The organism is Komagataeibacter nataicola (genome assembly GCF_003207795.1).
GTDB lineage: Bacteria > Pseudomonadota > Alphaproteobacteria > Acetobacterales > Acetobacteraceae > Komagataeibacter > Komagataeibacter nataicola.
The window spans coordinates 1-57671 of the sequence record NZ_NIRT01000009.1 but is presented as its reverse complement, the minus strand read 5'-3'; the positions used below and the strand labels follow the sequence as shown (position 1 = coordinate 57671).

At 59.0% G+C, this 57671-nt stretch carries 39 protein-coding genes, 8 pseudogenes and 1 other annotated feature; of the genes and pseudogenes, 19 read left to right on the top strand and 28 right to left on the bottom strand.

Annotated elements, in window-relative coordinates; all coding sequences use genetic code 11:
* Positions 1-11 precede the first annotated feature (11 nt).
* From CDI09_RS07030 to CDI09_RS07015, 4 genes are all read left to right on the top strand, one after another.
* Positions 12-1661 carry a TolC family protein gene (locus tag CDI09_RS07030; protein ID WP_078528200.1) on the top strand — a complete coding sequence of 550 codons (1650 nt, stop codon included), beginning with the start codon at positions 12-14 and terminating at the stop codon, positions 1659-1661.
* Between the two features lie 97 nt (positions 1662-1758).
* On the top strand, positions 1759-2586 hold the full coding sequence (locus CDI09_RS07025) for an efflux RND transporter periplasmic adaptor subunit (RefSeq protein WP_078528197.1): 828 nt from the start codon (positions 1759-1761) through the stop codon (positions 2584-2586).
* A gap of 20 nt (positions 2587-2606) precedes the next feature.
* Positions 2607-3944: an efflux RND transporter periplasmic adaptor subunit gene (locus tag CDI09_RS07020; RefSeq protein ID WP_078527307.1), complete on the top strand. Its 1338-nt coding sequence runs from the start codon at positions 2607-2609 to the stop codon at positions 3942-3944.
* A gap of 19 nt (positions 3945-3963) precedes the next feature.
* A complete protein-coding gene (locus CDI09_RS07015) occupies positions 3964-6063 on the top strand; it encodes an HlyD family efflux transporter periplasmic adaptor subunit (RefSeq protein ID WP_078527305.1) in 2100 nt (699 codons plus the stop codon).
* Between the two features lie 31 nt (positions 6064-6094).
* On the opposite strand, the pseudogene CDI09_RS18540 reads toward CDI09_RS07015, so the two are convergent.
* Together CDI09_RS18540 and CDI09_RS07000 are read right to left on the bottom strand one after the other, a co-directional pair.
* Positions 6095-6670 (bottom strand): annotated as a pseudogene (locus CDI09_RS18540) (IS5 family transposase); the annotation flags it as partial.
* A gap of 6 nt (positions 6671-6676) precedes the next feature.
* Complete coding sequence (locus tag CDI09_RS07000; RefSeq protein ID WP_078527299.1) at positions 6677-7744, bottom strand: NAD(P)H-dependent flavin oxidoreductase; 1068 nt, start codon at positions 7742-7744, stop codon at positions 6677-6679.
* A gap of 715 nt (positions 7745-8459) precedes the next feature.
* Here CDI09_RS07000 and CDI09_RS06990 point away from each other — a divergent pair.
* Genes CDI09_RS06990 through CDI09_RS06980 form a run of 3 tightly spaced genes read left to right on the top strand, consistent with a single transcriptional unit; the run spans position 8460 to position 14421 of the window.
* Positions 8460-11651, top strand: a complete 3192-nt coding sequence (locus tag CDI09_RS06990) for an efflux RND transporter permease subunit (RefSeq protein ID WP_078527297.1) — start codon at positions 8460-8462, stop codon at positions 11649-11651.
* Positions 11651-12838 (top strand): efflux RND transporter periplasmic adaptor subunit, encoded by a 1188-nt coding sequence (locus CDI09_RS06985; protein ID WP_078527295.1) that lies wholly within the window; start codon positions 11651-11653, stop codon positions 12836-12838. Before CDI09_RS06990 ends, CDI09_RS06985 begins: the two co-directional genes overlap by 1 nt.
* Entirely contained in the window at positions 12835-14421 is a 1587-nt protein-coding gene (locus CDI09_RS06980) for an efflux transporter outer membrane subunit (protein ID WP_078527293.1), read from the top strand. Before CDI09_RS06985 ends, CDI09_RS06980 begins: the two co-directional genes overlap by 4 nt.
* 180 nt (positions 14422-14601) lie before the next feature.
* Here CDI09_RS06980 and CDI09_RS06975 read toward each other — a convergent pair whose 3' ends face one another.
* Together CDI09_RS06975 and CDI09_RS06970 are read right to left on the bottom strand one after the other, a co-directional pair.
* A complete protein-coding gene (locus tag CDI09_RS06975) occupies positions 14602-15279 on the bottom strand; it encodes a hypothetical protein (protein ID WP_167370264.1) in 678 nt (225 codons plus the stop codon).
* 228 nt (positions 15280-15507) lie between these two features.
* Positions 15508-15900: pseudogene (locus CDI09_RS06970) on the bottom strand (helix-turn-helix domain-containing protein); the annotation flags it as partial.
* 241 nt (positions 15901-16141) lie between these two features.
* Here CDI09_RS06970 and CDI09_RS06965 point away from each other — a divergent pair.
* Complete coding sequence (locus CDI09_RS06965; protein ID WP_078527289.1) at positions 16142-18409, top strand: TonB-dependent receptor; 2268 nt, start codon at positions 16142-16144, stop codon at positions 18407-18409.
* A 99-nt stretch (positions 18410-18508) separates the two neighbouring features.
* Here the strand turns inward: CDI09_RS06965 and CDI09_RS06960 are convergent.
* The 12 genes and pseudogenes from CDI09_RS06960 to CDI09_RS06905 all read right to left on the bottom strand — a co-directional run.
* Positions 18509-18849: pseudogene (locus CDI09_RS06960) on the bottom strand (transposase); the annotation flags it as partial.
* A 270-nt stretch (positions 18850-19119) separates the two neighbouring features.
* A pseudogene (locus CDI09_RS06955) lies at positions 19120-19871 on the bottom strand (IS5 family transposase).
* Positions 19872-19947: 76 nt separating this feature from the next.
* The gene (locus tag CDI09_RS06950) at positions 19948-21201 is read right to left on the bottom strand and encodes a M20 family metallo-hydrolase (protein ID WP_110571223.1); all 1254 of its coding nucleotides are present in this window, start codon (positions 21199-21201) and stop codon (positions 19948-19950) included.
* 81 nt (positions 21202-21282) lie between these two features.
* Positions 21283-22353 carry a phosphotransferase gene (locus CDI09_RS06945; protein ID WP_078527285.1) on the bottom strand — a complete coding sequence of 357 codons (1071 nt, stop codon included), beginning with the start codon at positions 22351-22353 and terminating at the stop codon, positions 21283-21285.
* 14 nt (positions 22354-22367) lie between these two features.
* Positions 22368-23810, bottom strand: coding sequence for an NAD-dependent succinate-semialdehyde dehydrogenase (locus CDI09_RS06940; RefSeq protein ID WP_167370263.1), 1443 nt, complete (start codon positions 23808-23810; stop codon positions 22368-22370).
* Between the two features lie 99 nt (positions 23811-23909).
* Positions 23910-25331 (bottom strand): amidase family protein, encoded by a 1422-nt coding sequence (locus tag CDI09_RS06935; RefSeq protein WP_078528193.1) that lies wholly within the window; start codon positions 25329-25331, stop codon positions 23910-23912.
* A 251-nt stretch (positions 25332-25582) separates the two neighbouring features.
* Entirely contained in the window at positions 25583-26995 is a 1413-nt protein-coding gene (locus tag CDI09_RS06930) for an amidase family protein (RefSeq protein WP_078527283.1), read from the bottom strand.
* Positions 26996-27058: 63 nt separating this feature from the next.
* Complete coding sequence (locus CDI09_RS06925; protein WP_078527281.1) at positions 27059-27262, bottom strand: DUF3311 domain-containing protein; 204 nt, start codon at positions 27260-27262, stop codon at positions 27059-27061.
* 107 nt (positions 27263-27369) lie between these two features.
* Positions 27370-29838 carry a TonB-dependent receptor gene (locus CDI09_RS06920; RefSeq protein WP_078527280.1) on the bottom strand — a complete coding sequence of 823 codons (2469 nt, stop codon included), beginning with the start codon at positions 29836-29838 and terminating at the stop codon, positions 27370-27372.
* 291 nt (positions 29839-30129) lie between these two features.
* Positions 30130-31077, bottom strand: coding sequence for a 2-hydroxyacid dehydrogenase (locus CDI09_RS06915; RefSeq protein ID WP_078527279.1), 948 nt, complete (start codon positions 31075-31077; stop codon positions 30130-30132).
* 87 nt (positions 31078-31164) lie between these two features.
* Positions 31165-32550, bottom strand: coding sequence for an aspartate aminotransferase family protein (locus CDI09_RS06910; RefSeq protein WP_078528190.1), 1386 nt, complete (start codon positions 32548-32550; stop codon positions 31165-31167).
* Positions 32551-32589: 39 nt separating this feature from the next.
* Positions 32590-33348: a class II aldolase/adducin family protein gene (locus tag CDI09_RS06905; protein WP_249034002.1), complete on the bottom strand. Its 759-nt coding sequence runs from the start codon at positions 33346-33348 to the stop codon at positions 32590-32592.
* 499 nt (positions 33349-33847) lie between these two features.
* Between CDI09_RS06905 and CDI09_RS06895 the strand changes: the two genes are divergently transcribed.
* The 6 genes and pseudogenes from CDI09_RS06895 to CDI09_RS06875 all read left to right on the top strand — a co-directional run.
* On the top strand, positions 33848-34894 hold the full coding sequence (locus CDI09_RS06895; RefSeq protein ID WP_236944521.1) for a LysR family transcriptional regulator: 1047 nt from the start codon (positions 33848-33850) through the stop codon (positions 34892-34894).
* A 70-nt stretch (positions 34895-34964) separates the two neighbouring features.
* Positions 34965-36419: a sodium:solute symporter family protein gene (locus tag CDI09_RS06890; RefSeq protein WP_078527275.1), complete on the top strand. Its 1455-nt coding sequence runs from the start codon at positions 34965-34967 to the stop codon at positions 36417-36419.
* 129 nt (positions 36420-36548) lie between these two features.
* Positions 36549-37763: an aspartate aminotransferase family protein gene (locus CDI09_RS06885; protein ID WP_078527274.1), complete on the top strand. Its 1215-nt coding sequence runs from the start codon at positions 36549-36551 to the stop codon at positions 37761-37763.
* A 92-nt stretch (positions 37764-37855) separates the two neighbouring features.
* Complete coding sequence (locus CDI09_RS18800; protein WP_257788369.1) at positions 37856-37987, top strand: hypothetical protein; 132 nt, start codon at positions 37856-37858, stop codon at positions 37985-37987.
* Positions 37988-38062: 75 nt separating this feature from the next.
* Positions 38063-39243, top strand: a protein-coding gene (locus CDI09_RS06880) for an IS3 family transposase (protein ID WP_205836622.1) whose coding sequence is annotated in 2 segments (ribosomal slippage) — positions 38063-38303 and positions 38303-39243 — 1182 coding nt in all. Because the reading frame shifts where the segments join, the coding sequence is not laid out codon by codon here.
* Positions 38296-38412 (top strand) — a sequence feature (AL1L pseudoknot). Its footprint overlaps the gene before it by 117 nt.
* A 38-nt stretch (positions 39244-39281) precedes the next feature.
* A pseudogene (locus CDI09_RS06875) lies at positions 39282-39610 on the top strand (ATP-binding protein); the annotation flags it as partial.
* 418 nt (positions 39611-40028) lie between these two features.
* Here the strand turns inward: CDI09_RS06875 and CDI09_RS06865 are convergent.
* Genes CDI09_RS06865 through CDI09_RS06855 form a run of 3 tightly spaced genes read right to left on the bottom strand, consistent with a single transcriptional unit; the run spans position 40029 to position 43964 of the window.
* Positions 40029-41480 (bottom strand): PepSY-associated TM helix domain-containing protein, encoded by a 1452-nt coding sequence (locus tag CDI09_RS06865; protein ID WP_078527271.1) that lies wholly within the window; start codon positions 41478-41480, stop codon positions 40029-40031.
* Complete coding sequence (locus tag CDI09_RS06860; RefSeq protein ID WP_146220813.1) at positions 41477-41779, bottom strand: hypothetical protein; 303 nt, start codon at positions 41777-41779, stop codon at positions 41477-41479. Before CDI09_RS06860 ends, CDI09_RS06865 begins: the two co-directional genes overlap by 4 nt.
* Positions 41763-43964 carry a TonB-dependent siderophore receptor gene (locus CDI09_RS06855; protein WP_078527267.1) on the bottom strand — a complete coding sequence of 734 codons (2202 nt, stop codon included), beginning with the start codon at positions 43962-43964 and terminating at the stop codon, positions 41763-41765. The genes CDI09_RS06860 and CDI09_RS06855 overlap by 17 nt, the downstream gene beginning before the upstream one ends.
* Positions 43965-44088: 124 nt before the next feature.
* Between CDI09_RS06855 and CDI09_RS18535 the strand changes: the two are divergent.
* Positions 44089-44511 (top strand): annotated as a pseudogene (locus CDI09_RS18535) (hypothetical protein); the annotation flags it as partial.
* Between the two features lie 281 nt (positions 44512-44792).
* On the top strand, positions 44793-46163 hold the full coding sequence (locus CDI09_RS06845; protein ID WP_078528187.1) for an NAD-dependent succinate-semialdehyde dehydrogenase: 1371 nt from the start codon (positions 44793-44795) through the stop codon (positions 46161-46163).
* A gap of 351 nt (positions 46164-46514) precedes the next feature.
* On the opposite strand, the gene CDI09_RS17555 is transcribed toward CDI09_RS06845, so the two are convergent.
* From CDI09_RS17555 to betC, 3 genes are read right to left on the bottom strand one after another with little or no spacing between them, the layout of a single operon-like run.
* Positions 46515-47732, bottom strand: coding sequence for an MFS transporter (locus tag CDI09_RS17555; RefSeq protein WP_146220812.1), 1218 nt, complete (start codon positions 47730-47732; stop codon positions 46515-46517).
* Positions 47729-50137 (bottom strand): TonB-dependent receptor, encoded by a 2409-nt coding sequence (locus tag CDI09_RS06830; protein ID WP_078528184.1) that lies wholly within the window; start codon positions 50135-50137, stop codon positions 47729-47731. Before CDI09_RS06830 ends, CDI09_RS17555 begins: the two co-directional genes overlap by 4 nt.
* A gap of 10 nt (positions 50138-50147) precedes the next feature.
* The gene (betC, locus tag CDI09_RS06825; RefSeq protein ID WP_249034001.1) at positions 50148-51674 is read right to left on the bottom strand and encodes a choline-sulfatase; all 1527 of its coding nucleotides are present in this window, start codon (positions 51672-51674) and stop codon (positions 50148-50150) included.
* Between the two features lie 127 nt (positions 51675-51801).
* Between betC and CDI09_RS06820 the strand changes: the two genes are divergently transcribed.
* Positions 51802-52761, top strand: coding sequence for a LysR substrate-binding domain-containing protein (locus CDI09_RS06820; RefSeq protein ID WP_078527263.1), 960 nt, complete (start codon positions 51802-51804; stop codon positions 52759-52761).
* A 48-nt stretch (positions 52762-52809) separates the two neighbouring features.
* On the opposite strand, the gene CDI09_RS06815 is transcribed toward CDI09_RS06820, so the two are convergent.
* The 3 genes and pseudogenes from CDI09_RS06815 to CDI09_RS06805 form a co-directional block, all read right to left on the bottom strand.
* Positions 52810-53859 (bottom strand): PAS domain-containing protein, encoded by a 1050-nt coding sequence (locus CDI09_RS06815; protein WP_078527261.1) that lies wholly within the window; start codon positions 53857-53859, stop codon positions 52810-52812.
* Between the two features lie 226 nt (positions 53860-54085).
* Positions 54086-54412: pseudogene (locus tag CDI09_RS06810) on the bottom strand (transposase); the annotation flags it as partial.
* Between the two features lie 133 nt (positions 54413-54545).
* Positions 54546-55655 carry a type II toxin-antitoxin system HipA family toxin gene (locus tag CDI09_RS06805; protein ID WP_167370237.1) on the bottom strand — a complete coding sequence of 370 codons (1110 nt, stop codon included), beginning with the start codon at positions 55653-55655 and terminating at the stop codon, positions 54546-54548.
* On the opposite strand from CDI09_RS06805, the gene CDI09_RS06800 reads away from it, so the two are divergent.
* A complete protein-coding gene (locus CDI09_RS06800; protein WP_110571227.1) occupies positions 55654-55857 on the top strand; it encodes a transposase in 204 nt (67 codons plus the stop codon). The genes CDI09_RS06805 and CDI09_RS06800 overlap by 2 nt on opposite strands.
* A 111-nt stretch (positions 55858-55968) precedes the next feature.
* Positions 55969-56154 (top strand): annotated as a pseudogene (locus tag CDI09_RS06795) (IS256 family transposase); the annotation flags it as partial.
* Between the two features lie 314 nt (positions 56155-56468).
* On the opposite strand, the gene CDI09_RS18075 reads toward CDI09_RS06795, so the two are convergent.
* From CDI09_RS18075 to CDI09_RS06785, 3 genes are all read right to left on the bottom strand, one after another.
* Positions 56469-56636 (bottom strand): hypothetical protein, encoded by a 168-nt coding sequence (locus CDI09_RS18075; protein ID WP_167370236.1) that lies wholly within the window; start codon positions 56634-56636, stop codon positions 56469-56471.
* 34 nt (positions 56637-56670) lie between these two features.
* Entirely contained in the window at positions 56671-57375 is a 705-nt protein-coding gene (rpiA, locus tag CDI09_RS06790) for a ribose-5-phosphate isomerase RpiA (protein ID WP_078528183.1), read from the bottom strand.
* A 77-nt stretch (positions 57376-57452) separates the two neighbouring features.
* On the bottom strand, positions 57453-57671 hold a 219-nt coding region (locus tag CDI09_RS06785), incomplete at its 5' end, for a 6-phosphogluconolactonase (protein WP_211308934.1).

The window sequence follows — 57671 nt, the reverse complement described above, 5'->3', positions numbered from 1 at the left end:
TGGTAAATCCTGTGACGCATCAGCTTACCTGTGCCAGATCACGTCTGGCCTCCTTTGCTGCGCTTTCTACAATCGTGCTTCTGGCGGGCTGTGGCATGCGGCCCAAGCCCATGCCACTGGCCGACCATATCAAACGCGCCGATGCGGATCACGCCACGATCGTGGCCCGTTACCTGCCACTCGACGGTGACCTGACGCTGGGCACCGCCATTGCGCGTGCGCTCAAGTTCAACTATGATTCACAGGTCGCCAAGCTTGAGATCAACCAGCAGGAAAAGCAGCTTGATCTGGCGCTGATGCAGATGCTGCCGCACCTTGCGGCCGATGCGGGCTATACGGACAGAAGCAACAACAATGCTGCTGAAAGTATTGATGAATTCACCAATCAGCGCTCGCTGGATTATTCTTATTCCGAAATGCCAAGTCATGGCAGCGGCGACATCAGCTTTTCATGGAACGCGATGGATGCGGGGATCAGCTATTTCTCCGCCCGCCAGCAGGCCTTCCGCGCGCTGATCGCCGTCGAGCGCCGCAGGCGCGCCATCAACGATCTGGTCAAGGCCGTTACCACCAATTACTGGGAAGCCGCGGCAGCCCAGGTCATGCTGCCACGCCTTGACCCCATCATCCATGATGCGGAAGTTATGCTGGCGGCCTCGCAGGATGCAGGTAACGCGCATCTCCAGTCCCCGCTTACACTGCTTGATTACCAGCAGAACATCATCCAGATCCTGGGTGAGATGCGGCGCATAAAAGATGAGCTGGTCGGCGCGCAGATCCAGCTCGCCTCCCTCATCAACGTGCCGCAGGATGAAAAGCTCAACCTAGCCACCCACCCGCAGGATGTGCAGCCGCTGGGCAATCTGGATATTCCCACGCTGGAGCGCATGGGGCTGGTCATGCGCCCCGAACTGCGCATGGAAGTGTACCAGCAGAAGGTTGACCGGCAGGATGTCTATAAGGAAATCCTGAAGATGATGCCCGGCATCGGCGCCATCGGGAACGGCAACTTTGATTCGAACGCCCTGCTCTATCACCACATCTGGGGTCAGATTGGGGTCAGGGCGACCGTCAACCTGATCAACATGATCCAGGGGCCGCGCGCCATCGCTGTGGCCAAGGGCAATGTCAAGCTCTCGGAAATGCGCCGCCTTGCGCTGAGTGTCGCCATTCTGGCCCAGATCAACCTGAGCGCGCAGAAATATGTCACGGCGGTGGACTTTCTCAAATCCTCGCGGCAGATCAATGATGTCAGCCTGCAGATGGAGCAGCTTGCCGTATCCGCCTCCGCTGCGGGTGCGCAGTCCGAGGCCAACCGCGTGCGCCACCAGATGGCGGCCCTGCTGGGCCAGCTTGAATACAGCCGCAGCCTTGCACATACCCATCAGGCACTGGCCAACCTGTATGCCTCCATCGGCGTGGATCTTGTGCCCGCCAATGCCGATATCCAGGACCTCAAGCACCTGACAGCACAGGTCGAACATTCCATTGCCCTGTGGGAAAACGGCCGCCTGCCCGACCTGACCCTGCCCGACAATGTAAAGAAACCGGATGCGGGCAGCAGCACCACACCCGTAGCCGTGCCGGTGCAGCAGGCTGCGCCGCCTTCCACCCCTGTTGCGCAGACGGGCACGGCACATCCGGGTCCCGGGCCGGGCTAAGCCGCCGCCCTTAACTCATTATTAATAAGTAATGTTATAAAGCTACATCGCCTCAGGCGGTGCTGGCACCTTTTATTGAGGAAAGCCGGTTGTGTATATGCGTACATATTCGTTTATCCCCGCGCTGATGCTTGCCCTGGTGCCCGGCACGGTTCTGGCCCAGGCCGCGCCACCGCCTGCACCCGCCGACAGCCCGGCCGCCGCCACGGCACCGCTGGCCGCACAGCCCGAAACACCGCCCGCGCCAGAGCCGGACAGCACGGCCACCCGGCATGCCCCCAGCGTGCAGGTAACCACGCCCATGAGTGCGCAGATCAGCGCCAGCATGTCGGGCCAGCTTGAAAAATTTCCTTTCCGTGATGGTGACCACTTTCACAAGGGTGACGTTCTGGCAGCCTTCCGCTGTGGCCAGCAGAAGGCGACCCTGGCCCATGCCCATGCCGAATACATCAAGCGCCGCGGCCTGCTGGATGTACAGAACAAGATGAAGGCGCTCGGGCAATGGAGTGTATCGGACCTGCGTTCGGCCGCAGCCGACGAACAGGCAGCCAGTGCCGACCTGGAAATGGCCAGCGCGGTTGTGGCCCAATGCGTGATCGAGGCGCCGTTTGACGGACGTGTCTCCAATACAATGGTGCATAATTACCAGTATCTTTCAGCCGGGACCCCCATGCTGGAAATTCTGGATGATATCTCGCTTGAACTCTCCATGATCGTCTCGTCCATGGAACTGCGCCACCTCCAGCCCGGCACGCCGTTCAGGGTGCACATACTCGAAACGGATGCCACTTACCCGGCAACTGTCAGCCGCGTTTCGGGCAAGGTGGACCCGGTCAGCAAGACCATCAAGGTTTATGGCAAACTGACCCAGGCCGCCCCGGACCTGCTGCCGGGCATGACGGGAGAAGCCCGGTTTGGCCAGTAAGGCCGGACGGGCGCCTGATCATGACCACGCCCCCGTCTGATCCCGCACGCATGCAGCAGGGGCGGCAGGCCGCGTTGCTGCGGCTGTCGGCCCTTGTGCATCTGTGCGAACGCCTGCGGACCTGTGCGCCCGATGAGCTGGATTTCGTGCTGGTCAACGAGAGCCATAACATCCTGCCCTACCAGCAGGCGGCCCTTTACCGCACGGATATGGCACGGATTGCGGCCATATCCGGCACGGCGGTGTTCGATCCCGCCGCTCCCTACATACGCTGGCTGGACCGGGTATTCGACAGCATCACGCACGAGCCGGGTCCGGTCATGCTTGATGTCGGGAGCCTGCCTGCGGCACTGCGCAATGAGTGGGCGCAATGGATGGCCCCGCACGCCGCGCTCATCCCGTTGGCCGGGCGGCATGGCCGCGCGGGTACGCTGCTTGTCGCACGCGCGGATGCGTGGACAAAGCCCGATATCCAGGCCCTGTGCATGATCGGGGGCGAATATGCGGAAAGCCGGCAGCTTATCGCCTCACAACCACCCCGACCACGCAATACACGGGTGCGCAGGCGGGTGGGCGCCATACTGGCAGCCGTTCTGCTGGTGGCGCTCTATCCGGTCCATTCTTGGGTTCTGGCCCCGGCCGAGGTCGTGCCGGTTGCCCCTACCTATGTGCGTGCGCCCTTTGCCGGTATCGTCCATCAGCTTGATGTCGCCCCTAATGCCGCCGTGCGGGCCGGCATGCCAGTGGTGGAACTGGAGCGCGCGCAGCTTGAAAGCCAGTACCAGGTCGCCCGCAAGGCGCTCGAAGTAGCCCGCACCCAGTATGATGAAGCCATTCAGGCAGGCATGCTCGATGCCAAGGCCCGCGCGCAGGCCGGTGAACTTAAGGGCCGTATTGACGAGGAAGCAGCCCAGATGCGCTACCAGAGCGACCTGCTGCGCCGCGCCACCCTGCCTGCCCCGATAGACGGGCTGGCGCTTTATAACGATCCCTCCGAATGGACAGGCCGCCCGGTGGAGGCAGGCGAGCGTATTCTCATGATCGCTCCTGCCCTGTCCCGCCGGATCGAGATCCGCCTGCCTGCAACCGAGGCCGCCCGGTTCGCCCCTGATGCGCGCGTGCGTTTTTTTGACAATGTCCATCCTGACCACCCGGCCGATGGGCATCTGGTCTTTACCTCCTACGCCAGTACGCCCATGCCCGCGGGCACGCTGGCCTATACCCTGCGTGCCGATCTGAACAGCGATATCCGCCTTGGCCTGCGCGGCACTGCACGCATCTATGGCCCACGGCACATGCTTGTGCTGTGGGCCCTGCGCAAACCGCTGGGCGTAGTACGGCAATGGCTTTCCTTCTAGCCAGGCCGGAGGGTGGAGCATGAACGCGCCCTGGCCCGCCCTGCGTGATGACCTGGAACTGCTGCGTGGCCCCGTTGTAACCGGAGCCCCGACATGGACCCTTTATGACCCCGCCCGCCATCGTTACGTGCGCCTTGGCGGCATGGAAATGGAAATCCTGCAACGCTGGGAGCTGGCTGATCCGGATATGATCGCCCGCGTTGTCAGTGACCAGACCACGTTTGATGTACAGGCAGCCGATGTCATGGCCCTTGCCGCCTTCGTGCGGCAGGCCGGGCTGACCACGGCCCAGACCAGTACTGACAGCGCATTGCTGGCGCGGCAGGCACGCAGGCCACCGTTGCTGTCATGGATCGTGCATCATTACCTGTTCCTGCGCGTGCGGCTGTGCAATCCCGATCTCATCCTCAAACGCTGCGTGCCGTTGACAGACTGGCTTTTTACCCGCCCGTTCTGTACCGGACTGGGGCTGGCGGTAGGGCTGGCGGTGTTTCTGGTCATACAGCAATGGAGCCTGTATGCGGCGGGGTTCTTGCATCTCATCACTCCCCAGGGCGCAATCGGGATTGCACTGGCGCTGACACTGAGCAAGATGGTGCATGAACTGGGCCACGGTATCGCGGCACGGCATTTTGGCTGCCGCGTACCCGCCATGGGTGTCGCCTTTCTGGTCCTGTGCCCCGTTTTATGGACCGATACAACCGATGCGTGGCGACTGGTCCGCGCGCGCGACCGGCTGGTCATTGACTGCGCAGGCATGGTGGCCGAAATCATGCTGGCTACACTGGCCACCATTATCTGGAGCATCGTGCCCGACGGGCCACTACGGGATGGCCTGTTCACGCTAAGCAGTTCCACATGGATACTGACCCTGTCGGTCAATCTCAGCCCACTCATGCGGTTTGACGGATATTATATCCTCTCCGACCTGATGGGTATTCCCAACCTGCAGGAACGCGCATTTGCATGGACACGCTGGCGCACCCGCAAGCTCCTGTTCGGCGAGAATACCCCGCCGCCCGAGGTCTTTCCCGCACGCCGGGAGCTTATGCTGGCAGGTTACAGTATTGCCACATGGCTTTATCGTTTTTTTCTGTTCACCGGTATTGCACTGGTTGTTTATCATGCGGTTTTTCCCGCGCTGGGCGTGGTCCTGATGGGAATTGAAATCTGGTTTTTTGTCGCCCGGCCCATCATGGGGGAACTGGCGCAATGGGCACGGCAGGCCCTGGATGCGCCTGGCAGCCGCCGCGTGCATGTTACGGGAGCGGCTTTTGCCATGCTTCTCGCATTCCTTATACTGCCATGGAGCCATTCCGTTCGTGCGCCTGCCGTATTGCGGGCACAGGGACAGAGCCTGCTTTATACATCGGATCCGGGCATGGTGGTGCGTCTGCTTCCTGCGGGCAGCGTGGTGCAGGCAGGCGAGAGCGTGGCCGAACTACGCTCATCCGGGCTTGATCATGACCGTGCGGTTTCAATCGCACGGCTGGCGACGCTGGAGGCCACACTGTCCGAGCGGATGTTTGGCACGGAAGATACTGCCTCGCTGGATGATACGCGCGACAGGATCGAACAGGAAACCGCCGAGCGCCTGCGTGCCGAGGCAGCGATAAGGCAGTTGACCATCCGCGCGCCCTTTGCCGGGATGCTGGTGGATGTTCCACCGGAAATCCATGCCGGTGATACCTTGAAACAGCATGACTATATCGGGTCGCTCATAACACCAGACCATGCAGCCATCGAGGCATACGTGCATGAAACGGATATCAGTTTCATACAGCCCGGCGCACAGGCCAGTTTCAGGGCCGACAGCCCTGATGCTACGCGGATAACGGGGCATGTGCAGTCGATCTCGGTTGCCTCGATCCCTGAAATCGATGCATTGGAACAGGCATCGCCCTACGGTGGTCACATCAAGGCGCATAGGGATGAGACGAGCCATGCGGTCGTACCTGAAGAAGCGGTCTATCGGGTGGTTATCGTGCCTGACGGGCCATTGCCACCGGTAGGGCAGCGCATGAGGGGAATGGCCAGCATCCACGCAACCGCGACCAGCTTCGTGCAGCGGACCTATCGTAAGGTGATATCGGTTTTCATGGGCGAGGCGGGTCTGTAACAAAAGTGGGCCTGTAATGGTCTTGTGCCGGTCAGGTTACGGCGTGTCGCCAGTTAAGCATGATAATCATTGATGCGAATTGGACGGCGGCGAGGAATGTGGATTTGAGCTTGTCGTAGCGAGTTGCGACAGCTCGAAACTGTTTAAGTTTGTTGAAGAAACGCTCGACAGGATTACGTTTCTGGCAGGGAGCGAAGTCCGTTTCCCGTTGTGTTGTCCTGTCGCTTTTTGGCGGGATGACCGGGGGGAATTCCACGCTGCATCAGCCGGTCAATCAGGCTGTCCGAGTCATAAGCCTTGTCGGCAAGGAAAGCATCCGGGCCGATCCTTTCCAGAAGTTGTTGTGCCAGAGTGATATCGGCATCCTGCCCCGGCGTGATATCGATTTCCACCGGGTTGCCCCGAGAATCGCAGATGGCGTGGATCTTTGTGGTCAGTCTGCCTCGTGAACGTCCGATAGCCTGATCCACACCCCCTTTTTCAGGGCGCCGGCGTTATGCTGATGCGCCCGGACGATCATGCTGTCGATCATCATGTATTCATTGTCATGATCCGCAGCAAGATAACGGAAAACCCTTTCGATTACGCCGCTTTCGCACCAGCGTCGTAGAGATTATGTCACAAAATTGCGTGCCGCCTGCAGTTCTTCCTTCAGTTTGCCTATGAGCTGACCTACCGGCATGGCCCGGGCCAGAGGAGCTCCCTGTCCGGCCCAATAAGCACCAAAGCCGCTTTCACCACAGTTTCTGGCAGCTTTGTTGAGTGCTTTTCCCGCATCATAGGCCGTGGGATAGTCAGGAGGCGGTGGCATGCCTGCACTGTCACTCAGGCCAGTAAACCGGTTTGAAAGACAGCGCGCAGGACGCCCTGAAACAAGATCGGTCATGCGCGTATGAAAGGCGGCGGCTCCCGCCAGAGCCTTTCGGTAAGCTTCATCCGCGCCTGTCTCGGGGCAGAGAATGAAGGCCGTGCCCATCTGTGCCGCGCCGGCACCCAGGGCAAGGGCGGCCGCAATCCCTGCTCCATCCATGATACCGCCAGCGGCAATTACCGGAATGCGGCATTTCCGTACAAGCAGGCGGGTCAGGGCAAATGTTCCCAGCGCATCATCATGACCCGCTGGATCAAAAATGCCCCGATGGCCTCCCGCCTCGACCCCCTGCGCAACAATCGCGTCCATCCCTGCGGCCTCGACAGCATGCGCTTCCTCCAGACTGGTTGCTGTTGCCATCAACATGATGCCCCTGGCCTTCAGGGCTGAAACAGCCTCACGTGCAGGAAGCCCGAAATGGAAACTGACAACCGGCGGCTTCGTATGCAGAAGCATGTCGAGCATTGCCGGATCATCATTAAAGCTGCGGTATATGGGATGCAGTCTGGCTGGCGGGAGCGCATGGAATTCGGTAAACAGCGGTTTCAGCCACGCCAGCCAGGCGCTGTCGCGGAGCGGATCAGCTTCCGGCGTCTTGTGCACGAACAGGTTGACGTTGAAGGGAGCCGCTGTCTGTTGTCGTATCTGGCAGATCATCTCATGCGCGACTATCGCCCCGGCGGCCCCTGCTCCGATTGAACCAAGCCCCCCGGCCTGAGATACAGCCGCAGCAAGGGCTGGCGTGGAGACGCCTGCCATCGGTGCCTGCACCAATGGAATCGTAAGGCCGAACTGCTCTGGCCAGTTCATCACCGCTCCCCATCGCGCAAACCGGTTTGCTTCTTGCTTTTATGGTAGTCCATATCGCTGGTTACGGCATTCAAAAACATATCATCGCGCCTTTGCCTTCACTCTGGCTTACAGGCATGAAAACTGGGGCAGGATGTGGCCCAGCAGGACTGGTTCTGGCGGGCTTCGAAAATACGGGAAGTCTACTCTCGGAGCAGATCGATCACAGTCTTTTCAACGTGATCCATGCTCTGACAGCAGTCGGGAAGTTGAGGCATGGATTTTCGTGGCCAGTCCGCCATGCGAGCGTCCGATGACCTGAAAACAGGTTTATGGCGAGAAATTTTCTTTCCCGCCCCGATAGTTCCCCACTGACGGGATTTTGTTCCTTGCAGGGAACCTATACTATAAATTATGCTTCATTAATTATTTTATATGATAATGTTATTATTCGTTTCCATGAACATTATTTTACATCTTATCTGTTCATACTTTGTAAAAAAACACTGTATCTGTCTTTGCAGGCCAGCACCGCATGCCCTGCGGCATGGCTCCTTAACGATCATGCCGGAGCATTCCTTCATGGCCCTTTCTTCAACCTGACCCGTAAGCCCCGCCCCCCCCTTCATGCCTGGGCTGGCAGGTGTCGATCCATGCAATAAAACCGCAGGCAAATACTGTAGCTTATGCCCGCAGTGCTGCGCGGTTATTCGTGATATAGGGAATTATCCATCCCATGAATGCCATCGTAGTCACTGCACTACGTCGGCCCTATACCTTTGTGGTGCTTTCGATCCTGATCGTGGTCTTTGGCATCATGTCGGTATGGCGTACGCCGACGGATGTGTTCCCCAATATCCGCATTCCGGTCGTGTCGGTCGTCTGGACCTATGGCGGCATGCTGCCTGAGGAATTCGCAGGCCGGATCATCTATAATTACGAACTGATGGTGACCTCGACTGTCGAGGGCATCGAACATATGGAAAGCAGTTCGTATTACGGGCGCGGCATCGTCAACATATACTTCCAGCCCGGCACCGATATTGGCAAGGCGGAGGCCGAGGTCACCGCCATTTCCCAGACGGTAATCAAGCAGTTGCCCGAGAACATCCCCTCCCCCATGGTCATGAGCCTCGATGCCTCTTCCGTGCCGGTGCTCACGCTCCAGGTCACGTCAGATAAACAGACCCCGTCCGACCTGTTCAAACTGGCCATGATCCGCGTGCGGCCGCTGCTGGTGACCGTGCCGGGCGCGGTGGTGCCACAGGCCTATGGCGGCATGGACAGTTTTGTCATGGTGGCGCTGAACCAGCAGCAGCTTCAGGCGCATCACCTCTCGGCCATGGATGTGCAGAACGCCCTGCGCGGGCAGAATATCGTGCTGCCCGCAGGCGACCAGAAAATCGCGGCTACCGACTGGATGGTGCAGACCAACGCCACCCCGCGCTCGATGAAGGAACTGGGTGATATCCCGGTCAAGCGCGTGGGCAATGCCGTGATCTATGTGCATGATGTGGCAGAGGTCTATCGCGGCGGCCACCCGCAGACCAACCTCGTGCTGGTCAAGGGCAAGCAGGGTGTGGAGATCGTGGTCATGAAAAGCGGCGATGCCTCGACGCTGGATGTCGTGGCCGGTGCCAAGGCGCTGCTGCCGCGCATCCAGAAACTGCTGCCACCCGATGTAAAGGTCAGCATTCTGGGTGATGCCTCGGTGTTCGTGAAGGATTCCATTTTCGATGTGGTGCGCGAGATGCTCACCGCCGCCTTCCTGACCGGCATGGTGGTGCTGCTGTTCCTTGGCTCATGGCGGCCCACGGTCATCATCGCCACCTCCATTCCGCTGGCCATCCTGTGCGCCATCATCGGGCTGCACTGGGCGGGGCAGACCATCAATGTCATGACGCTGGGCGGGCTGGCGCTGGCTGTCGGCATCCTGGTGGATGACGCCACGGTGATGATCGAAAACATCGACGCCCACCTGGAAATGGGCAAGGCACTGGAGCCTGCCATCATCGATGCCGCCAACCAGATCGTCATCCCCACCTTTGTCGCCACCACCTGCATCTGCATTGTCTGGCTGCCGCTGTTTGGCCTGAGCGGGGTTGCGGGCTGGCTGTTCATGCCCATGGCGGAGGCCATCATCTTCGCCATGATCGCCTCCTTCATCCTGTCGCGCACGCTGGTGCCGACCATGGCCAAATACCTGCTGGCGGGCCACAGCGTGGCGGGGCATGGGGACTCCCACCACTGCCAGCCGCAGGTCCACAACCTGCAATACCCCAGGCGCCTGCCCGAGCGCTTTCAGCAGGCGTTCGAGCGCGGGTTCAATACCTTCCGTGAGCGCTACAGCGCCCTGCTCGGGCGCGCCATCGCGCGGCGGGGGCGGTTCGTGGCCATCTTTCTTGGCGTATCGGTCGGCTCGCTGGGGCTGTACCTGATTGCGGGGCGCGATTTCTTCCCCGAGACGAAATCCGGCACGCTCCAGATGCACATGCGCGCGCCCCTGGGCACCCGTATCGAGGTGGCGGGCCGCGAGGCCTCGCTGGTGGAGGACCGGGTCAACGCGCTCTTCCCCGGCAAGGTGGAGAGCATGATCGAAAACTGCGGCCTGCCCGAAGGCGCGCATAACCAGGCCTTCATCCCCACGCCAACCATCGGCACACAGGACTGCGACATCACCATAGCCCTCAGGAATGAGGAAACCCCGGTCTGGGATGACCGCGCCATCCTGCGCCGTGACCTCTCGGCGCGTTTTCCCGGCACGGTGTTCACCTTCCAGCCTGCGGACCTTACGGCAAAGATCCTGAATTTCGGCTCGCCTGCCCCCATTGACGTACAGATCTCCGGCCCCGACCTGCGTGATAATTACGACTACGCCCGCCTGCTCGTAAACCGCCTGCGCGGCGTGCCGGGTGCCGCCGATGTCGTGATCCAGCAGACCATGAAGACACCGACCCTGTTCGTACAGGGCAACCGCACCTTCGGCCAGGCCACCGGCATGACGGAAGCCGACCTTGCCAATAACGAACTCATGACCCTTTCAGGCAGCCAGACGGTGGACCCGCAATACTGGCTTGACCCGGCCACGGGCATCACCTTCCCGCTCAATGTCTATGTGTCACAGGACCAGCTGACGCATTTCAACAACCTCATGACCATTCCGGTCGACAAGGGCGATGGCGACCCGCAGGGGCGGCACATGCAGCTTCTGGGCGGCATAAGCGATGTCAGCGCCACCGGCACGCCGGGGCAGGTCTCGCACTTCAATTCCATGCCTGAAGTTGACATCTATGTTTCCGCCGAGGGGGCGGATCTGGGGCAGGTCACCTCCGGCGTGCAGCACGTGCTGGACCAGACGCGCGACAGGGTGCCCTCCACCGCCGCCGTGGTGGTACGAGGCCAGACCGAGACCATGCGCCATGCCTATATCGAACTGGTGTTCGGGCTGGTGGTGTCGGTGCTGCTGATCTACCTGCTGATTGTGGTCAACTTCCAGTCCTGGCTGGACCCGTTCATCATCATCTCGGCCCTGCCCGCAGCGCTGGCAGGCATCGCCTGGGCGCTGTTCCTGACCCATACGCGCCTGTCGGTGCCGGCGCTGACCGGAGCGATCATGTGCATGGGCACGGCCACGGCCAACTCCATCCTTGTCGTCTCGTTTGCGCGTGAGCGGATCGAGGAACATGGCGATGCGCTGCGTGCAGCGCTCGAGGCGGGCTATGGCCGCATCCGCCCCGTGCTGATGACGGCACTCGCCATGGTGATCGGCATGGTGCCCATGGCCATGAGCAATTCACAAAACGCACCTCTGGGCCGCGCCGTGATTGGCGGGCTGCTGGTGGCCACCGTGTCCACGCTTCTGTTCGTGCCCTGTGTCTACGCAATCCTGCATAACCGCGCGCCCCGCAACCGCGAGGAACTGAACTGATGTCCACCCGGGAATCCCGTAAGATGATGATGCTGGCCGGCGCCACGATCCTTGTGGGCTGGTGCGGTTACCTGCTGGCCGGGCGCATTCACCATGCCATAGCCCTGCGCCATGATGCGGCAGAGGCCTCCGTGCCGGATGTAATGGTCATTGCGCCGCACAGGGAGGCCCGCCATGTCAGCCTCGACCTGCCCGGCACGATCGAAGCCTGGTACCAGGCCCCCATTTACCCGCAGGCCTCGGGCTACGTGCATATGTGGTACAAGGACTACGGCGCCCGCGTGGCGGCGGGCGACGTGCTGGCCGAGATCAACACCCCCGGCCTTGATGCCCAGTTTGCGCAGGCGCAGGCCGATCTCCAGTCCTCGCAGGCCAAATACGATCTTGCGGTGGTCACGGCCCAGCGCTGGCGGCTGATGGGCAGGTCACAGGCCGTATCGGGACAGTCGGTTTCCGTGCAGGATGCAAACGAGAAGTCAGCCTCGGCCGATCTCGAGGCCGCGCGCCACAACCTTGACCGCTACGCCGCCCTTGAGCGCTTCAAGGTCATTGTCGCCCCCTTTGATGGCGTCGTGACCGAGCGTGACATCAACGTGGGTGATTACGTGCATGAAGGCGGCGGCAACCTGAACGCCACGGGGGCGGCCAGCGAACTGTTCAGCGTGGCTGATACGCACCAGATGCGGCTGTTCGTCTCGATACCGGAGAACATGTCCTACATTCTCCAGCCCGGCCTGCACGCAACCGTGCGGGTGCCGCAGTTCCCCGATCGCACGTTCGAGGCGAAATTCCTGACCGTATCGGGCGGCTACGACCCCGATACCCGCACCAGCGTGAGTGAATTCGTGATTGACAATACCGACCATGCCCTGTGGCCCGGCACCTTCGCCGCCGTAACCCTGAGCGCGCCCGAACAGGCGGCCCATCAGAGCATTCCCACCGGTGCGCTGGTGTTTCAGGAGCACGGCATGCAGGTGGCCGTGGTGGATGGGCAGGGGCGTGCGCATTTTCATGACATAACGGTGGGCCGCATGGGCGATGGGGCGACGCAGGTGCTCTCGGGCGTCACCCCCGATGACCGGATCATCGACAACCCGCCCGCCGACCTGCTGGAAGGCGAGCGCGTGCATGTAGTCCAGCCCGCTGCCGGATACAGCAACGACACCGATGAAAAGGACGATGAATGATGGCCCTTACCATTCACCGCTCCACGTTCATGGGCGCTGCCTGCGCCGTATCGCTGCTGTCACTGGCGGGATGCGACCTTGCGCCCGCCTATCATGCGCCACATTACGTTATCCCCACCACATGGCAGGGACAGGCGCCGTTTGGCGTGGCCCACCCGATGGATGACACCATTCCCACGCAATGGTGGAAAACCTTTGCCGACTCCGAACTTGATACGCTGGAGGAGGCGGCCATGGCCCATAACGGCGACCTGCAGGCCGCCAGTGAGCGCTTTTTGCAGGCGCGTGCCATTGTAAGCGAGGCGCGGGCCGACCTGCTGCCGCATTTTGGCGTGGCCTTTGGCGGCAGCAATAACAAAAGCTCGGCCGAGCGACTGTTCCGCTACAAGGGACCGATTACGGATTCAGATGAGTTCTATGGCGGCATGGCCTCGTGGGAGCCGGATTTCTGGTCCTCCATCCGCAACCGCGTGCGCCTGCAGAAGGATTATGCCCAGGAACAGGCTGCGCAATACGCTGCCGCACGGCTGAGCCTGCAGGCCGAACTGGCCAGTGATTACTTCACCCTGCGCGGACTGGATGCGCAGGCGGCGATCTACACCCAGTCGATCCGCTATTATGAGGAATCCCTGCGTGTCACCCAGACCCGGCTGGTGGACCAGGCCGCCTCCCGGCTGGATGTGGCGCGCGCGCAGAACCAGCTTTACACCACGCAGGCCCGCCTGCTCGACATTCAGGCCCAGCGCGAGGTGATGGAGCATGCGGTGGCGGTTCTGGTCAATGTCGCGCCCTCATCTTTCCATCTCGCACCCGATGCCCACCTCAATGCCACCCGCTTCGCGCTATCCGCCCCCCTGCCGTCGGACCTGTTGCAGCGCAGGCCCGACATTGCCATGACCGAACGCCAGATGGCGCAGGCCAACCGGGCCATTGGCATTGCGCGCGCCGCGTTCTACCCGCATGTCTCTTTCCAGATGAATGGCGGGTTTGATGATAACGGATTCAACCTCGCCAACCTGGCCAACAGCATGTGGTCCTATGGCGCAACCGTGACCATGCCGGTGTTTGAAGGCGGGCTGCGACGCGCGCAGTTGCAGCAGAGCTGGTCCGCCTACCGCGAAACGCGCGACCATTATCGCGTGACGATCCTGGGCGCCTTTCGCGATGTGGAGGATGGCCTGTCGCGCACAAACCGCCTCGATAGCGAAAACGGCCGCCTGCGTGCCGCCGTGGGCGCTGCCAGCCAGACGCAGGACATAACCATGAATCTGTATAAAGGTGGCCTTGCAACCTATCTCGATGTGCTGATCGCGCAGGTCAGCACGCTGGATGCCCGTATCCAGCAGGCCGAAATCCAGACCCGTTACCTGCAGGCGCAGGTCGGGCTGATCCGGGCCTGTGGCGGGGGATGGGACGCCGCCAGCCTGCCCGCGCCCAACCAGCTGTTTTCGGTGGACCCGCTACAGTATTCCGGTCTGCATAACGCACGCCCCGCAGGTGACGTGCCACCGCCCCACAGCCATGGCCCTGACCCGGACGACAACCTGACCGGGCCAATCCTCTCGCCGCATACCGGCCCATGAAAACAGGGCATGCAAGGGGAGAGAAGGCCCCCTGCATGCGCCCCTGGCTGAAGGTAGGCTCAGGAATGCATTGAATGGGTATCGCCCGGGATTTTTGCGGAACATGCCATGCCCTGCGCCATATCGGGAATGGTTGCTTAAGCTGGTGGCTAACAGCGCCATAAACTATCTGGATAAAAATCATACATGATGGCTGGATGATGTGTCCGGGTCGTTATCGGCAAGTCCGCCTCCACCCATGTTGCCGCCTTCCATGCCGCCTGCACCACCCCCTTTTGCGCCACTATCCTTGCCCCCTTCTCCTTTGTCACGGCCGCCTGAAGCCGACGGACGGCTCGGCCCCTGACGCGGAAGTTCCAGATCGGGCGGGATGCGTTCAATATCCAGGGCCTTACGGATGAAATTGCGCAGGGATACAACCAGATCATGTGTATGGACATTGCGGCCCTGCACCAGTTCGGATGCCGCCCTCACCGCCAGGCGAACGTGCTCTTCAGTGCCAAGCAGAATGATGTCGGACAGGGCGGCCTCGACAGCATCGCGAATGCGCCGGGCACGCTCCGAATTTCCTGACAGTTCGAGCGGCGCCATCTCCTGACCACGGGCTTCACGGTATTTTATGTCTTTCAGATGCATCGGGCTGACACTCAGGTCTCCTGTAAATGAGCCCCCCAATGTTTTGTAAGCCGCGATCAGCGTTCTGATACGTTCGTTGATCTGTCGGTTCAGGCGCTCCCTGCGCTGCTGGAGTGTCAGCATCATAACCAGGCGAATGCCTACCCCGAGCAGGGTCAGTAATACGAGCCCGATAACCGTTACCAGAGCACTATGCCATGAACTGAAATCTATATTCCGCAAGGTGGTTTCCTTCTGATTTGCCCTGATATATCGCAAATCGGCCACTATAAATAAAACCGGCATAATCTTATGTGATATAAAGTCTGTTTGAAAATCCGATCAGGTACTTTTTAATGTTCCATATATGGATTTTTGGCGGTTATGTGCCGGTCAAGAAGTAATTATGCCACTCTTGCCTCGAAAGCGGGGGGCTGATACCGCTCGAATGTGGAGGGTTTTTCGAACCCTCCATCTGCCTCTGGTCGTATGCGACAGGCCGATCTCGGCAGCCATGGAACGGATCGACCAGTGGGTCGCGTCTTTGGGCGTTGTGTTCAGCGTGCGCTCGATGACCTGCGTAAACTGCGCGTCCGACACCGTGCGGGGCCGGACGGCACGATATTCGTCGGTCAGGCCTTCAATGCCATCTTCGACAAACCGCCGCCGCCATTTGCCGACGGTGTGCTCATGTACCCCCAGGCGTGCAGCAACTTCCTTGCTCTGCAAGCCTTCGGCGCAGAGCAGAACCATCCGGCAGCGATCCGACAATGACCGCGGCACCTTGTGACGCCGGACCTGCCCTTCAAGAAACGTCCGCGCCTGCGGACTCAGTACTACCTGACCTGCCTGTCGTCCCGCCATCGTTCTGCTCCCGTCAGTGCGACAGAAATATTATATAATGATGCTTATTTCAGTTCCAAGTGACTGGCAGGTAACGCTCATTAACGTCAGCGACATGACGTGCTCTGTCGAGGTGACGATACGCTTCAGACCTGATGACGAATTTCAAGCGTGTGTGCCCACACATCTGCGCACCTGCTATTGCAAATTACTATCAGTTGCGAAATAAGGTGCTGGAAACATCATTATATGGGCTTTGATAATGAATCTTCGTGCGCTTTGCCTGACCACCGTTCTGGCATCTGGCCTGCTGCTGGGCGTTGACGGTCGGGTGGCAGCTGTCGCTGCCACAGACGCTTCTTATCCCGTGCCTAAGAAAGTCCGGTCCCCTTCTCCCGGCGATGTGCCGCCTCGCAATGCCGCAGCGAAGGACGCGGATACGAACGCAAAAGACACTCCTGACAGCCCGCCGGGCCAGCACGAAGACATCGTCGTCACCGCCGCGCGCCAGAACCGCATGTATGTCAGCAGCGGCGGTGATCTGGGCGCGCTTGGAAAGAAGAAGGGTCTGGACGTGCCCTTCAACATCCGCAGCTATAATTCCAGCCTGATCCTGAACCAGCAGTCACAGACGCTGGGCGACGTGCTGCTGAACGATCCCACCGTGCGCACCACCATGGGGTATGGCAATTACGCGCAGCTATTCCAGATCCGCGGGTTCACGCTGTATGGCGATGACGTGGCGATTGACGGCCTGTATGGCGTCACCCCACGGCAGCTTGTCTCGCCCCAGCTTTATGATTCAGTGCAGGTGCTCAACGGCGCCAGTGCATTCCTCAATGGCGCGGCCCCCGGTGGTTCGGCCGTTGGTGGCAACGTCAACCTGATCCCCAAACGGGCGGCGGCGACGGATATCACGCGCATTACAGGCGATTACACCAGCAGCGGACAGGGCGGTGGCGCATTTGACGTAAGCCGCCGGTTTGGCAAGGACCACGCTTTCGGTTTCCGTTTCAATGCAGCCGGTATGGATGGGGAGACGGCGATCAAGGGCGAGCGGCGCGACGATGTGGCCCTTGGCGTGGCCTTTGACTGGCATAATGACGACACGCGCATCGACATGAACATGAATTACCAGAAGCAGCAGGTCTTTGGCGGGCGCAGCGCAATCATCGTCTCCAGTCTGGCAACCGGCATGCCCGCGCCGAAAGCCACGTCCCCTTCCGAAAACTGGGGCCAGCGCGGGGCCTATACCGACCTGAGCTACCTGTTCGGCACGCTGAACATCGAACATGATTTTGGCAGCCACATCACCGCGTATGGCAAATTCGGCGCGCAGGGCGGTAATGAGATGGGCAATTACGCGACCACCACGCTGACCAATTCCCGCACCGGGGCTGGCACCGTGGGCGCGATGGCAGATGCGTATAACGTCATGAACGAAGCCACGCAGGCCGGGATTCATGCGCATGTGTCCACCGGCCCCATCAGGCATGAAATCAACGCGGGCGGGTCAGCGATATGGGAGGAATCAGACGCCGCCTATTCCATGAGCCTCGCCTCCCAGGCAGGCAACATCTATCACCCCACCCAGTTCACCCCCTCAGAAACCTATAGCGGCGGCACGCTGGACAATCCTGGTCGCGTGGCGTGGAACAAGCTGTACAGCCTGTTCCTGTCAGACACGATGACCTTCTGGCACGACCGCATCGCGTTAACGGGCGGGTTCCGGTATCAGGATATCCTGTCGGACTCCTTTGCCTACGGCACCGGCAAGCTCAGCACCCATTACGATGCAGCGGCGTTCTCCCCGGTCATTGGCCTTGTCATCCATCCGGTCAAACATGCAGCCCTGTATTTCAACCGGATCCAGGGCCTGTCGGCGGGGCAGACGGTGGGCGCCACCTATGTCAATGCCGGGCAGGTTTTTGCGCCATACCAGAGCACCCAGTACGAGGTAGGCGCGAAATACGATGTCGGGCGGTTTGCCGCTGGCGTCGCGTTTTTCCAGACCGCCATGCCGCAGGGCATGACCGAAGCCTATGGCAATACCGGACAGGAAATTTACACGCAGGACGGCAGACAGCGGAACCGGGGCATGGAACTGACGTTCAATGGCGAGATCGTGCGCGGCCTGCGTTTTAACGGCGGGCTGACACTGATCGACGCCAAGCAGATGCATACGGCGGGCGGCGCGTATGACGGCAAGACCGTGATTGGCGTGCCGAACTATACCATCAACGGGAACCTTGAATACGACGTGCCGTTCGTAAAGGGGCTGACACTGGTTGGCCGCGTCATCAGCACCGGCAAGCAGCAGTTCAACAGCATGAATACGACGCACCTGCCTGCATGGTCACGCTTTGACCTTGGCGCGCGCTACACCTTCCTTGCGGCAAAGAAGCCGCTGACCGCACGTTTTGAGGTCGATAACATCGGCAATCAGCGCTACTGGGCCTCGGTTTACCAGAGTGATCTGGTCATGGGTGACCCTGAAACCTTCAAGTTTTCGATTAGTGCTGATCTCTGATCTAGAGGCTGTTATGCACTTTGGATGAACAGGTTGGCGGCATTTCTGAGCATGAAGCCAGCGAAGGCGATGGTGTGCATTGCGGCGAGGGTTGAGGCACCCGGTATAGCCCTGATCGGCCCATGCCAGTTCAACACTGCCATCTGTTGCCTGCTGGATAGCTTCCGCCAGCGAACCGACTTCTGCCCTGTCGTCCCGGTTTGCCGGGGTGACGTGCAGGGCCGGGATTGCTGATAAACCGCGCTCCATGGTGGCAGATCGTTCGGCATCGCACGCCATGCTATACCGTAACGGATCACATACCGCAGACCGTTGAACAGTTCTCTCAGATCATGATGGCGTTGTTCAGCATCCTCTTTCATGAGAAGGAGATATGGAACAATCAGAGACCACTCTTCGTCACTGACATCAGACGGATACGGTTTTTGGACAGTATTCATAAATCTTTACTGCACAAATTATATCAAAAATTACATAACAATCCCTAAAGCGCCGGGCTTATAGAATAACAGGCAAGTCGCTTCATCCTGCCTGACCGCACACAGCCGTATTTTTGTCGCCAGATCTGAAGTCCGTGCTTTGTGGTGACAGACCTGCATCTGGATCACGACATGATGGCGACGTTTCGGCACACAGACAGAACTACCATTGAAACAGCATTTGTGCAGGTTCTGCTTCTGGCACATGAGACGGGTCGGTTAGAGCCTGAATCAGAAAGAGGTTTGATTGATTTTCCGCAGAACTCTGCGGATATGGGCAATCATCAACCACGCGTAGGATGACAAGATTGTTGCCTCGACATCCTTCGGGAGGCGGCGGCAGCGTTCGAGCCATGCAAAGCTACGCTCCACGATACAGCGTTTGGGCAGGACGACGAAGCCTTGGCCCGATCGCTACGCCTGACGATCTCGATCGTGCATCGGCCGAGTTCAGCCAGCGCGCCACGCAACTTCTCGCCAGCATACCCGCCATCACGATCCTGAATGTCGGCGGGATGTACGATAGCCGCCACGACATGACCCAACGTGTCGGTTGTGATATGCCGCTTGCGGCCCCTGATCTTCTTGCCCGCGTCATAACCGCGTGGACCACCGTTTTCAGCAGTTTTAACCGACTGGCTGTCAATAATGCCTACCGAAGGCGTGGCGTCTCGCCCGTCCTGCTCACGCGACAGGATCACGAGAATAGGGTTCATCGCTTCCCATCGTCCCTCGCGGATCCAACGGTAGAAATAGCCCTGTACGGTCGTGAAGGCCGGAAATTGCCGGGGCAACTGCCGCCACTGGCAGCCGGTCGTGACGATATGGAGGATCGCCTCCATCACCCGGCGCAAATCCGTACGTCATGGTCTGCCCAGCCGTTTCTTCTCGGGCCTCAGCGCCCACTCCGCATCGCGAAGGTCGCCTGCATACTCCAGGTCGTCCTTTTGATACTGCGCGCGGGTGAGTTCAGTCCAGACCATCCTGATCTCATCAGGGTCTCGTAAATCCATGGATCATAACCCCATGAAATCACTCCACTCATTTTCGGTCAGACACTCAGGCAGGATCGAAATGTTCATCCGCCGCCATGATCGCACGCATCAGCACGTTTGCGCCTGCCACGATATCCTCCGGTTCGGCATATTCCGCCTCGTTATGGCTCAACCCGTCACGGCAGGGAATGAAGATCATCGCAGTCGGGCAGATCCGGGCCATATAGGCCGCATCATGTCCTGCGCCGGAAATGATGTCGCGATGGCTTAGCCCCGCCTTTGCCGCTGCATCACGCACCATGCCGATGCAGGCCAGGTCAAACGGCACGGAAGGCGAGCCCCAGCTTTCCTCGATCGACAGTTCAATGTGCGCCCTGCGTGCAATCTCGGCCGCCTGCGTGCGGAAGTCGGCTTCCATCTGGTCTATCACCGCATCATCAGGGTGGCGCAGGTCCAGCGTCATGCGCACTTCGCCCGGCACTACGTTGCGACTGCCCGGGCTTGCATCAATGATGCCGATGGTTGTCTTGGCATCCGGCCCGTGCGCCGCCGCCACATCCGCCGCCAGCACCATCAGACGGGCCGCCGCCAGCAGGGCATCGCGGCGCAGTTCCATGGGCGTGGTCCCGGCATGTGCCTCCTGACCGGTCAGGGTTACATCAAACCACCGCATGCCCTGCACGCCTGTCACGACGCCAATGGTTTTGCCCTCGTTTTCCAGCACCGGTCCCTGTTCGATATGCAGCTCGAAATAGGCGGCAAGCGGGTGCGCGCCACAGGGCTCATCGCCCTTATACCCGATTGCGAGCAGGGCATCACCCAGACGGACCCCATCACGGTCGGCAAGGCCATAGGCCTGCTCCAGCGTGAATACACCGCTAAAAACGCCTGACGCCGTCATGGCCGGGGCAAAACGCGCCCCTTCCTCATTGGTCCAGTTGGCCAGTTCAATTGAATGGCGCGGCACATATCCCGCCGCCCGGAAGGCACGCAATACCGCCAGGCCACCCAGCACGCCATAAATGCCATCATAGCGGCCGCCCGTGGGCTGGGTGTCGAGGTGGCTGCCCATCATCAGCGGCGGGAGGGTAGGATCACTCCCCTCCAGCCGCAGGAACTGGCTGCCCATGGTGTCTACCGTAATGGAACACCCAAGCGCCTCACCATGCGTGGCCAGCCAGTCACGGACAAGGCGGTCCTCCGCCGACAGGGCCAGCCGGCGGATACCGCCCCGTGGGGTCGCGCCAAAACGGGATGTGAAGGCAATGTCCTCGTTCAGGCGGGGACCATCAATCGTGATATTTGCATTCTTGTGCATCTGACTAACCTTTTTCATGGTCCTGTGCTAATGGGCGGCTCATGGCCAGCCGTATCATATCAGCCCGTATGCCCCTTGCGGTTAAGCGGCTGCGAAGGTCAGCATCCTGTCGCGCAGGGTGTCCTGCAGGGCTTCCAGCCGGGACAGGCCCTGCCAGGCGATGGCCTGGTTACGCGTGATGTATTCGGTATCGGCGGGATTGCGGCTGGCCCGCCATGAACTGATGCCCAGCGACATGACCAGCCGCGCACCCATCATGGCGGGCAGGCACGCCAGTTCCGCCCGTGTGAGCGCAACGGTCTGGCAATAGCCGGAAAGAATGGCCATGAACTGCTCCAGCGGCTGCGTGCCGCTCCCCATCATGTACGATGCGGCAATGGCCAGATCCTGCACGCGCGGGGCGCGTATCACATCGCCAAAGTCGATCACGCCCTCAATGACCTGATCGCTGCACAGGATATTATGCACATTGAAGTCGTTATGGATCACCTGCGCTGGCAGCGTCGCCATGACAGGCTGCACCTGCTGTTCGAATGCCGCCAGCACCCCGCTGGCCAGCGCCCTTTGCGCCCCGGTAGGAAAATAGCGGATGAAATTGCGCATATAGGCCGCATTGCGCAAATTCCATAAAAGCGCGTGGGACTGGGCCGGGTGGTGAAAGTCCGCCAGGGCCTGGTCCAGCCGCCCCAGCATGCCCCCGATGGAGGTGCATAACGGCACTGTGGCTGGCCGGTTGCCCAAGGGCGTGCCGGGGAGGAATGTCACCATCCGCACGATCCGCCCTTCACCCGCACCATCGCGCCATACGGCCTGCGGCACGGATGGGGCCAGCAGTTCCGGCACGGCCAGCGTCGGGTCTTTCGCCCTGAGGTAGCGCAGGACACTGTCCTGCAGGTCAAGCATTTCCGGCTGTTCGGCACAGTGGGCGATTTTCAGCACGTAATCGCCGCCCTGCGTGGTACGAAGGCGGAAATTCCTGTCGCGCTCTCCCGGCAGACGTGACACCACGCCAGTCATGCCGAACATGTCATGCGCGATCCGGGTTGCGTCCTCCACCGATATGGACCGCGATGGCTGTTCAAGCAGGATCAGCGCCGTTTCAAAATCGGTCCCGGTTTTTTCCATGCCGGTGGAAGAGACAGGCACGCCCATCGGATGCCCCCTGTTCACATATAATCCATTGATGTCACCAGACGGGTATCGAGATAGGCGTCGAGTGCCTCCGATCCGCCTTCCGAGCCATAACCGGAATCCCCAATCCCGCCAAAGGGAATTTCCGGCAGGGACAGGCCTATATGGTTGATGGTCAGCATGCCCGTGCGCACCGTATCACGCAGGCGGGCCGCGACCGCACCCGAACCGGTAAAGGCATAGGCCGCCAGCCCGTATGGCAGGCGATTGGCCTCGGCAATGGCGTCCTCCAGCGTATCAAAGGGGCAGAGCAGCGAGATCGGACCAAAGGGCTCCTCGTTCATGATACGCATGTCGGCCGTCAGCCCCGTCAGCACGGTAGGGGCATAGAAATAACCCGGCCCTGCAAGGCGGGTACCGCCAGTTTCCACTTTTGCGCCGCTGTCGCGCGCCTCATTGACCAGGGCCTCGATCGCCTCCAGCCGCCGCTGGCTGACCACGGGCCCCATCTGGGTGCCGGAGCGCTGGCCATTGCCCACCACCAGCGCCTGCATGCGCGCAACATAGGCGGACCGGAATGCCTCAAAAACTCCCTTTTCGATCAGGAACCGCGTGGGGGAGACACAGACCTGCCCGGCATTGCGGATCTTGGCTGCGGCAAGGAGGGAGACGGCACGCGTGATATCAGCATCCGCCGTGATAATGACCGGGCCATGACCGCCGAGTTCCATGGTCACCCGCTTCATGTGCGTGCCCGCAAGGGATGCCAGGATCTTGCCAACCGCCGTTGATCCCGTGAAGGTGACCTTGCGGATGATGTCATCGGCAATCAGTGTTTCCGAAATTTCGGCGGGCGTGCCGTATACCAGCCCGATCACCCCGGGGGGCACACCCGCATCGGCAAAGGCGCGGATCAGCATCGCGGGCGAGGCCGGTGTTTCCTCCGGGGCCTTGACGATGATGGAACACCCCGTGGCAAGGGCCGCGCTGACCTTGCGCACGACCTGATTTACCGGAAAATTCCACGGGCAGAATGCGGCAACCGGGCCAACCGGCGTGCGGATGACAGACTGCGTGACCCCCATGAGCCGCGCGGGTACGAGGCGCCCGTAGGCCCGCCGCCCCTCCTCTGCCATCCAGTCGATGATATCGGCGGCGGCCGCCATCTCGGCATGCGCCTCCGCCACGGGCTTGCCCTGTTCAAGCGACATGCAGGTTGCCGCTTCTTCCGCGCGTTCACGCAGCAGCACGGCGGCCCGGCGCATGATCTGGTAGCGCTGGAAGGCAGGCGTGGCGCTCCATACGGCAAAGCCGCGCCGTGCCGCTGCCAGCGCCTGCGCCAGTTCGGGCTGCCCCGCATGGGCAACCGTGCCGATCACCTGTGCGGTCGCGGGGTTGAGCACGTCAAGCGTGCGCCCATCGCTGGCCGCCTGCCATTGGCCATCAATAAACAACAGGGTATCGGGATAGGACATCATCATGTTTCTCTTGCGGAAGTATCGACACAGGCGTGGCAGGGGGCACCGTACCACAAGGGGCGCGACCGCAGCACCCATGGCACTGCGGCCGCGTGCGGATCAGCCTTTGCGCATGGCCCTGTCGAAGGCAGCCGACGGGTCGGGGCGGGCTTCCGCCAGCAGGGCTTCAAGTGTCATGCTCAGGCGCAGCACGCCGATATCATCATTGATACGCCCCCCGATCTGGATGCCCACCGGCAGGCCACAGGAAGAATATCCCGCCGGCAGCGACGAGGCGGGCTGGCCCGTCATGTTGTACAGCAGGGAGAACCCGGCCCATTCCAGCCAGTCCGGCCAGCTGTCATCAGGCACCGTAAGCCCCGCCCTGAGCGGCAGGATGGAAACGGTGGGCGAGATGACAAAGTCAACCGCTGCATGCTGGCGGGCACATTCCTGGCGGTAGGCCAGCCGCGCCATCATCGCATCAACGTAATCCCCGGTGGGGATATGCGCGCCATGATCGCCCCAGCCACGGAATTCGGGGTCGAGCAGGTCACGCTCGGCCGGGCTCAGGCGGCGCTGGGACTGCCATGCCCCCACCTGCCACAAGGTGCGATAGGTCGGGCGCCAGTCCTCCATGGGGGCCAGCGGCACCAGCACGGCCCCTGCGGCCTCGATGCGCGTGATGGCGGCACGATAGACCGCCGCCACTTCCGGATCGACCTTCATGAAGCCGAAATCTTCCGTCACCCCGATCCGCACTCCTGCCAGTGGCAGTGGCGTAACCGGGAAATCAGAGGCCGGGAGCGGGTCGGTGGTAAAGGGGTCCATCGGGTGGCGCCCTTCAATAACCGAGAACATCAGGCCCGCATCTGCCACAGTGCGGGTCATCGGGCCAAAATGCGCCATGTCGGAATAATGCGGACCAATGGGGTACATCGGCACCCGGCCAAAGGTTGCCTTAAACCCGAATATGCCGCTGAAACTGGCCGGAACACGGATGGAGCCGCCGCCATCGCTGCCCAGCGCCAGCGGGCCACACCCGGCGCTGATGGAGGCCCCGGCTCCACCACTGCTGCCCCCGGGCGTGTGATCGGTATTGTGCGGGTTGCGGGTGATGCCGGTCAGCGGGCTGTCAGTGACCGCCTTCCACCCTCCTTCGCAGGTGGTGGTGGAGGCGAACAGCACGGCACCCGCCCCGCGCAGGCGCCCGACAGAGGGGGAGTCCTGTGTTGCGGGCGGATTATGTTCGGCAAGGCGCGAACCACGGGCAAAGCGCCAGCCTTTCACCATGGCTGTATCCTTGACGGAAACCGGCACGCCTTCCAGCGCGCGCGTGGGCAGGCCAGCCATCCAGCTCCGCTCGGCCGCGACGGCGGTGGCGAGGGCGCGCTCGGGGTCAAGGCTGCAAAACGCATTCAGCACCGGCTGCACCGCCTCGGAACGGGCAATGACGTCGCGGATCACCTCTACCGGTGAGAGTTTCCGCGCTGCATACAGCGACAGAAGCTCAACAGCCGATAGTTCACATAATTCAGTCATGGAAATCATCTCTGCTTCTTGATGTGCCCCAAAGCGGGAACACGTACACCGGGGCCGATCACCATGCGCACCGCCACGGACCGGCCAGACAAACACGGATATGAAAAAAAATTACTTCAACCCCAGGAACGGAACAGCTGACACAGGAGACCACGCTGCGGGGTCATTGCACTACCGTTTCATCCTGATGCGCCAGATCATGCGGATTTGTGAAATGGCATGGGCATGTCATCATGTTTCTCCCTATGTATTCAAAACAGTTTCAGGTCAGGCCGCACCGCGCTCCATGGTCTGGCCTCTTCCCATGCGGCGCAGGCCTGCAGCACGCCCAGATCATCAAAACGGCGGCCGACAACCTGCAGGCCCACGGGCAGATTGTCCGCGCCAAAGCCACAGGGAATGCTGGCCGCCGGATTGCCCGCCCAGTTGAAGGGGTAGGAAAACTCCGCCCAGCCCAGCCAGTCCCAGTCATGTCTTGGCCATGTATCGGGCTGGAGCTGCGTGGCGGGGAAGGCCGTCACACTGACTGCGGGCGTGAGCAGGAAGTCCCATTGGGTAAAGAATTCATGGATCTCGACCGCATAGGCAAAACGCTTCTCGCGCGCGAGGGTAAATTCCTGCATCGTGCGGCCCTGCGTTTCCCTGATCATCGCCACCAGGCCGGGGTCCATCAGCGGTTCCCACTCAGGCAGGAGCGTGCATTTGGCGCTATAGGTGGCAGGCCAGAAAAAACGCGCCAGTTCCGGGCCTTTCGGCCCCCAGGCCGGAGTAACCTCCTCGACCGTGGCCCCCATGGCTTCGAACACACCAACCGCCGCTGCGACGGCTTCAGCCACATCGGGATCGACACGGGCATGGCCAAGATCGGGACTGTAGGCGATCCGGCGCCCTTTGAGGGGGGCGGACAGCATGGTCGAATAGGGCAGCGGCGCGGCCTCAAGGGAGGTATAATCCCACGGATGCGGGCCACTCATGGCCTCAAGCATCAGGGCCGCATCCTTTACCGTACGCGTGAGCGGCCCCATATGCGTTGCAAGGTCATTGTTGCTGATGGGCCAGTTCGGTATCCGGCCATGGGTCGGTTTCATGCCAAACACCCCGCAGAAATGCGCGGGCATGCGGATGGAACCGGCCCCGTCGCCACCCTGATGCAGGGGGCCATATCCGGCTGCGGCCGCGGCTCCCGCCCCGGCCGATGAGGCGCCCGCATTGTATCCCACCTTCCACGGGTTGCTGGTCACGCCGGTGAGCGGGCTCTGGCTGACCCCTTTCCAGCCGAATTCCGGTACGGTGGTCTTTCCCAGCATGACTGTCCCGGCCTCATGCAGGCGCGTGACGCACGGGGCATCGACGGTGGGCACATTATCCTTGCGCGACCATGAACCATAGCGCGTCGGAATGTTCGCGGTTTCCTGAAGGTCCTTGATCGTCACCGGCACGCCTTCAAGCCTGCGGGCCGTGCCCGCCCGGTAGGCTGCCTCCGCTTGGCGGGCGCTGTCCATGGCGTGCCTGGCGGTCACCTCGACCATGGCGTTGATTTTTGTTTCCGTGGCTTCAATATGACGCAGGACTGCGGCCACCACCTCAACGGGGGAAAGACGGCCACTCTCGTAATGCGCCGTCAGCTCTGCGGCGGACATGAAGCCGATTTCTTCGTCAGACATAGCTCATTTTCCCCACCGTCAGGGCACCGGGGGCATTGTCCGCCACATGGGGGTCATGTGCCGTCATTCCGGGTGGTGCCTGCGGTCGAACATGACCCAGCACAGGCCAAGGCAACCCGATGTGAGCAGGAACCATGCGAATATCCAGACCATGAAGAAAGGTAGTCCCGCCACTTCAATCCTGACCTTGTCAATCACGGGAAAAAGCAGGTCGATCATGACCATGGGAATGACAAGTCCAATAACAAAGCTGCTTTTTGAAGGCATAGGAAGCTCGCTTTCATGTAAAGGGATGCCGGAACCGGAATGACTGGCTGTGGCAGGAGCATCACCACCCCTGCCCCATCCCGCCATGTGGCCAGATGCGCGCGGTATCAGAACCCGACCGTAAGCGCACCGGACATTGCAAAACCACCACCAATATTGTAGCCGGGCTGGCCAGCGGCGATCCACTGCCCGTTTGCCGCGCGGACACCCTTGGCCGTAGGCGTGAAGCTGGCAGCCTGGGCGTAATACAGGTTGTTGCCAATATTCATGAAATTGAGCTGGAACTGCGGCTTGTAGACCATGAATTTGTCGATACGGACATTGTGAAGCCGGTAGCCAAGCGTGATGTCGGATGTCAGGTAACCGGGAATGTCCTGGTCGTTCATGAAGGTGGTGTAGCGCTTGCCGATATAGTTCAGCCCGAAATTGCCAAAGAATGTGCCGTCATCATAGGAAAGGCCGACAGCCCCCGTGAACTCCGGTGTGTTGACCGCACGTTTGCCACGGGTATCGATATAGGTACCCTGGATCTGGAAATTGTTGTCCGTTGTGGCATGGACATAAGACCCCGAAAGATAGGGGCTGAAATGATGCCATGGCCGCAGACCAAGCTCGAGCTGGGCGCCGCGCACGGTTTCCCCACCCATGTTGATCGGCGTGGTCACGAGCGAACCACCTGCTGAATAGGCGGTCGAGTTCACATCGTGATTGGTCAGGTTATAGTTGAACAGTGACGCGGCAATATGCACCAGGCCGTTATGCCGGAAGCCGATTTCCTCGCCAATCGCGTATTCCGGCTTCAGGTTTGCCGGATGCACGTCAATGGGAGAGGGAGACTTGGCGTCATACATGTCCAGATAGGCTTCGGTCCGGTCCGGTGCGCGGAAGCTGGTGGTGCCGTTGATAAAGATCTGGTCGTGCTTCGTGATGTTGTAGCTGATGGCAACCTGGGGCAGCGGCTCCGCATAGTTGCCGCCATTCTTGCGATCGGGAATGCCGGGCAGGTCGTTCGTGGCCCATCGATTGATCATGACTTCCTTGAAGCCAGCCGTAAGTTTAAGGCGGTCATTGAGCAGAGATAGCGTATCGTCAAAATAGATGGAGACCTGCTGCTGGCGGAAAACAAGGTTCCACGGGCTGAGCGACTGACCCGCTGCATCCTTGATACTGTATCGCCCCCAGGCATTGGCGGGCAGACCATTGGGCCCTACGGCGGCATAATTGGCCGGTTCAACCATATCAAGATAGGAATACATGGACCCGATGCGGAACAGATTGTTCCTGTGCCGCCAGTCCAGATGCCCCATCAGGGCCAGCGTGTGCTGATGCTGCTCATCCACGACCTGTGTCGTATCAACCTTTGTGCCATTGGCCAGGGTTACCGCCGTTGGCAGGTTGAGCGCGCCAACATTCTGCGTGCCGAGATAGGCCTGTGAATCATTGATGTTTTCACCAAACCCGCTGTCCTTGTCCCAGTTGATGAAATAGGGCGTCAGATGCAGGTTGAGTTCATGGCCAAGGTTGAACTTCATTGGCGCCATGACCGCGATGGTTTTGTTCATCAGGCGGTTCATGCGATAATAGTTGGGGCTACCGGGGGTATAGTTCGGGCTGAGATAGAGCGCGGACGTGCCTTCCGCCTCGAACGCCGCCTTGGTTGGCGTTGCCGCACCGTTGGAGTTGATGCCGCTGGACGAATACTGTCCAAAAATCATTTCCACGGCGACCCTGTTCCCCTGCCCCCATTCCTTCACCAGCTTTGCATCGACATGGTGGCGGTTGATGGAACCCGGTGTCTGCCAGAAATTGCTGAACATGTAGGAATAGGACATGAAGGCACGGATACCCGTATGCCCGATTTCGCCAGTATCAAAACGGACGAATTCCTTCTTCATGTGATAGCTGCCGTAGCTGCTCTCGATCATGCCGCCCCGATGGCGGGAAGGATCACGCAGGGTGACATCAACAGATGAGCCGACGGCGTTATAGGAGGGGCTCGTGATATCGGGCGACCCCTGGGTGAGGGAAACCGACGACATGTTTTCGGCATCTGGTGAACTGCCGATTGAATCCGGCTGGTAATACACACCATCCACCAGCGGCACGCCATCAACCAGATACCCGATTTCGCTCTGGTTCATGCCACGCACCACAAGGGCGCGGGAGGTCAGGCCATAGGGGTCGGTGCGGGCATAGGCCACGCCCGGCATCATGGCTACAAGCGCCTGCGGCGTTGTATTGGAACTCTGCTTGGCAATAAAGTCGCGGGTCACCTCACTGCGTGCCTTCGGCACGGTCTGTACTGGCATGAGGCCACCACCAGGAGTTGTGCCGGTCACGCCATTTGGCGTGCGGATGCCGGTGCTGACGTGAATGGTTTCCCCAGCACCCCGGGCGGCAACGCCCGCAGGTCTGGTATCGGGCTGCGTCCGGGGGCCGGGATGCAGCACCCTGGCGGGTCGATTGCGGGCCGTGGCCGGAGGGGTGGCCGCTTTTGCATCGCTCTGCTCTGCCGCAATCAGGCCCGACAGGACGGTTGTAGACAACACAAGAGCACCGAAGGAACAAAATCGCATTCATATTCTCCCTGTCGTCCCGTTCGGGAAGAAACTGATGGCATAAATGGAAAGATGAAGACCGGGCAGGAACCAGATGGCCCCTGCATTCTCAATAAGATCACTGTGACGACAGTTAATTATTATCGCGTAACGTTTTCAAGAGATAAATGCAAATTATTTTAATATTTTCTGTTGTATTGGTATTTTTGCATCAATGATGCACAAACGCGCATTAATTTAAGTATTGGTATAATTTTCAGTAATGAAGGACATAAATTTATTTACGAAGGCCGGCAAGCATCCGCGCTTTCAGTAACCCCGGCTGATATCAAAAACCTGCTCCGGGCGTTCCCCGCGCTGCAGGCGCCTTATGCAGCCAATCAGATAATCGACCCGGGCACAGACCGATGCCTGGGATGCTATATGCGGGGTGACAATGACGGATGGGTGCACCCACAAGGGCGAGGTCACCGGTAGCGGTTCATGCTGAAAAACATCCAGAACAGCGGCTGACAGCACGCCATCATCAAGTGCCGATAAAAGATCGCTTTCAACAACATGCTCCCCGCGCCCGACATTGATGAACGCCCCTCCGGGCCGGAGCGCGCGCAGCACCCGGGCATTGATGATGTTGCGGGTCTCGGGAGTATTGGGCAGCAGGCAGATGAGGATATCGGTCCCGGCCAGAAATGGTTCCAGCCCGGCCGCCCCGTCAAAAGTCCTGACACCCTCGATCACCTTGGGCGAGCGCGACCATCCCTGCACGACAAAGCCACACCGGCTGAGATGCCCGGCCGCGTAACGGCCAAGCTGCCCAAGCCCCATGATGCCCACCACACAGTCCGAAGTCGAACGCGTGACGACCGTGCGTTTCCACACCCGCTCGTTCTGTTGCAACGCCCACCCCCGCGCACCACGGATTACGCTGATACAGGCCCATAACAGGTAATCCGCCATCAGGCGCCCGGTTTCCTCCCCCGCCATGCGGATAAGGGGCAGATGGGCGGGCCAGTCGGGATCGCGCGCCACAATATGATCAACCCCGGCAGACAGGCTGAAAACTGCCCTGAGGGCCGACAGGCGCGCCAGATCGCCTATGGGGGGTATCCATACCAGCGCGTAATCAATCCTGTCGGGCGCCCGCAGGGCCGCCGCCCAGTCCACCACATCGATATCAGGCGCCCGTTCGGCAAACGCTTCCTTTACCAGCCTGAAATAGTCAGCATCGTCTTCAACATAAACGGCGATGGAAACCATTCCATGCCTCCATTACAAATATATTACTTTGTTTATGGCTTATATTATCCAGTTTATATGGATAATATAAGCCTGATTCATAATCATTCAGTGAAACTGGCCGGAGCCGATCTCGCGTTCCATCTGCGCAAGAACTTCCGCTACGCCATCAAAGATCATATCGACCTGCTCGCGCGTGATGATCAAGGGCGGCGAAAATGCCAGCGTATCGCCCATGGCACGGGCAATGACGCCTTTGTTCTGGAGCAGCCCGAAAGCATATTTTGCCAGTTGCCCGACCTGTAGCGACGAGGAGCGCGTGGCCTTGTCCGTAACCAGCTCCAGAGCCCCGATCAGCCCCACGCCACGCGCCTCACCCACTAGCGTGGAGGAGGCGCCCAGCGCACGCAGCCGCGCCTGGAAATGCACGCTGACATCACTGACATGCGCCATGAGGTCGCGCTCTTCCATGATGTTCAGCACCTCGATCGCCACGGCAGCGGCCGTCGGGTTGCCGCCATTGGTAAAGCCATGAGCAAAGGCGCCGATGGCGTGCGACTCATCGGCAATCGGTTCAAACACCATGTCATTCATGAGAATGGCGGAAATAGGCAGATAGGACGATGAAAGCTGCTTGGACAGGATCATCATGTCGGGCTGGATATCAAAGGTCTGGCTGCCAAACATGCGCCCGGTCCGGCCAAACCCGCAGATGACCTCATCCGCGACAAGGATGATGCCGTATTTTTTCAGTACGGGCTGCAGTTTTTCCCAGTAGCCCTGCGGGGGAACGATCACCCCGCCTGCCCCCATCACGGGTTCGGCGAAGAAGGCGGCAATGGTCTGTGGCCCTTCGGCCAGGATAAGCGCCTCGATCTCGTTCACCAGCCGTGTCGAGAAGGCCTCCTCGCTCTCGCCCTCCTGGCCTTCGCGGTAGTAATGCGGCGCGGTCACATGCAGGAAGCCGGGCAGCGGCAGGTCAAAGGACTGGTGATCGACAGGAATGCCGGTGAGGCTGGCAGAGGCAATCGTGATGCCATGGTAGCCCCGCCTGCGGCTGATGATCTTCTTGCGCTTTGTCTCTCCAAGTGCATTGGAGCGGTACCAGATCATCTTGATCGCCGTATCATTGGCTTCCGACCCGGAATTGGTAAAGAACGCCTTGCTCATCGGCACGGGCGCCATCTCTACGAGGCGGGCAGCCAGTTCTATCTGCGGCGCATGCGATTTTCCGGTGAAGGTATGATAGTAAGGCAGCTTCTCCATCTGGCGGACAGCCGCATCGATCAGCCTGCGTTCACTGAATCCAAGGCCGACACTCCACAGCCCGGCAACCGCCTCAAGGTATTTTTTGCCAGTATTATCATAAACAAAGACGCCTTCGCCCCGATCGATCACCATCCCGCCACCCTGCAGGTTGGCCCGTGCATCCGTAAAGGGATGCATCAGGTAACGGGCATCGGTCATTTCCAGGGTATCAGCTTCGTCAGACATTTTTTCCATCATTCCCAAACCTTCTGGCCACTTGTCGCATTATGAACAGTATAAATCTTTTTCATCCGCAATCAGGCTGAGGGCCGCCGTCCAGGCACGCTGGATAATTTCCTCCGCCTCATCGCGCTGGAACTGCTCTGCCGTACGCCGTCGGACCTCCTCAGGCGGGTAGGAGAGCTGCCTGCCCCCCGCAAGCGCATGAATCTGGATCTGGCATGCGCGTTCGAGGAAATAGATTTCGTGGAAGGCATGCGCCACATGCCGCCCGCCCACCAGCAGGCCGTGATTGCGCAGGATCATGGCATTATTGGTGCCAAGATCGGCAATCAGGCGTTCCTTTTCCTCGGCCCGCAGCGCAATCCCCTCATACCCGTGATAGGACAGGCAGCCATAAAATTTCAGGGCATGCTGGCTGATGGGCAGCAGCCCCTCCTCCTGGGCCGAGACCCCTGCCCCGTGGGGCGTGTGGGTATGAATTATGCATTTCAGGTCAGGCCGGGCCTGATGAATGGCGGAATGGATGACAAAGCCCGCGGCATTCACATTGGACTGCTCAAGCTGCAGGTCCTTCACATGGCCGAATTTGTCAATCCGCACCAGATCGCTGGCGCACATCTGCTCGAAAACCTTGCCGTAGCGGTTGATGAGGAAATGCCCCGGATCATCCGGAATGGCCATGGATATATGGGTGTCAATCAGGTCCGTCATGCGGAAATAGGCAATCAGCCTGTAAAGCGCAGCGAGTTCACAACGTGCTTTCCACTCATTTGCAGAGAAGGATTCGGATGGAAGGGTCACAGACAAGCCTCCGGAAAACATAAAGATGCACACAGGGCGAACGGACACGGCCGTATCATTTTTCCTACTAAGGCAAGGATGATTACACGAACCTTTCGATATGAAAACAATAAATAGTCATTAAAATGGATAATAATGACCATTAATTGTATGCCTTGCAAAATATATTCGTTATTTACAGAGAATATATACTTTAATGCCCTTGCGAATCATCCTTCATCTGTCCAGACTGCCACCGCAGCGCATTCTCATCCGCATGTGATGGCCAGAAACAGAAATAATGATGGGCAGGCCGAATGATTAATTGACATCATGCTTTCGGGTAAATCATTATTGGTTCGCAACGTTTGATGCCCCGGGCCCTGGCAGCAATACCGCTGCAGGTCTGGTGCAATACCCGGCGTCCAGCGCCATGAAATCGTGAACGAGCCTCATGCAATGCGGCAGGTTAGGTTTATGAAACCCTGTACCCTGAAAACTGAAATCAGGCTGTATCCCCATGACCATGCTCTCTTTCCCGTCCATGCCTGACCCTGTGAACCGAAAGGCCGAAACGGGCCATGACATCCCCAGGAAAAGTGAACAACTGATCGACCGGCTGGACTGGAACCTGCTGCGCACGTTCATCGCCATCGCGCATGAAGGCAACATCACACGCGCGGCCAGCAGCCTGCGCCTGACACAGTCCGCCGTCAGCCAGGCCCTGCGGCGGCTGGAAAAGCAGATCGGTTATGCCCTTATTGTCCGTAACGGAAGCCGCTTTACGCTTTCCAGCCATGGCGAGAAGGTGCTGCGCCTGGCATCCGATATCTATGGCTCGATCAAGGCGATCAGCAACGAGATCGAATCCGGGGCGGAAGAAGTGGGCGGCCATATCCGCCTGCTTACGCTCAGCAGTATTGAATCCGTCACGTATGACACGTTCCTGGCCAGCTTCCATGAGCGCTTTCCGCGCATATCGCTTGAAATCATCTGCATACGCAGCGAGGACATCCTAAGCTCCCTCCAGAAAAAGACGGCCAATATCGGCATAGGGCTCTGCCCGCGCCCCCTGCCCCGCATCGGTCGCTCACTGATCATGGAGCAGTCCTATGGCCTGTACTGCGGGCGGCCCCACCGCTTTTTTGGCAAGAGTGACATTTCCCTGCGGGAACTGGCGCAGGAGAATTTCGTCCGCTCGGAAGCGGACAGGATTGACGGGCTTCTCTCCAACATCACCATTTTTCGCAACGAGATGGATTTCAGCGGGTGGATCTCGGGCACATCGTGCTCCATCCAGGAAATCACCCGCATGATTGTTACGAATTACGGGATCGGGTGCCTGCCTGAACATATCGCGCAGCCATGGGTGGATGCAGGCAGGCTGTGGCGCCTGCCACCTGCCTCGGGCATCACCACATCGGGGATATTCCTGCTGTGGAACCGTGACGGGCGCTACAGCAATAGTGAACGCATCTTTCTCGAGCAGTTCCAGAACCATCTCCAGGCATCCCCGTCAGCGCCTGATGGCAGGCCTGAAAGCATCACTGCCACCAATGCAGGGTAGACCACCAACTACTCTTTACAGAATCTGTTGAAATAAAAGACCTTTCGTCTGGCACGCCGGGAGCATATTAATGGCAATCATCTTCTTCATTCTTATCCTCACCGCGTCGATCATCGTGGCGATCATTTCAAAGCGGCGTGCCGGTGCGCAGAACATCAAGGACTACCTTACGGCCTCACGGTCCTTTGGTTCGATATTCATCTTCTTCCTCGGCATTGGCGAGACCTACAGTATCGGCATGATGACCGCCTTCCCCGGTGGCATCTATCATTCCGGCTACCCGTTCGCGTCGTGGTTCCTGTCCTATGTGCTCCTGGCCTATCCTGTCGGCTATTTCCTGACCCCGCGCATCTGGCAGCTCGCGCGCAATACCAACGCCGCCACGGTGCCAGACATTTTCCGCAAGGTGTTCAACAGCCGCGCGCTTGAAATTACCGTTGCCTTCAACATCATATTTTTCATGATTCCGTGGGCGACCATCCAGTTTTCCGGCCTGACCCTTGTGCTGTCGGGGCTGAACATCGTCTCCTCGCGCTGGCTGCTCATGCTGACTGCGGGCGGGATCGTTTTCCTGTATATTGCCATTTCCGGCATCCGGGCCTCCGCTTATGTCTCGGTCATGAAGGATCTGCTCGTGCTGTTCATTATCGGCACGATCGTCATGGCGCTGCTCAGGACAGACAATCCCGCTACCCTGTTCCAGATCGGCACGGATGAACTGCACAATACGGGGATCACCGGCCGGCAGGAAAGCTTTGCCATGTCCACGATGTTTTTCCAGGCCATTGGCATGCCCATCTTTCCACTGAGCTGCGCGTACATCATGACGGCACGCAGCGCACGGACCGTAATGCGGGCACAGATCTTCATGCCGCTTTACATGGTGGTCTTTCCGTTCATGATGCTGATTGCCTTTTATGCCAAATATCATCACCTGGCACTCACGTCCCCCAATGATGCCTTTATCGAGACGGTAAAAACCCTCCTGCCGCCCGCCATGATCGGGATTGTGGCCGGCGGGGCCGCCCTGTCCGCGCTGGTGGTGCTTTCTGGCACGTGCCTTGTCATCGGGTCGCTGGTGGCGCGCAACCTTGTGCCCGGCCTGCCGGAAAAACACCAGAAAACCACATCGCAGATGGTCATCATGTTTTATATTGTCGTCTCCATGGTTCTGGCGACCATGGTGCCAACACTGGTTTCCCATCTGTATAACATGACGTATTTTGGTGTAACGCAGTTGCTGCCCTGCTTCCTTCTGGCAATCCTGTCGGTCCGCGTCCGGCCCCGGGCGCTGTGCGCCGGGATCATACTGGGGGATGCCCTGGGGTGCGGGCTTTACCTGAGCGGGATCGATACGCTCGGCATCAATCCCGGCCTGATCGGCCTTGTTGCCAACACCGCCATCGTGTTCCTGACCGGCAACTGCCAGCGGCCGCAGAAGGTCCGGCATCATGCGGAGCAGGAATACATCGTGATCGAGGAAAACTGGACAGACCGTCCTTTATCCACATCTTCGGGGTCATGATCCCGTTCCGTGGGGGCATGGCCTGCCTCACGGTTCGTGCCTTCCGGCCCTTTCCGCCGTCCACAGGCCGCGGCTGCCCATATGCCCCCGCCTGCCTGTTTCAATTTTCCATTCCAGACTGGATACCCCATGACGCCGCCCCTCCTTGAACGCCGCCATCAGTTGCTCAGTCCGTCTTACCGGCTGTTCTATGATGAACCGCTGCACCTTGCATCGGGCCGGGGGGCATGGCTGACAGACGTGCATGGCCGCCGCTTTTTGGATGCCTATAACAATGTTGTCCCCGCCGGGCACTGCCACCCGCGCATTGTGGCCGCCATCGTGGCCCAGACGGAACGGCTGAACACGCATACGCGTTACCTGCATGATACCATTGTGGATTATGCGGATGCCCTGCTCGCAACCTTTCCCTTCCCCGCGCAGGCAACATTTACGTGCTCGGGCAGCGAGGCCAATGACCTGGCCATCCGGATCGCCCGCCATGTCACCGGTGGCGACGGGCTGATCATAACCGAGAATGCCTACCATGGCGTGACCTCCACAACAGCCGAGATTTCTCCCTCACTGGGCAAAAGCGTCAATCTCGGGGCGCATGTCCGCACGGTGCCCGCCCCTGCGGCAGGCACGGATTTTGCCGCAGGTGTCAGATCCGCCATTGCGGACCTGCAACGCCATGGTATCCGGCCTGCCCTGCTGGTGGTGGATACGATCTTCTCCTCGGATGGAATATTTTCTGATCCTGCCGGGTTCCTCGTCCCGGCAGTTGAGGCAATCCGTGAAGCGGGCGGACTGTTCCTGGCCGATGAAGTGCAGCCCGGTTTCGGGCGCACCGGCACCCATATGTGGGGTTTTGAACGCCATGGCATCACGCCGGACATGGTCTCGATGGGCAAGCCTATGGGCAACGGGTATCCGGTTGCAGGGCTTGTATGCCAGCCGGACGTGATCCGGAATTTTGGCTCCAGCATCCGTTATTTCAATACGTTTGGCGGCAACCCGGTCGCCATGGCCGCCGCCATGGCAACACTGGGCGTGATCCAGGACGAGAACCTCATGGAAAACGCCAATACCGTAGGTGCCTACCTGCGGACACAACTGGCCCGGCACCCGGGCATTCATGATGTTCGCGGAGCAGGACTTTTCATTGGCGCCGAACTGGCGGATGAGGCCATCGCCTCCCGGGTGGTCAATGAAATGCGCGCCCGCGGCGTGCTCATCAGCTCTTCCGGCCCGGCTGGGAATGTCCTGAAAATCCGCCCGCCTCTCATATTTTCCCGTGAACAGGCGGATATCCTGAACGACACGGCAGCAGCAGCCCTGGAAGTGGCTCTGGCGGATGGCTGACAGAGCATTTCCTGCCTTCGAGTGAAGGACTCTACCACTACTTTGGCAGAAAATTTGGAATAAGGATTCCCAACGGGAGCGAACAGTGATTCATGGAAGACCAGCTGCAATGGGCGCTGGCGATGAACAACGACTGGCGATCAGATCTGGAAGTATGGCTTGCGCCATTTCTATCGGCACTGGGTCACAAAGCGCTGAACTGCCCCGGGTTTACCGGAGAGTAAAACTCTCGGAGGATGAGCCCTATGGTAGAGAAGAAGAAGACATAGCGTTATTCACCTGAGTTCCGTGAGCGCGCCGTGCGCCTTCTGGACGAGCATCGCTCGGATTACCCGAGCCTATCGGCGGCCTGTCGCGAGATTGGTGGCAAGCTGGGCTGCTCGGGCGACAGCCTGCACGACTGGTGGAAGCAGGCCCGGCGGGACGCGGGTGCGCAACCGGGGCCGACCACGGCCGAGACGGCACGGATCAAGGCGTTGGAGCGGGAGGTTCGTGAACTGCGTCAGGCCAATGAGATACTGAAGAAGGCCTCGGCTTATTTTGCTCAGGTAGCGCTCGACCGCCCGTTTCGCAAATGATCGCGTTTATTGAAGCCTGTCGTGCCGATTATGGGGTCGAGCCAATCTGTCGCATTCTGCCGATTGCCCCGTCCACGTTTTACCAGCAGGCGGTCATGGCAAGAGATCCGACCAGGGCCAGCCCGCGTGCGCGGCGCGATAGGGAGTTGATGGAACATATCCGTCGGATCTGGCAGGATAATCGTGCTGTTTATGGTGCGCGCAAAGTCTGGCACAGCCTGCAGCGTGAGGGGCGACAGGTTGCACGCTGCACTGTTGAGCGCCTGATGCGGCAGATGGGTCTGAAGGGTGTAGCCTGGGGCAGGAAAGTTATTACGACCCGTCCGGATACGCCGCGTCCCTGTCCCGATGACAGGGTCAACCGGCAGTTCCAGGCAGAGGCTCCCAACCAGCTCCGGGTCTCGGACTTCACCTATGTCCAGACCCGGAATGGCATGGTCTATGTGGCGTTCGTCATTGATGTGTTCGCCCGCAGGATCGTGGGCTGGAAGGTCTCGGCCTCCATGACTACCCAGTTCGTGCTCGACGCCCTTGAACAGGCCATCTGGCAACGAAAGCCTGCGGGAAACAAGGCGCTGATCCATCATTCGGATCGTGGTTCACAATACCTGTCGATCCGATATACCGAACGCCTGGCGCTGGCTGACATCGATGCCTCGGTCGGCACGGTCGGTGACAGTTATGATAATGCACTGGCGGAGACGATCAACGGTTTATACAAGGCCGAAGTTATCCATCATCCGGGGCCATGGAAATCCATGGCGCAGGTCGAATGGAAAACACTCAGATGGGTGGACTGGTACAATAACCGACGCCTGCTGGCACCAATCGGCTACAGGCCTCCCGCTGAAGTCGAACGCGCCTTCCATGCAGATCAGAGCAGACTTGATATCGCAGCCTGAGCGCTGAACAAATCGCTCTCCGGTAAACCCGGGGCAGTTCAGCCAGCCGGGCCGGGCAGATTGCCGACAGGCTGCCCGCCTGGATCTCGTGATCCTTGATGAACCCGGTTATCTTCCCTTCAGCGCGTCTGGGGGCGCCCTGCTGTTCCATCTGCTCAGCCGCCTCTACGAGCGCACCAGTGTCATCATCACAACCAATCTGAGCTTCAGTGAATGGGGAGACGTCTTTGGTGACCCGAAGATGACAACGGCGCTCCTCGATCGGCTGACCCATCACTGTCATATCCTCGAGACAGGAAATGACAGCTACAGGTTCCGCGCCAGCACCGCCGCGTCAAAAAACAGAAAGGACAGATCCTCTTCTTGACCGCCCGTCCGACTATGCCTGAAATAGCATCTGGCTGGGCCAATTCCTGATGAAAAACCCGGGTCAGTTCTCAGTGAAAATCAACAGCCAGAGCCTTGTCCAATTCAGGCACCAAAGCCAGACGGTCTTCCAACCCTTCATCTATTAACCTTTATATTATTTATTACGGTGCAGGCTATTGCCACAATTATAATTTCAATACTGAGTATACCAATCCAATTAATCGCCGCGATAACAGGCGTTTCCATCGCCTGTATCTGAATAAAAAAGCTCAGGCCAAGCAGTACGAATCCTGCTATCCGTAGGCATCGACATGTCAGGGGTGCGACTGTTTTACGCAGAAGGATGCCGTTGCCCCGCACAGACCCCATGGCCAGCAGCAACATGGCACATTGCCCACACAGAATAGTGGCAACCATCATGCCTGCCGCGCCGTGCGGAAAGCCGCATACCCGAACGCCCCGGCCAGCCCGAGGGCGATTCCCCCTACCCCGCGTGTTATGATACTGGCCCATGGCATGCTGAGCAGTGTTATAGCCAGGCAGGCCAGCATATTGCCCCCCAGCAGTTCTGGCCACGCACGGCCGGGCCGCCGGAAAAGGGCAAAGACAAGTATCACTGCCCACACCACGAAAACGGATTGCACCTCGTATCCGGACCGGGCCGCCATTGTGGCAGGCAGAAGCCGGTTGGTCAGGAAATAGGTGGCAAAAGCCAGCGGTGTTCCAGCCAGGATGCCAACATTCAGGCGGCTGACGATCACGTGCCCGCGGTGAGGCCGCTGCCGCAGGCGCTTGATGGCCCACAGATGCATCCCGCTCCCGATCACTACGGCAAGGGTCAGGCCGGACAGGAAATAGAGCCAGCGTGTGAGCCCCGGTGCAAAGCGCGCGACATGAAGGCCATAGAGAAAGGAATAAAGCCTGATGACGGGTCGCGTTTCGGTATGCTCGTTCAGCAACTGCCCCGTGACCCCATCGAAGGTCATAATCCGGGCAGATGTGCTGACCGTCTGGTTATTGCCGGAAATGAACGTGACAAGGGCAGCGCGATCAGATGGATTGAAGACATAAATCTGTGCAATACCTGCGCCCCTGAAATGTCTCTCCGCCGTCTGGATCAGGGGCAGGATGGGCGCAAGATGCCCTGGCTGGCCGCTGGCGGGGCGGGAGTACAGGGCCGGATTCAGTTCCGTGTAAGATGCCATCTGGTCATGATGATAGACCGCCTGCGTGCTCCATGGCAGCAGCAGGGATGCCAGCGTTACCGCACCCGTCAACGAAATCATGAGATGGAAAGGGAGCGCTGCAACACCAAACAGGTTATGGGCATCAAGCCAGCTTCGCTGCCCCTTGTTCGGCCGGAACGTGAAAAAATCCGCAAAAATGCGCCGATGGATGATGATGCCTGTCACAAGGGCCACGACAAGCGCCAGAGCCGCGATGGCTGCGATCAGCCTGCCCCAGGGATAGGGAAGCTGGAGTTCGAAGTGAAAACGGTAGAAGAACTCACCCCCGAGTGTGTCGCGCATACCATCTGGGCTGCCGCTTTGCGGATCTAGAACCCGTTGAATGTATTTTCCCTGTGCGTTGGGCCATATGCCGGTTGCAAATGGTGCTTCCGGCGTGGGACAGGCCACATACCATGCCGCCGCCGTTCCTGCATGCTGGCCCAGCCAGTCTGTCGCCCGGCTGCAGACCTGCACGGGATCAACCGGCTGGCTGGCCAGTTCAGGGTGCATCCACCGGGTGATCTCCTGACGATAGACGCTCAGTGACCCCGACAGCGCAATGGCAAACAGCACCCAGCCGGTGATGAGCCCCAGTGTGGTATGCAGCCATGCCATGGAGGCACGAAATGACCCTTTCATGGCCGCCACCCTGCAGCAAACGCCATAAGAGCCAAGACGCCCATGCAGGCACCAACACCCAGCATGAGCCGCCGCAGACTGGAGATGCCAAAAGCCGCAATAAACACGATGGGCCAGAGCAGCAGGCCGGAAAGTGTTCCGGCCATGGCCCTGTCCGCCCGTGACAGGGGCAACCACAGGCCCAGCGCCACACCACCCAGGGATGCAAGACCATACCCGCCCGGAAGAGCCACCAGCACGCGCAAGGTGACGTTCAGCCGGGACTGCCCGGCAGGCGATAGGTTACCAGCTAAAGCCAATGCTCGCCTGCGCATTCCGCCGCTCGCCATAATAGCACCATTCCTGATTATAGGATGCGTAGCTCAGACAGTTGGAGACATACTTCTTGTCAAACAGGTTGCGTGCACTCGCAGCGATCGTCCATCCACGCAGGTTTGGCGAAAGGTGGGACAGGTCGTAGCGCAGCGACGCATCAAACACGGCATATTGCGGCACCCACACGCTGCCATAGCTGGCCTCGCCGCCATAGGATTTGGCTGAATAGCGTAGCCCGCCGCCAAAGCCCAGGCCTTTTACCGGCCCCGACGGCATGGTGTAGAACGCAAACAGCGAGGCATTGCCCTTGCCTGACTGCAACAGGGGCTTGTTTGTCGAATCATCACGCACTTTCTGCACGCTTACCGCTGCCGTGATCATCAGGTTCTTGTAAGGCTCGGCATGGGCTTCGAATTCAAAGCCGTCCGAATGGACCTTCCCGCTCTGCGTGCTGTAGCCCAGATTGCCAACGGCAACGAGCACGTTGGTCTGTTCAATATGGTAACCCGCAGCCGTCAACAGCAGCGACGTGCCCGGAAGCTGGTATTTCAGGCCACCTTCAAGCTGCTTGCCAAGCGATGGATCGGCCTGGCGCTGCGTTTTGCCGCCATCATTGGATACAATGCCCGACTGCGGCTGGAAGGAGGTCGAATAGCTGATATAGGGCGCAAGACCGAAGTCGAAATGGTACAGGGCCGACGCACGCCAGGTAATCTGGCGGGGACTTTCACTCGTGGATGTATGGCCGACATATTCGTTCTGTTGTGAACGGTACCAGTCATTACGCAGGCTACCGGTCACGACCAGACCTTTCCAGCGCATTTCATCCTGCGCGTACATGCCGATCTGGTGCGAATTGGTGCGGTAATTCACATAGGGGCTGCCCATGGAGGGAATGGCCATATGATAATCCGGATGCAGGACATTCAGGGCAGGTGCCGCGCCATAAAATGCCTGCTCCGCCGCGCTCTGCTGCATGTAGTCAAAACCGAACATCATTGTATGCCGCAGGGCACCGGTGCGGACATGGCCCTTGAACTGGCTGTCAAAAGTCAGGTTGTGCGTATGCTCGTTCGTGCCGAAAGCGGAGCGGCTGAGCATGTCATCGCTTGTATAATAACCGTTGTTATATACGCTGCGATAGATGGTCTTGATATCATCATACCGACCGCGGCTGGTGAAGCTCCAGTCATTGTTGAAACGGTGATTGAATATGTAAGTAATCCCGCCCTGCCGGCGGTTGAACTTCTCGAACGGCACGTCGCCATCATAAAAATTCCGGGGCAGGTATCCGTAAGATGCGGGCTTGAGCGACCCCACCAGCGGCTCGCCGCCATAAGTGCCGTTTTCGGGATCGTACTGATAATTGCCCAACAGTGTCAGTGTGGTTGGCCCATCGCCGCCAAATGTGAAGGAAGGGCTGATGGAAAAGCGTCGACTGCCTGTCTTGCTCAACTGGGTATGCTGGCCGTTGACCGTGCCATACAGGCGATAGCGGACCATGCCGTCCTTCGTTGCATAGCCGCCAACATCGGCATCCACGCGGTAAAGGTCGAACATGCCGCCGGTTGTGGTGACGCCACCATAGAATTTCTGGTCGGTCGGCAGCTTGCTGGACAGGGCAACAAGCCCGCCCGGGCTGGACTGTCCATACAGCGCGGATGCTGGTCCTTTCAGGATCTCGACGCGTTCCAGCCGGAACGTATCGGTCTGCGCCGTGGCATAACCTGTCGGGCTATCCTGCAGTTTCAGGCCATCAAGAAAGGTCGGGACCTTGAAGCCACGCAGGAAGAACTGGTCATAACGTGTGCCTTCCCCGCCGCGCAGGTCAGGGGTAATGCCCGCCGTATAGCGCACGGCCTGATTAAGGCTGAGCACGCCGCGCACATCCATTTCATTGCGGCTGACAACCGTAACCGACTGGGCGGTTTCGATCAGCGGTGTATCGGATTTCGTGGCCGAGGACGCAGATATGGCTGGCCTGCGGGCATGGACTTCCAGTTTTTCAGCCTGCACGCCGTGTGCGTCAGCCTGGGGTGTTGCCTGTTTCGTGTGCACCGTCCCGGCGGGGTGGTCATGGTCCGGTTTTGTGGCCAGATCGGCCGCAAGGGCATTTCCTGTCACCAGAAGTGAAAGTGGAAATACATAAAAAACCCTGCTGCGCTGCATGCCCGACCCCGTTCCTGGCGTTTTTCATCGTGTGGATGGGAGCCATAACGTAAATGAGAATCACTTGCAACACATGTCAAAATGTATCTGCGCATGATTGTCGGCCAGCCTCTCTTCTGGATTTGATGCGCCCCGGGAATACGGCCCACACAAGACACTGTACAACCGCTGGAAACACTGGAGCACCATGGGATCTTCATCCGAATGATGGGGCGCACCAGAAGTGGCATGAATACGAAGCTTCACGCGGTTACTGACAAAAACCGACGTCCGCTCAGCGTCTTCATGACGGCAGGGCCTGTGAGCAATTACATGGGTGCGGCAGTCCTTCTCGACAGCCTCCCCATCGCACAGTGAATGCTGGCCGATCGCGGGTCTGACGCCGAGTGGTTCTGCAATGCCCAGGAGGCGTGTCGCAACACGCCACGACAGATGCCCAACTGTCTTCTTCTCAGCCATCTGCCTCGCAGCAGCCGGCATGTTCTGGCTATGTGCCCTGAGCCTAAGTATTTCGACGATTTTAACAAAGACGCGGTATGGGACATGATCAGCCCACCTGCACTGCGTCTGCATTGGCGATACCCTGATCCCGGTACGGCTCGAGCCCTGAACGTAACGCATAACACCCTGTCTAAAAAGAAAGTTTCACGCGATCTTGAGCGGGAATCCGTTTGTCATGCGCCGATGTCTATATATATCCGTATATAGACAAACACAGCCGACAGCCCATCATCCTGATACATCGTCACGTGCCGGCGGGCCGATCCGGCCCCCATGCAGGGATGGAAAGGGCTGGCTGACAAAATAAACGGGAGGCCACTGTTCACCATGCTTTACCAGTCCATCAATCCGTACACGGAAGAAACGCTCAAGACATTCGACCTGCATTCGGATGCCCAGCTTGCCGGTATCATTACAAAAGCGGATACCACCTATAAAAAGAACTGGCGCAATAAAACCTATGCCCAGCGTGCTACGATACTGCACAAGGCCGCTGAAATCATGCGGCATAACCGCGATGCGTTCGCCACGCCGATTACCGTAGAAATGGGCAAGCTGTTCCGCGAGGCACAGGCTGAAGTAGACCTGAGCGCCGATATCCTTGATTACTATGCCGACAATGCCGAGAAATTCCTCGCCCCGGTTGACCTGAAGGTTGATGACGGCAAGGCCACGATCCTCAGCCAGCCCATTGGCATCGTCTTCTGCATCGAGCCGTGGAATTTTCCCTATTACCAGTTGGCCCGCGTGGCTGGCCCCAACCTTATGGCCGGTAACGTGCTGATCGTGAAGCATGCGCCCGGCGTGCCACAATGCGCGGTGATGTTTGAAGAACTGTTTGCCGATGCGGGCGCGCCCGAAGGCACGTATTCAAACGTTTTCATTACCAATGAACAGTCGGCAACCGTCGTGGCTGACCCACGCGTGCGTGGTGTGGCGCTGACTGGCAGTGAACGCGCAGGCAAGGCCGTGGCGGCCGAAGCAGGCAGCGCGCTCAAGAAGAACACCATGGAACTCGGTGGCAGCGACGCCTTTATCGTGCTGGATGATGCCGACCTTGATGTTGCAATCAAATGGGCGGTCTGGGGGCGGATGAACAATACCGGGCAGTGCTGTGTCGCGGCCAAGCGGTTCATTGTTCATGAAAAGATTGCCGATGCCTTTACCACGCGCTTCAAGGCCGCACTTGAAAACCTGGTGGCGGGCGACCCGATGGATGAAAAGACCACCCTCGGCCCGCTATGCAGCGAAAGCGCGCTGAAACTGGTGCTGGGCCAGATCGAAAACGCCGTGGCGCACGGTGCGCATGTGGTAACCGGTGGCAAGCGCATTGATCGTCCCGGCTATTTCCTCCAGGCGACCATCCTTGACAATATCAACAAGGATAATCCGGCCTTCCACCAGGAATTCTTCGCCCCCGTGGCCATGATCTTCCGGGTGCCAGATGAACAGTCGGCCATCGATCTGGCCAATGACTCCCCCTACGGGCTTGGCGGCTCTGTCATCACCACCGACATCGAACGTGGAAAGCGGGTAGCGGCCCAGATCGAGACCGGCATGGTCTTCATCAACCGCTCGACATGGACCGCGCCCGGCCTGCCGTTTGGTGGCGTGAAGAACTCCGGTTACGGCCGTGAACTGTCCTCGCTGGGTATAGAAGAGTTCATCAACAAGAAACTGGTACATACACCGGCGTAAACCGGTCATCTGGCGGCCAGTATTTTGTAACATGCCGTCTGTAGCCCCCTGCGTATGTCATTGCAGGGGGCAAATGCTGTTTTTTATCTTATTATATACCTGTGTCACATAGGCTTACGACAATTTATGTGCCCGACCGGGCACAAGCGTGAAAGACAGTGTCCTGCCATGACCCCTCTGCGGCCACGCAGAGCTGGTGGTCAAATTCAGGTGGCAGGGCACGCCATTTCGCACCGTTCTGAGGCCGCCAGAAAATCGCGGATATCGTCCATCGAAGGTTCTTCGGCGGGGCCTTGCCCTTCTTCGGACGAACTTCCTCGATCAAAAGCACCCGGGACGGACCATGCGGTATCAGAAAAGACCAACTGCATCTTGACGCCGGGACAGGGAACGATTGCCAGCCCTGCCATACATCATGGCATACAGACAGGTCACCAACAGGACACCAGCAAGGCAGTTGCCCATGCCCAGCAGCCCAATACCAAGGAAATGCCCATTGCGGCCAAGCAATCCGGAAAGCGGGGTTACGCTGGCCTGTGATATCATCCACGCCCCACTGCACAGGGTCGCCAGCCTGCCGGTCGGGTCCATGCGGCAGGCAATGCCGATCAGGTTGGGATAGATGAAAAACCACAATACATAATTGATCAGGAACGCTGTACAGAACGCGAGAATGCTCCACGGAACTGTTTGTCCGACACATGCCAGCGCAGTCAGGAAGATGGCGGGCGCCAGCAGACGGAAGGCTGCCCTGCCATCGCCTAGCAGCGATCCTGCGATGCACATTGCAAGGCCACCTATGTTGGCAACCGCCGCAAGCCAGCCAAACGCCGTGTCCGTCAATCCAGCCAGATGCCCCACATGGGCGGAAAACGGCCATATGGCCAGACTACCACTGGTATAAAAAACAACGGCGGCAATGATGAACCGGGGATGGGCACGCGGTCTTTCCCCAGACCGGGTTACGGGAACAGGGCACGACGGGGGGAGGCCCGATCGGGACGTCATGAACCGCATAAGGGGCAGGAGTAGCATGACCAGCAACGCCAGAAAACCAAATACCCCTGCCCTGCCCCCGAATGCCGCAGCCTGCGGCAGAAGCAGGCTGGAAGTGGTAAATACCGCCGTCTGCACAATCATGACCAGCGACAGGCTGCGCGCGGGTGAACGCGAGCGGGCCGAGCCGATATTGACCACCGCGTTCAGCATGCCCAGCCCTGAACCCGCCAGCAGGCGCAGCGCCAGAAGCATGCCATAGCTGGCCATAATGGCCGAAGCGCCTTGTGCTACGACAACCATGATGCCCGCCACCAGCGCCAGTCGCCGCAGGTGCACACGCGCGGCCCATGGCGAAATACCGAACATGGCCCCGGCATAGGCCAGCATTTCGACCGTGCTCCAGATTCCTGCCTGAAAGGTGTTGAGATGCAGGTCGGCCATGAGCGCGCTGACCGCGAACGGCCCAAGCGAGTTCATGCTGTGGGCCGCGCAGTCGGCAGCGCTGATGCCGACCCATTCCCACCGTCCGGCAGTTCCTGCTGGCGCGCGAAGGTTTTGGGTGCTGGTCATAGGGAACGCGAGACCTCGAAGCCAAAGCTGCGCAACTCACCGGGGTAGCGGCTGATATTGCCGTTGAAAAACTCCCCGAACGCATTGGTATAGGTCAGCTGGTTGGTCAGGTTATGCATCCAGAAGGCCACTTCCGTTTTCTTGTCCAGCGAATGCCAGGCCACGCGCACATTGCCCATCAGAACGGGTTTTTGTGAAAAGGCGTTGCGGACAAGAGCCTGCGCCTGCGCGGATGAAAGCAGTACGCCCGGTGTCGTGGGTGTGGCGTCCGACCATGCCTGAAAACGGTAACGGCTGGTGTAGCGCCAGTCTGTCTGGAAAGCAAAGTCACCGAATGAGACGGGCAATGTGTAACTGAGCAGCAGATTGGCGGTGACACGCGGCGCACGCTCCAGCGGTTGTCCGGACAGGTTGACCGCATTACCGCCATTGAACGGCGTGGGCGCGCTGGCGTTGGTAAAGCTGGTGTAATGGGCGTCCTGATAGGTCACGCCAAATGTTGCGAGGAAATTGTCCAGCGGCCGCACCTGCCCCTCGAACTCGAAGCCGTTGGATACGGCGCTGGCGGCATTGGTGGTGTGCGTGCCGGTATTCTGCAAGATCGTGACCTGCATGTTGTCGTAGTCGTAATGGAAGCCGCTCAGGTTGATCTGGGCGCGTCCTTTCCACAGCCGGGCTTTGACCCCGCCTTCGTAATCTGTCAGCGTTTCCGGGTTATACAGGCTGAAATCAGACGCCGTGGCGACATAGGTATTGTAATTGCCGGTACGGAACCCCCGCGCATAGCGCACATAGCCCATGATGTTGCTGTTCAAGCGGTATTTGAGGCTGGCGTCCTCGCTATCCCTGTTGAATGTCTTTTTCAGTGTCGGCCCGCTGATGGCGCTGCCGGTCGCAGGATCGATATAGGTGTTCGTGCTGGTATTGATGTAGGTCAGCACACGGTCGGATGTATTATAGGGACTGCCAGCCTGCGTGGCATAAGCCCATGCCTCTCCATTGGCCTGACGGGTTTCCGATGTGAAACGCGCACCGACATCGAGCGTCAGTCTGGGCATCAGGTCAACCGAAACGGCAGAAAATACGGCTGCATCCTGCGTGTTGATGTTGAAACTGGACGCATTGCCGCCCGCACCAAAAGCAACCGGGCTGTAAAGTGGCTGCTGGCTGTAGGACTGGGTCAGGTTGCGCATGTAATAGACACCGCCGATGTAGCGTACCTTTTTGCTCTGGGGCGATGCAACCCGGATTTCGTTGCTCAGTACGCGGGCGACGCCGCCAATGTTTTCCTGGTAATCGATCGGAGCCGGACTGGCATCATCATCGGAAAAGACATTGAAATGATTCCATTCCAGTCCGAAAATATCCGTCAGTGTCCAGCCGTGGGCAAAGGCATACTGCGCATTGACCGACAGGCCAGACCGCCGTGTTGTCGCATCACTGCGGCCATTGTTCTGCAGGTTGCGGGCGGATGTCTGGGCATAGCCCTGATCGTCCTTTCCCCCGGCCAGCAGGCCCACATGGTCCAGTTCCACATCGGTCTTGTTACGCCCGATATGGCCCTTGACCAGTATGCTCAGGTTATCAACGGGTTTGGCCAGTATCTCGCCACGCATGTCGTAATACTGGTAACCGTTGGCATCTTCTTTCCGGTAACTGTCATGGTACTGGCCGGAAAAATCCTGGTTGGTAATGGCAAAGCGCGCCATCAGGCGATCCTTGACGATGGGACCGCCAATCGCTCCTTCTTCCCCCAGACGTCCGTAATTGCCAGCCGTGCCCCGCACGTAGCCATCCAGATGATTGGTCGGCCGCTTGGTGTAGTAGTTGACGGTGCCCGCCGTGGTGTTCTTGCCCTGTAATGTGCCCTGCGGACCACGAAATACCTCGACATGGTCCAGATCATAGATCGGCACCCCCTGCGAGGCCCCGCTATCCAGAAACACGTCATCTTCCGACACGCCGACCGCCGTGGTCATGTTGGCCGAGAAGTCATTGGTCCCGATACCGCGCAGGCGGTAGCGCGGATTGGCAGAGCCTGATGTGGTTTCGGCCATAAGCCCCGGTACGTCGTGGGCCAGGGTCAGGGCGTCCCGCACGCCGGTGCTCTGCAACGTGCTGCCGGACAGGGCAACGATGGAGGCAGGAATTGTGCTTGATCGCTGGGTCCGCCGCGTGGAGCGAACGGTTATTTCCTCCACCCCACCAGCGTCTTTTACTGCCCTCGCCGCTTTGTCGCGTGTCGCAGGCGCGCCGGGCGCATGGCGCGGCAATTTTTCCCGTTTGGCGGCGGGTTGGGTATCGGTCAGGTCTGCTGCAAAGGACGCGCGGACGCAGGGCAGCGTACCAGCCGAAAGGGCGAAGGCGAATGTCGTCACGTATGACAGGGCAGGAATACGGTTCATGGCGATTGTCTCACCGGGCGCCGGGGGAATAAAGGCGCGCTTCAGCCTCAAGCGTTTCCAGAGGCTTGTGATTGCGGATGTATGCGTTGTGGGCATTGGGCAGGGGCTGATAGTCCCAATGCGTACAGGTCCCCATCGCCAGCGCGCGACTGACCAGTCGCCGCCGTTGCTGGCTGGCGATGACAGCACGGGTAATGCGGGCGTAATCCCATTTCCTGTGCGCTTCTTCGCTGAATGTCGTCAGTATGGCTGCCGCAGCGTTGCTGCCGTTCAGGTTGCGGGTTTCATCCGGATCACTGCTCAGATCGAAAAGCTGATCGGGTTCGCCGGGAGTATGAATGAACTTCCATCGCCCGCGGCGGATCATGCTTACGGGCGCTATCGTGCCTTCCCCGCAATATTCACCAAACACGCCATCATGGCCGCCTGATCCATCCAGATGGGGGGACAGGCTGCGGCCATCAGTGCGGGGTGCAGGCGGCGCTCCGGCCAGGCCGCACAGCGTTTCCCCCACATCCACCAGCGAGACTGCGTCACGCACGATACGGGGACGGAAAAAATCCGGGCCGCTGAATATAAGCGGCACGCGCGACGCCCCTTCATGAAAGGACATCTTGTACCACAGACCATGCTCGCCCAGCATTTCACCATGATCGCTGGTGAATACGATCACCGTATTGCGGTCCAGCCCCGTTTCCCGCAGCACCGCACGCAGCCGTCCTACCTGATGGTCGATATAGGAAATCGCGCCGAAATAGGCCCGCCGCGCACGCGCGACGGCCTGTGGTGTTGCGGGGTCGGCGGCAATGCCGCAGGTCTCGCGTATGCGGGTGACTGAGGGATGATGATCCGGGGCCAGATCCACCCGGGGCGACGGAATGGGAACATCAGCATACCGGTCCCACCATTCCTGCCCGATATTGAACGGATCATGCGGGTGGGTGAAGGATACCAGCATGCAAAACGGACGCCCGTCATGCACACGGGCCAGATCATACAGCTTGCGCCGGGTGGCGAAGGCGACTTCCTCATCATAATCAATCTGGTTGCTGCGTACGACCGGACCGGCCTGGTGAACTGAATCCATGGAATGATACCAGTCAGGCCGGATTTCAGGGTGCAGCCAGTCAGGCACCCAGCTGAAATCAGCGGGGTAGATATCGGTTGTCAGGCGCTCCTCAAACCCGTGCAACTGGTCCGGCCCAACAAAATGCATCTTGCCCGAAAGAATGGTGCGGTACCCTGCAAGCCGTAGCCGGTGGCCGAATGTCGGGGTACCGGCATGCCATTCGCAGGCATTGTCATATACGCCGCTTATGGTGGGCAGCAGGCCACTCATGAACGCGGCCCGCGACGGACCGCATAACGGGCTGTTGGTATAAGCGTTACCGAACACCACCCCCTGCCTGGCCAGATCCGTCAGGTTGGGGGCGATGACGGGCGACGGATCGCGACCACCCAGCACGGCGGGAAGCAGCGCCGCCGTCAGCTGATCTGCCAGGACCACAAGGAAATTGGGACGATTGGGCGGCTGCACGGGCATAGCTCTTATCTCGCGGATATATAACGTATTACGATAGTGAATTGTGTTATTAATTTAATATGCGATATTAAGTGTGGTTTGTGATGTCACTTTGTTCTTATGCGTGGTATAATTGATAATTATGACAAGTTTCATAGTTGATTATCTGATGGGCAATGTGCGGGTGCTCGAAGCGGCAGGCCGCCTGGGCAGTTTCAGCGCCGCTGCGGCCGAACTGGGCATGACCCAGCCTGCTGTCAGCCAGCAGGTCGGGCATATTGAACGCGTCGTCGGTATGCCGCTGTTCACGCGCAGGCATCGCGGAGTTACGCTGAATGACGCGGGCCGCACGCTGGTCGCCGCAGCGTCAGAAGCACGGGCCACCATCAGGACCGCGCTAGAGCAGGCTACGGCAGGTAGCAGGGACAAGGTGCTGAATGTGCTGACCGATTATGGTTTTGCCGCCAACTGGCTGATCTCCCGCCTGCCAGATTTTGAAAAAATCTGTCCGGGCGTAAAAATCCAGATCCTGACAACCCAGGCGCTACAGACCGGGCCTTCCTTGGGGATAACAGCGGATGTTTCCATCCTGTTTGAAGCGTCTGGCCGTAAATCAGGTGAAAACCGCATGACGCTGTTTGAGGAAGAAGTCTACCCCGTATGCAGTCCCGCCTATGCGCGCGCCCATGGTCCCTTCACAACATTGGCCGATCTGGAACGTGCGCATCTTCTGCATCTGAATGGACATGAGAATCTGTGGTTTACATGGACGGACTGGTTTGCCCGGATGGACCCGGACCCGTCAGCGCGGGGTAGCCAGCAGACGGCGCGCTTCCGCACTTTTGGCAATTATCCGCTGCTGCTGCAGTCTGCCATGCAGGGAGAAGGCATCGCCCTGGGGTGGCGACCGCTGGTTGATACCTGTCTGGAAAGCGGCGTTCTGGTCAAAGTCTGGCAGAAACCACTTAAAAGCCGCCGGGGCTATGTGCTGACGGCCCGCAGCCCGCGTAGTAGCCAGGCTGATCTGTTCTGTGACTGGCTTGTTAACCTCAGCCGCCTTCACATTCTCCCCGAAAATCAGGACGGAAACATGACATCATGAATGGAAGCGCAAGCTGCATGCAGACCATACACCAATTGACGACACGCTCTAATCCTGAGTTGGAACGGGCAAATGTAGATCAGCGACGAGTCCTTCCGGCCGCCATATTCTATCAATCCGGCCGCCGGCAGCCTGGACGATACGGTCCACCATCGCGCTACCAAAACCGCTTCTCTCTGGCGAGATTGAAATTTTCGGACCGCCGGTTTCGATCCAGGTCAGGTCAAGCATATCACCATCTGCTTTCCACCGGATTGTAACATCGCCACCGTCGGTACTAAGTGCGCCGTATTTTACCGAGTTGGTTGCCAGTTCATGAAGGAAGAGAGCAAAAGTTGTCATAATCTTGCGGGGTATTGACACATGTCCGCCACCAATCAGGCATCGATCCCCATAGGGGCGCAAGACCGAACGGACGAGCGCTTCAAGGTCAGACTGACCCGCATCACAGACTTCACTGTCAATTCCCGAGAAGACTGCATCGGAAGCCCGTGAGAGAGCGCCCAACTTCTCACGAAGGATGTGTGTTGCGGTGTCCTGCGTATTGCTCCTGGCGGCTTCTTTCTCGGCAATGAAGATGAGGCCCGACACGACAGAGAAAAGGTTCTTGATGCGATGCTGCATCTCGTTGGAAAGCAACTTCTCTCGATTGATCGACTCTTCCAGTTCCTTTTCCAGCTTCGTTTTTTCGGTCACGTCTCGTGAGACACACAGGATCGAGAGCACATGGCCGGAAGCATCGACAAGGGGGGTCAGCAGGTTGTCCCAGTACATAAGCCCGTCAGGAGATTCACTCCTTCCATGAAAGCGTGCACTATGTCCTTTTGCGGCCTTCTGAAGTGCTTCCTTGCCGCATTGATGAACGTCTTCGGGCAGCAGGGAGAGCCACGGCATCCCGAATTCTGAATTCTGAGGTACATTCAGCGCAAGACAACCTGCCCGGTTCATGGTCAGGAGCCTGCCATCGACAGATAGGACCTTGATGCAATCTAGTGTGGCATCAAGCATGGTCTTCTGCAGGTCGAATAAATGCGGATCAGTTCTGGAAAGAATATCCGGAAAAATAATGCTCGTATAGATTTTGGCAGCTGTTTCCATGTCTCTGACTCCTCTGATTGGAACGCTACCAACCTCGTGATATTACCATATCACGATTTCTCCTCCATTGCGGTATCTGTCAATCAGCACTCAAAAATAACCTTCAATCGGCATGCAATGCCAGGGCATGTTATGGCTTGATCCAGTCTGCTGCGGCAGCGATGTGGATGACGGCGAGAAACGACGTTGCTGTTTTTTCATATTTGGTTGCGACAGCACGCCACTCCTTGAGACGAGCCCTGATGTTCGTACCATCCAGAAAAGTCATACCAAGTGCCACTCCCTGTTGGTTCTGAACCCGTTCAAGCAGGCATTCCCACACACCCAGTTTCGCCCAGCGGATGAAAAGTTGTGCCGCCCGCCACCAAGGCCCCAGTTCAGTGGGGATACTCCGCCACTTCGCACCATTCTCATGACGCCAGAAAATCGCTGCTATCGTGCGCCGCAGATCATGTGGTGGCGTCTTGCCCCTCGGGCGAACCGCCTCAATCAGAGGTTCCCAGAGCGCCCACGTCTCATCCGTAAAAGTGCCTGTTCCGTCTCCTTCTTCCATCCCTACAATATGGGAAGAATTTCAAGATCTAACAGGGCCTAAACTGTCGGCATGAACCGTCGTAAACAATGCTTACCTATGCCTGCCCCTATGATTTATACTTACAGGACTCTTATTTCCTGCTTACGGTATTTCATTTCCATCCTCGGGCAATGACCATTTCATCGTTAATTTCTCTTATCAGAAAATCAGGTACTCCACAATTTGCAGCGACCTCTTCCCACAAGCAAAGCGCACTGTCGACCGCATCAATAATCTTGTCTCTTCGAACAGGCTTGATGCCTGCGACCCGCGCGACTTCATTGATGGCAACCTTGCCCGGGTGACGCCCATCACCAGCGATCGATATCGAATGCTCGCCACCAGGGCCGGCGGAAAACGACACATCATAGGCGGGAGCCAGCGACCACTCAGCAGCCGCATTCATGAGAAACGCGTGATTTCGAACATGATCGTCCCGGTTTAATGCCCGCACGTTAAATACCATGCGTCTAAAAATTTCCTCAACTACATCAATCCGACGACACATAAGTTTGGCAAGCTTGATGAGATCAACGTAATCGACCACACCGTGCTGCATACCGGTATCAAGCAACCCCGCCACCGTGGACATATGCAAGCGGCCACCACCCGGACGATCGAACCGATCAGTGCCAAAAAATCGCTCTTTATTACCTTCCAGCGGAAACATTCGACAAATGTTGATGCCAGCTTCTTTCATGAGAATGCCGTAAGCGATCTCGGCTTCCACCGTCCCGATCGGATCAGATGATGCACGCCCTTTGATCAATACCTGCGTCCAGCCAGAAGCGACCGGCAGGCGGTAATCGCGCAAAGAAAGCATATCATCCTTGATCTGCGCGACAAATTTAGGCCGCGCGCCCTGACTGCCACCCGACATGACACGGAGCCGCGAAAGATCTGCTGCGGACGCACCATTCACCACTTGCGGTATGATCTCTTCGAACCAGCCCAGATCAATGCTCTCATTCGGAAGGCTACCTGTTTCAGGGGCATACGTTAGGGCCCCGCTACCATAGCACCCGACATAGGCGAGACGTTCGATATCTCCGATTTTGGTTCGGCTGATACTTCTCGCCGCAATTTCCCGATCAAGCAGGAGGCGTCCCCATCCATCCGGGAGACTATCTTCAAACAGGGAAGGAAGACCTGCACCCCGACCGCTGTGAATTGCCCCGGTTTTTGTGGAGACAGCAAGACCTGTGAGGTAAGAGATATTCATGAGTAACAAATCGAAGCGTTTTCGGCCTGAATTTCGTGAACGTGCAGCCCGCATGGTTCTGGAGGAAGAGAAGAACCATCCTTCGCGGTGGTCAGCGGTGATGATGATCGCTCCAAAGCTGGATATTCACCCTGATACGCTGTCAAAATGGACCCGTTTACATGAACGGGCCAATGCGCCTGCAGTGAAAATCAACATGTAGTGGAATAAACGTATCAACCAGAAGTGTCCCCGTATCCTCGCACAAGGTATTTGGGGTCGGATCTCTTTACGGCATGATCCTGATGTGAATTCCAATTCTTTATGAAAGATCGGGATGGGCATGCGCGGGATTCAAGGCCATCTGCTTGAGATCTATGGCGTGGAGGCATTACCAGGCCCGATCCGCATCATTACCGACGCCGTGCTGGACAATGACCGTTTCCGTGGTGTGTTCTTCGATGCCCTGCGGGTGAAGGTTCGTGATAAAAGTATCGTGCGCAGCAAGGCGGTGCATATCCGCCCTGATTGCCTTTGCCGCCAAGGTCCGAAAATTGACCTACGCCGCCAATGTCATTGAGGCGCTGAACGCCAGACTGACGCGGGCCGTCCGGGCTGGGGACATTCCCCTTCGGGGAACGCTTCGCACGCGCAATCCGGTAATCAGGAAATATAAACATGTCCCAAACACGACATTCCTGACAGCCCCCTGCCGCGGCATGCGGAAAACCGCATACCTGTCGGCTACGGGAAATTTGCGTGCGAATTCCGGTGCGGCACGTTCATCATTCCATAACATGCCTGGCCGCAGCATTACCCCCAGCCCATCCAGCATCACACGACGTTGCTGGACGGACAGGCCGATATCAGTGGCATCAGCCATGTCCCCCGGATGGAGATCCTTATGCGCAGGGGGTGGCTTGATGTGGCCGGCATCTGCTGCCTGCCGTCTGCCAGCACGGCCTTGATGGCCGTTATGCCCAGATCAATCCCGACAAACATGCTTATTCTCCGCCGCCACACGTAAAAGGCGTGGTTATCCGGCCATCAGGTGCTTCAGGCCATCCCGGCCTGCCACGATAACCTCGGATGTGCGGCCAATAAACAGGCCACTTTCAATCACGCCCACGATGGCGCGGATTTTCCGTGCCAGCCCCACGGAATCCACGATTTCCCCAAAATTGCAATCCAGGATCAGGTTGCCGCCATCGGTATTGAAGGGTGTGCCATGCGGGTCCAGCCGCAGGGTGGGCCGTCCACCCAGATCCTGCAGCCGGGAGGCAGTCAGTTCCCAGCCGAAGGTCGTGACCTCCACCGGTACGGGCATGTGGTGGCCCAACCGTGGCACCAGCTTGCTTTCATCCACCACCACCACGAAACGGCGTGAGGCGGCGGCCACGATCTTTTCACGGAACAGCGCCCCGCCCCGGCCCTTTATCAGGTTGAGCGTGCCCATCTCCACTTCATCCGCGCCGTCAATATCAAGATCGATCTGCGGGTGGGTGGCGAACGTCACCAGCTTGATCCCGTGCGAACGCGCCTGCTCGGCCGAATGCTCCGATGTGGGAATGGCGGCAAACCGCAGCCCTTCCGCCCAGCGGCGGCCCAGTTCATCAATCATGTAAGCTGACGTGGTGCCCGAGCCGAGGCCAACCACCATCCCGTCCCTGACCATGGATGCGGCCTCGATCGCGGCAAGGCGTTTCTGTTTCTCATGCGGGTCACTTGTCTGGCCTGTCATGTCCGGGCTCCTGCTGTCCTTCTGGCTGGCTGTATCCTTTCCGTACCCCGCTGGAGGCGTGGCGATGTTCACGACATTCATTGTCCTGCTGCCGCCTTGTCCATAAGCCAGATGAGTTCACCCTCGGTCGTGATATGGCTGGCAGGCTCCGCCGGGTCGCCCGCGCGCACTTTTGCAAAGGCTTCGCGCTTGCCGGTACCCGCGAGCATGAACACCACATGGCGGCTGGAATGGATGGCGGGATAGGTCAGCGTGAGGCGGGTGTGGGGTGCATCATCGGGCACGCAGGTCGAGAC

Excerpts from the sequence above, each read along its gene's own strand:
- CDI09_RS06930 (WP_078527283.1), bottom strand. The coding sequence starts at position 26,995 with ATGTCTGACGAAGAAATCGGCTTCATGTCCGCCGCAGAGCTGACGGCG.
- CDI09_RS06815 (WP_078527261.1), bottom strand. The coding sequence starts at position 53,859 with ATGGAAACAGCTGCCAAAATCTATACGAGCATTATTTTTCCGGATATT.
- CDI09_RS06940 (WP_167370263.1), bottom strand. The coding sequence starts at position 23,810 with ATGATGTCCTATCCCGATACCCTGTTGTTTATTGATGGCCAATGGCAG.
- CDI09_RS06800 (WP_110571227.1), top strand. The coding sequence starts at position 55,654 with ATGAGTAACAAATCGAAGCGTTTTCGGCCTGAATTTCGTGAACGTGCA.
- CDI09_RS06980 (WP_078527293.1), top strand. The coding sequence starts at position 12,835 with ATGATGGCCCTTACCATTCACCGCTCCACGTTCATGGGCGCTGCCTGC.
- CDI09_RS06805 (WP_167370237.1), bottom strand. The coding sequence starts at position 55,655 with ATGAATATCTCTTACCTCACAGGTCTTGCTGTCTCCACAAAAACCGGG.
- CDI09_RS06830 (WP_078528184.1), bottom strand. The coding sequence starts at position 50,137 with ATGAACCGTATTCCTGCCCTGTCATACGTGACGACATTCGCCTTCGCC.
- CDI09_RS06890 (WP_078527275.1), top strand. The coding sequence starts at position 34,965 with ATGGCAATCATCTTCTTCATTCTTATCCTCACCGCGTCGATCATCGTG.
- CDI09_RS06945 (WP_078527285.1), bottom strand. The coding sequence starts at position 22,353 with ATGGGCGTGCCTGTCTCTTCCACCGGCATGGAAAAAACCGGGACCGAT.
- CDI09_RS06885 (WP_078527274.1), top strand. The coding sequence starts at position 36,549 with ATGACGCCGCCCCTCCTTGAACGCCGCCATCAGTTGCTCAGTCCGTCT.
- CDI09_RS07025 (WP_078528197.1), top strand. The coding sequence starts at position 1,759 with ATGCGTACATATTCGTTTATCCCCGCGCTGATGCTTGCCCTGGTGCCC.
- CDI09_RS06915 (WP_078527279.1), bottom strand. The coding sequence starts at position 31,077 with ATGGTTTCCATCGCCGTTTATGTTGAAGACGATGCTGACTATTTCAGG.
- CDI09_RS18075 (WP_167370236.1), bottom strand. The coding sequence starts at position 56,636 with ATGTTTGTCGGGATTGATCTGGGCATAACGGCCATCAAGGCCGTGCTG.
- CDI09_RS18800 (WP_257788369.1), top strand. The coding sequence starts at position 37,856 with ATGGAAGACCAGCTGCAATGGGCGCTGGCGATGAACAACGACTGGCGA.
- CDI09_RS06910 (WP_078528190.1), bottom strand. The coding sequence starts at position 32,550 with ATGTCTGACGAAGCTGATACCCTGGAAATGACCGATGCCCGTTACCTG.
- CDI09_RS06895 (WP_236944521.1), top strand. The coding sequence starts at position 33,848 with ATGACCATGCTCTCTTTCCCGTCCATGCCTGACCCTGTGAACCGAAAG.
- CDI09_RS06820 (WP_078527263.1), top strand. The coding sequence starts at position 51,802 with ATGACAAGTTTCATAGTTGATTATCTGATGGGCAATGTGCGGGTGCTC.
- CDI09_RS07015 (WP_078527305.1), top strand. The coding sequence starts at position 3,964 with ATGAACGCGCCCTGGCCCGCCCTGCGTGATGACCTGGAACTGCTGCGT.
- CDI09_RS06985 (WP_078527295.1), top strand. The coding sequence starts at position 11,651 with ATGTCCACCCGGGAATCCCGTAAGATGATGATGCTGGCCGGCGCCACG.
- CDI09_RS06925 (WP_078527281.1), bottom strand. The coding sequence starts at position 27,262 with ATGCCTTCAAAAAGCAGCTTTGTTATTGGACTTGTCATTCCCATGGTC.
- CDI09_RS06865 (WP_078527271.1), bottom strand. The coding sequence starts at position 41,480 with ATGAAAGGGTCATTTCGTGCCTCCATGGCATGGCTGCATACCACACTG.
- CDI09_RS06845 (WP_078528187.1), top strand. The coding sequence starts at position 44,793 with ATGCTTTACCAGTCCATCAATCCGTACACGGAAGAAACGCTCAAGACA.
- CDI09_RS06990 (WP_078527297.1), top strand. The coding sequence starts at position 8,460 with ATGAATGCCATCGTAGTCACTGCACTACGTCGGCCCTATACCTTTGTG.
- CDI09_RS06950 (WP_110571223.1), bottom strand. The coding sequence starts at position 21,201 with ATGCACAAGAATGCAAATATCACGATTGATGGTCCCCGCCTGAACGAG.
- CDI09_RS17555 (WP_146220812.1), bottom strand. The coding sequence starts at position 47,732 with ATGACCAGCACCCAAAACCTTCGCGCGCCAGCAGGAACTGCCGGACGG.
- CDI09_RS07020 (WP_078527307.1), top strand. The coding sequence starts at position 2,607 with ATGACCACGCCCCCGTCTGATCCCGCACGCATGCAGCAGGGGCGGCAG.
- CDI09_RS06935 (WP_078528193.1), bottom strand. The coding sequence starts at position 25,331 with ATGACTGAATTATGTGAACTATCGGCTGTTGAGCTTCTGTCGCTGTAT.
- rpiA (WP_078528183.1), bottom strand. The coding sequence starts at position 57,375 with ATGACAGGCCAGACAAGTGACCCGCATGAGAAACAGAAACGCCTTGCC.
- CDI09_RS06920 (WP_078527280.1), bottom strand. The coding sequence starts at position 29,838 with ATGCGATTTTGTTCCTTCGGTGCTCTTGTGTTGTCTACAACCGTCCTG.
- CDI09_RS07000 (WP_078527299.1), bottom strand. The coding sequence starts at position 7,744 with ATGAACTGGCCAGAGCAGTTCGGCCTTACGATTCCATTGGTGCAGGCA.
- CDI09_RS06855 (WP_078527267.1), bottom strand. The coding sequence starts at position 43,964 with ATGCAGCGCAGCAGGGTTTTTTATGTATTTCCACTTTCACTTCTGGTG.
- CDI09_RS06965 (WP_078527289.1), top strand. The coding sequence starts at position 16,142 with ATGAATCTTCGTGCGCTTTGCCTGACCACCGTTCTGGCATCTGGCCTG.